The sequence below is a fragment of the Parapedobacter defluvii genome (assembly GCF_014642075.1).
In the GTDB taxonomy this organism is placed as follows: domain Bacteria; phylum Bacteroidota; class Bacteroidia; order Sphingobacteriales; family Sphingobacteriaceae; genus Parapedobacter; species Parapedobacter defluvii.
Map to the genome: position 1 here is coordinate 1 of NZ_BMIK01000015.1, position 57,671 is coordinate 57,671.

Annotated in this window: 50 protein-coding genes (1 of these 50 running past the window's edge); 26 read left to right on the forward strand and 24 right to left on the reverse strand. The window is 45.5% G+C overall.

Annotated features, from left to right (window positions below):
* Positions 1-847: 847 nt before the first annotated feature.
* The 5 genes from IEX60_RS17790 (at position 848) to IEX60_RS17810 (ending at position 3,098) form a co-directional block, all read left to right on the forward strand.
* The gene (locus IEX60_RS17790) at positions 848-1,435 is read left to right on the forward strand and encodes an ORF6N domain-containing protein (RefSeq protein WP_188752762.1); all 588 of its coding nucleotides are present in this window, start codon (positions 848-850) and stop codon (positions 1,433-1,435) included.
* Positions 1,436-1,490: 55 nt separating this feature from the next.
* A complete protein-coding gene (locus IEX60_RS17795; RefSeq protein WP_188752763.1) occupies positions 1,491-2,054 on the forward strand; it encodes a lipocalin family protein in 564 nt (187 codons plus the stop codon).
* A gap of 150 nt (positions 2,055-2,204) precedes the next feature.
* Positions 2,205-2,627 (forward strand): VOC family protein, encoded by a 423-nt coding sequence (locus tag IEX60_RS17800; protein WP_188752764.1) that lies wholly within the window; start codon positions 2,205-2,207, stop codon positions 2,625-2,627.
* A gap of 16 nt (positions 2,628-2,643) precedes the next feature.
* Positions 2,644-2,796 (forward strand): ORF6N domain-containing protein, encoded by a 153-nt coding sequence (locus IEX60_RS17805; RefSeq protein WP_188752765.1) that lies wholly within the window; start codon positions 2,644-2,646, stop codon positions 2,794-2,796.
* A complete protein-coding gene (locus IEX60_RS17810) occupies positions 2,763-3,098 on the forward strand; it encodes a hypothetical protein (protein WP_188752766.1) in 336 nt (111 codons plus the stop codon). Before IEX60_RS17805 ends, IEX60_RS17810 begins: the two co-directional genes overlap by 34 nt.
* Before the next feature lie 278 nt (positions 3,099-3,376).
* Here IEX60_RS17810 and IEX60_RS17815 read toward each other — a convergent pair whose 3' ends face one another.
* From IEX60_RS17815 to IEX60_RS17830, 4 genes are all read right to left on the reverse strand, one after another.
* On the reverse strand, positions 3,377-4,087 hold the full coding sequence (locus IEX60_RS17815; RefSeq protein ID WP_188752767.1) for a hypothetical protein: 711 nt from the start codon (positions 4,085-4,087) through the stop codon (positions 3,377-3,379).
* A gap of 267 nt (positions 4,088-4,354) precedes the next feature.
* Positions 4,355-5,356 (reverse strand): sodium:calcium antiporter, encoded by a 1,002-nt coding sequence (locus tag IEX60_RS17820; protein ID WP_188752768.1) that lies wholly within the window; start codon positions 5,354-5,356, stop codon positions 4,355-4,357.
* 1,147 nt (positions 5,357-6,503) lie between these two features.
* A complete protein-coding gene (locus tag IEX60_RS17825) occupies positions 6,504-7,205 on the reverse strand; it encodes a porin family protein (protein ID WP_188752769.1) in 702 nt (233 codons plus the stop codon).
* A 160-nt stretch (positions 7,206-7,365) separates the two neighbouring features.
* Positions 7,366-8,400 (reverse strand): TonB-dependent receptor, encoded by a 1,035-nt coding sequence (locus tag IEX60_RS17830; RefSeq protein ID WP_188752770.1) that lies wholly within the window; start codon positions 8,398-8,400, stop codon positions 7,366-7,368.
* Positions 8,401-8,538: 138 nt separating this feature from the next.
* Between IEX60_RS17830 and IEX60_RS17835 the strand changes: the two genes are divergently transcribed.
* The 3 genes from IEX60_RS17835 to IEX60_RS17845 all read left to right on the forward strand — a co-directional run bounded on the left by IEX60_RS17835 (position 8,539) and on the right by IEX60_RS17845 (position 10,003).
* Positions 8,539-8,904, forward strand: a complete 366-nt coding sequence (locus IEX60_RS17835) for a YkvA family protein (RefSeq protein ID WP_188752771.1) — start codon at positions 8,539-8,541, stop codon at positions 8,902-8,904.
* A 270-nt stretch (positions 8,905-9,174) separates the two neighbouring features.
* A complete protein-coding gene (locus tag IEX60_RS17840; protein WP_188752772.1) occupies positions 9,175-9,489 on the forward strand; it encodes an ArsR/SmtB family transcription factor in 315 nt (104 codons plus the stop codon).
* Position 9,490: 1 nt separating this feature from the next.
* Complete coding sequence (locus tag IEX60_RS17845; protein WP_188752773.1) at positions 9,491-10,003, forward strand: SRPBCC family protein; 513 nt, start codon at positions 9,491-9,493, stop codon at positions 10,001-10,003.
* A 25-nt stretch (positions 10,004-10,028) separates the two neighbouring features.
* Here IEX60_RS17845 and IEX60_RS17850 read toward each other — a convergent pair whose 3' ends face one another.
* Entirely contained in the window at positions 10,029-11,570 is a 1,542-nt protein-coding gene (locus IEX60_RS17850; RefSeq protein ID WP_188752774.1) for a TlpA family protein disulfide reductase, read from the reverse strand.
* A 232-nt stretch (positions 11,571-11,802) separates the two neighbouring features.
* Between IEX60_RS17850 and IEX60_RS17855 the strand changes: the two genes are divergently transcribed.
* The 5 genes from IEX60_RS17855 to IEX60_RS17875 all read left to right on the forward strand — a co-directional run bounded on the left by IEX60_RS17855 (position 11,803) and on the right by IEX60_RS17875 (position 17,739).
* On the forward strand, positions 11,803-13,707 hold the full coding sequence (locus IEX60_RS17855) for an AAA domain-containing protein (RefSeq protein ID WP_188752775.1): 1,905 nt from the start codon (positions 11,803-11,805) through the stop codon (positions 13,705-13,707).
* 213 nt (positions 13,708-13,920) lie between these two features.
* Positions 13,921-16,230: an ABC transporter permease gene (locus IEX60_RS17860; protein WP_188752776.1), complete on the forward strand. Its 2,310-nt coding sequence runs from the start codon at positions 13,921-13,923 to the stop codon at positions 16,228-16,230.
* A gap of 17 nt (positions 16,231-16,247) precedes the next feature.
* Positions 16,248-16,436, forward strand: coding sequence for a hypothetical protein (locus IEX60_RS17865; protein ID WP_188752777.1), 189 nt, complete (start codon positions 16,248-16,250; stop codon positions 16,434-16,436).
* Positions 16,437-16,527: 91 nt separating this feature from the next.
* A complete protein-coding gene (locus IEX60_RS17870; RefSeq protein ID WP_188752778.1) occupies positions 16,528-17,034 on the forward strand; it encodes an O-acetyl-ADP-ribose deacetylase in 507 nt (168 codons plus the stop codon).
* A gap of 138 nt (positions 17,035-17,172) precedes the next feature.
* Complete coding sequence (locus tag IEX60_RS17875; protein WP_188752779.1) at positions 17,173-17,739, forward strand: hypothetical protein; 567 nt, start codon at positions 17,173-17,175, stop codon at positions 17,737-17,739.
* Between the two features lie 90 nt (positions 17,740-17,829).
* Here IEX60_RS17875 and IEX60_RS17880 read toward each other — a convergent pair whose 3' ends face one another.
* Positions 17,830-18,378 carry a cupin domain-containing protein gene (locus IEX60_RS17880; RefSeq protein ID WP_188752780.1) on the reverse strand — a complete coding sequence of 183 codons (549 nt, stop codon included), beginning with the start codon at positions 18,376-18,378 and terminating at the stop codon, positions 17,830-17,832.
* Positions 18,379-18,799: 421 nt separating this feature from the next.
* Here IEX60_RS17880 and IEX60_RS17885 point away from each other — a divergent pair, with 421 nt between their 5' ends.
* The 7 genes from IEX60_RS17885 to IEX60_RS17915 all read left to right on the forward strand — a co-directional run bounded on the left by IEX60_RS17885 (position 18,800) and on the right by IEX60_RS17915 (position 26,689).
* Positions 18,800-19,339 (forward strand): porin family protein, encoded by a 540-nt coding sequence (locus IEX60_RS17885; protein WP_188752781.1) that lies wholly within the window; start codon positions 18,800-18,802, stop codon positions 19,337-19,339.
* Positions 19,340-19,375: 36 nt separating this feature from the next.
* Complete coding sequence (locus IEX60_RS17890) at positions 19,376-19,798, forward strand: ester cyclase (RefSeq protein ID WP_188752782.1); 423 nt, start codon at positions 19,376-19,378, stop codon at positions 19,796-19,798.
* A gap of 38 nt (positions 19,799-19,836) precedes the next feature.
* A complete protein-coding gene (locus tag IEX60_RS17895; protein ID WP_188752783.1) occupies positions 19,837-20,814 on the forward strand; it encodes a hypothetical protein in 978 nt (325 codons plus the stop codon).
* A 176-nt stretch (positions 20,815-20,990) separates the two neighbouring features.
* Complete coding sequence (locus IEX60_RS24865) at positions 20,991-23,594, forward strand: ABC transporter permease (RefSeq protein WP_229717628.1); 2,604 nt, start codon at positions 20,991-20,993, stop codon at positions 23,592-23,594.
* Positions 23,573-24,685 (forward strand): ABC transporter permease, encoded by a 1,113-nt coding sequence (locus IEX60_RS24870; RefSeq protein ID WP_229717629.1) that lies wholly within the window; start codon positions 23,573-23,575, stop codon positions 24,683-24,685. The genes IEX60_RS24865 and IEX60_RS24870 overlap by 22 nt, the downstream gene beginning before the upstream one ends.
* Positions 24,686-24,794: 109 nt before the next feature.
* Entirely contained in the window at positions 24,795-25,565 is a 771-nt protein-coding gene (locus IEX60_RS17910) for an MjaI family restriction endonuclease (RefSeq protein WP_188752784.1), read from the forward strand.
* Positions 25,566-25,615: 50 nt separating this feature from the next.
* Positions 25,616-26,689, forward strand: a complete 1,074-nt coding sequence (locus IEX60_RS17915; RefSeq protein ID WP_188752785.1) for a DNA-methyltransferase — start codon at positions 25,616-25,618, stop codon at positions 26,687-26,689.
* Between the two features lie 23 nt (positions 26,690-26,712).
* On the opposite strand, the gene IEX60_RS17920 is transcribed toward IEX60_RS17915, so the two are convergent.
* From IEX60_RS17920 to IEX60_RS17940, 5 genes are all read right to left on the reverse strand, one after another.
* Entirely contained in the window at positions 26,713-27,114 is a 402-nt protein-coding gene (locus IEX60_RS17920; protein WP_188752786.1) for a VOC family protein, read from the reverse strand.
* 11 nt (positions 27,115-27,125) lie between these two features.
* Positions 27,126-27,575, reverse strand: a complete 450-nt coding sequence (locus IEX60_RS17925; RefSeq protein ID WP_188752787.1) for an SRPBCC family protein — start codon at positions 27,573-27,575, stop codon at positions 27,126-27,128.
* 35 nt (positions 27,576-27,610) lie between these two features.
* Complete coding sequence (locus IEX60_RS17930; RefSeq protein WP_188752788.1) at positions 27,611-27,997, reverse strand: iron chaperone; 387 nt, start codon at positions 27,995-27,997, stop codon at positions 27,611-27,613.
* Entirely contained in the window at positions 27,990-28,364 is a 375-nt protein-coding gene (locus IEX60_RS17935) for a DoxX family protein (protein ID WP_188752789.1), read from the reverse strand. Before IEX60_RS17935 ends, IEX60_RS17930 begins: the two co-directional genes overlap by 8 nt.
* Positions 28,365-28,523: 159 nt before the next feature.
* Complete coding sequence (locus IEX60_RS17940; protein WP_188752790.1) at positions 28,524-28,943, reverse strand: SRPBCC family protein; 420 nt, start codon at positions 28,941-28,943, stop codon at positions 28,524-28,526.
* A gap of 142 nt (positions 28,944-29,085) precedes the next feature.
* On the opposite strand from IEX60_RS17940, the gene IEX60_RS17945 reads away from it, so the two are divergent.
* The 4 genes from IEX60_RS17945 to IEX60_RS17960 all read left to right on the forward strand — a co-directional run bounded on the left by IEX60_RS17945 (position 29,086) and on the right by IEX60_RS17960 (position 36,161).
* A complete protein-coding gene (locus tag IEX60_RS17945) occupies positions 29,086-30,063 on the forward strand; it encodes a GlxA family transcriptional regulator (RefSeq protein WP_188752791.1) in 978 nt (325 codons plus the stop codon).
* A gap of 114 nt (positions 30,064-30,177) precedes the next feature.
* Complete coding sequence (locus IEX60_RS17950; RefSeq protein ID WP_188752792.1) at positions 30,178-31,353, forward strand: FG-GAP repeat domain-containing protein; 1,176 nt, start codon at positions 30,178-30,180, stop codon at positions 31,351-31,353.
* A 33-nt stretch (positions 31,354-31,386) separates the two neighbouring features.
* Positions 31,387-32,610: a GDSL-type esterase/lipase family protein gene (locus IEX60_RS17955; RefSeq protein ID WP_188752793.1), complete on the forward strand. Its 1,224-nt coding sequence runs from the start codon at positions 31,387-31,389 to the stop codon at positions 32,608-32,610.
* A 74-nt stretch (positions 32,611-32,684) separates the two neighbouring features.
* A complete protein-coding gene (locus IEX60_RS17960; RefSeq protein WP_188752794.1) occupies positions 32,685-36,161 on the forward strand; it encodes a PVC-type heme-binding CxxCH protein in 3,477 nt (1,158 codons plus the stop codon).
* Positions 36,162-36,258: 97 nt separating this feature from the next.
* Here IEX60_RS17960 and IEX60_RS17965 read toward each other — a convergent pair whose 3' ends face one another.
* From IEX60_RS17965 to IEX60_RS17995, 7 genes are all read right to left on the reverse strand, one after another.
* On the reverse strand, positions 36,259-37,680 hold the full coding sequence (locus IEX60_RS17965) for a glycosyl hydrolase family 28 protein (RefSeq protein ID WP_188752795.1): 1,422 nt from the start codon (positions 37,678-37,680) through the stop codon (positions 36,259-36,261).
* A gap of 47 nt (positions 37,681-37,727) precedes the next feature.
* Entirely contained in the window at positions 37,728-39,425 is a 1,698-nt protein-coding gene (locus tag IEX60_RS17970; RefSeq protein ID WP_188752796.1) for a RagB/SusD family nutrient uptake outer membrane protein, read from the reverse strand.
* A gap of 16 nt (positions 39,426-39,441) precedes the next feature.
* A complete protein-coding gene (locus IEX60_RS17975; RefSeq protein WP_188752797.1) occupies positions 39,442-42,693 on the reverse strand; it encodes a SusC/RagA family TonB-linked outer membrane protein in 3,252 nt (1,083 codons plus the stop codon).
* Between the two features lie 293 nt (positions 42,694-42,986).
* Positions 42,987-44,165 carry a FecR family protein gene (locus IEX60_RS17980; protein WP_188752798.1) on the reverse strand — a complete coding sequence of 393 codons (1,179 nt, stop codon included), beginning with the start codon at positions 44,163-44,165 and terminating at the stop codon, positions 42,987-42,989.
* Positions 44,166-44,234: 69 nt separating this feature from the next.
* Complete coding sequence (locus IEX60_RS17985) at positions 44,235-44,822, reverse strand: RNA polymerase sigma factor (RefSeq protein WP_188752799.1); 588 nt, start codon at positions 44,820-44,822, stop codon at positions 44,235-44,237.
* A 233-nt stretch (positions 44,823-45,055) separates the two neighbouring features.
* Positions 45,056-45,412 (reverse strand): bleomycin resistance protein, encoded by a 357-nt coding sequence (locus tag IEX60_RS17990; RefSeq protein ID WP_188752800.1) that lies wholly within the window; start codon positions 45,410-45,412, stop codon positions 45,056-45,058.
* Between the two features lie 86 nt (positions 45,413-45,498).
* A complete protein-coding gene (locus IEX60_RS17995) occupies positions 45,499-46,236 on the reverse strand; it encodes a DKNYY domain-containing protein (protein WP_188752801.1) in 738 nt (245 codons plus the stop codon).
* A 107-nt stretch (positions 46,237-46,343) separates the two neighbouring features.
* Here IEX60_RS17995 and IEX60_RS18000 point away from each other — a divergent pair, with 107 nt between their 5' ends.
* The gene (locus IEX60_RS18000) at positions 46,344-46,832 is read left to right on the forward strand and encodes a nucleoside deaminase (protein WP_188752802.1); all 489 of its coding nucleotides are present in this window, start codon (positions 46,344-46,346) and stop codon (positions 46,830-46,832) included.
* Between the two features lie 123 nt (positions 46,833-46,955).
* On the opposite strand, the gene IEX60_RS18005 is transcribed toward IEX60_RS18000, so the two are convergent.
* Complete coding sequence (locus IEX60_RS18005) at positions 46,956-47,468, reverse strand: GNAT family N-acetyltransferase (RefSeq protein ID WP_229717630.1); 513 nt, start codon at positions 47,466-47,468, stop codon at positions 46,956-46,958.
* A 217-nt stretch (positions 47,469-47,685) separates the two neighbouring features.
* On the opposite strand from IEX60_RS18005, the gene IEX60_RS18010 reads away from it, so the two are divergent.
* Positions 47,686-48,489, forward strand: a complete 804-nt coding sequence (locus IEX60_RS18010; protein ID WP_188752803.1) for a universal stress protein — start codon at positions 47,686-47,688, stop codon at positions 48,487-48,489.
* Positions 48,490-48,664: 175 nt separating this feature from the next.
* Here the strand turns inward: IEX60_RS18010 and IEX60_RS18015 are convergent, their stop codons facing one another.
* The 5 genes from IEX60_RS18015 to IEX60_RS18035 all read right to left on the reverse strand — a co-directional run.
* The gene (locus IEX60_RS18015; RefSeq protein WP_188752804.1) at positions 48,665-49,279 is read right to left on the reverse strand and encodes a hypothetical protein; all 615 of its coding nucleotides are present in this window, start codon (positions 49,277-49,279) and stop codon (positions 48,665-48,667) included.
* Positions 49,266-51,743 (reverse strand): phosphocholine-specific phospholipase C, encoded by a 2,478-nt coding sequence (locus IEX60_RS18020; RefSeq protein ID WP_229717631.1) that lies wholly within the window; start codon positions 51,741-51,743, stop codon positions 49,266-49,268. Before IEX60_RS18020 ends, IEX60_RS18015 begins: the two co-directional genes overlap by 14 nt.
* A 40-nt stretch (positions 51,744-51,783) precedes the next feature.
* The gene (locus IEX60_RS18025; protein ID WP_188752805.1) at positions 51,784-53,280 is read right to left on the reverse strand and encodes a SusD/RagB family nutrient-binding outer membrane lipoprotein; all 1,497 of its coding nucleotides are present in this window, start codon (positions 53,278-53,280) and stop codon (positions 51,784-51,786) included.
* Positions 53,281-53,310: 30 nt separating this feature from the next.
* A complete protein-coding gene (locus tag IEX60_RS18030; protein ID WP_188752806.1) occupies positions 53,311-56,748 on the reverse strand; it encodes a SusC/RagA family TonB-linked outer membrane protein in 3,438 nt (1,145 codons plus the stop codon).
* A gap of 93 nt (positions 56,749-56,841) precedes the next feature.
* A protein-coding gene (locus tag IEX60_RS18035) for a FecR family protein (RefSeq protein ID WP_188752807.1) crosses the window boundary here: on the reverse strand, positions 56,842-57,671 show its 3' portion. 112 nt of this gene lie beyond the right edge of the window; 830 of the gene's 942 nt are visible here — the last part of the coding sequence; its start codon lies off the right edge, out of view; its stop codon occupies positions 56,842-56,844.

A 57,671-nucleotide genomic window follows, 5' to 3' on the forward strand; every position in this document is an offset into this window, starting at 1 on the left:
TAAACTTTCTTCTTGATTTCTTCATTCTCAACTGCTAATTTAAACATTTATGCAGTTGTCCAGTATTTGGGGAGTATCACATATTTCTATCGAGCTGCCAATCATTTGATCAAAACCTCACTCGCTTCAGATTCAAATCACATTGTTTTTAAAGATAAAATGTTTATAAATAATATCCAAATAAAAGCTACAACAAGAAGCCCCGAAACGGGGAGAATCGGGGCTTGCAAACTAACCAATTATAAACCTAAATTATGAAAAGACAAATTTTACTAACTGACTATATAACGCATTCCGACCCCGCTTTGTTACAGCGGGATTGTTAAGATATGTTAAAAAGACAATAGCGTGATAAAAAGAGAAACCTGTTACCTGAAAGATAATGGAAATCCGCCCCAATGGGGTTAGGATCAATCCGTACTAAGTGTCTCGTCCTAAAAACACTTTACAGATTTAACCATTAATCCTAAAAGAACTTTACAGGACAAGACATGTGCGGCACAAGGCAAATATCTTTACATATGAATAGTGGCCACAAACACACGTTGATTTTTGATTTTAGGGAAATGGCTGGTGCGTAGCCATTTCCTTATTGAAGTTTGGATTTCAATAAATTAGTTTTTACTTTTAGCGAAACCAATTGTGACCTGGGCCTGAAGTAAACGGGAATTTTGCTGAATAGAACAGGTGATTGTTTAACGCCTTGTGTGGCGAGGTTGGACATTCTATTTAGAGGTTAATGGTTATAGCGATTTCCAGTTCTTTAAAAGTGCCGAGGTGTTGAATAATCTAAACAATCTTGAAGTCGCAAATTGCGACCTCAAACAACAATACGACATGTAAGCCTATGAGTAAAACACAAAACGAAACCATCAAGAAAACCGTGATACCTGACGAGGTAGTTATCAACAAAATATACCTTGTACGTGATCAAAAAGTGATGCTCGACAGCGACTTAGCAGAATTGTACGGGGTCGAAACCAAGCGACTGAACGAACAGGTCCGCCGTAATATGGCGAGGTTTCCGGAGGATTTCATGTTCACCCTCACCCGCGACGAATTTGAAAACTTGAAGTCGCAAATTGCGACTTCAAGTTGGGGAGGTAGGCGCAAGTTACCCAACGCTTTTACCGAGCATGGCGTGCTAATGCTATCAAGCGTGTTAAACAGCGAACGGGCGATACAGGTAAATATCCAGATTATGCGCATCTACACCAAAATAAGGGAGATGCTGCTTGCGCACAAGGACGTATTCCTCCGCGAGGAACAGGTGGAATTAATAAGTTTTATGAAGCCGAAGAATATAACTGCCGCTCAGAAAAGACTTTTTGCAAATTGCAAGATTCTTTCGATTGATATGAAGAACAACGGGCGGGATAGGGCGGACGATTCCTTGAAAAAGTTCCGTATATTTATACTTGGTTTCTTGTGGTAAATAGCCTATTTCAAGATTTTGGCATTGTATTTTTACCGATTTAAACATACTTACGATGAAAGCAAAAAATAAAGTTTTAATAATTGTCTGTTCTGCCGGCTTAGTGGTTCTTTTCAATTCCTGTGTCTCTATCCCAAAAAACGCGAAGGCGATAAGGAACTTTGATGTGAATAAATATTTAGGCACTTGGTATGAAATTGCCCGTTTTGATTTTCGTTTTGAAAAGGATCTGGACAATGTTTCCGCTCAGTATACCCTTAATAACAAAGGTAATATTACGGTGTTGAATAGTGGTTATAACTATAAAAAAGGAGAATGGGAAAAAGCGCAAGGAAAAGCGAAATTCAGAAGAGATAAAGATATTGCAGAATTGAAAGTAAGTTTTTTTGGTCCTTTTTATGCCGGTTATAATGTGCTGGCGTTGGATGAGAATTACCAATATGCGTTGGTTTGTGGAAAAAACTTGAATTACCTGTGGATTTTATCGAGAGAGAAGACGATTCCCGAGGAGGTTAAGACTAATTACCTGAGGCTTGCCGAGGAAATTGGCTTTGATACCACTAATTTGATTTGGGTAAAACAGGACAGAAACGACAATCCGTATTTGGTTGAAAAATAAGGTCTCCACAAAACAAAAGATTCTAAAAACAAGGCCTCGAAACGGGGAGAATCGGAAACATAAACACTATACACGGTTTGACGAATAGAAATTGATTGCTAATTTTAACAGCGAATCATGAGAGGATCAACAAACTGAAACTAACTATTTATGATAACCGTAAACCCATACCTCTATTTCAACGGGAATTGCGAAGAGGCTTTCGATTTCTACAAATCAGTATTTAAATCTGAATTCAATTTTATAGACCGATATAAGGATGTGCCGCAAAATAACCGCAGGTTGTTTACTGACCAGGACCATAAGATTATGCACATTTCCCTTCCGATCAGCAGCAAAACCACATTGATGGGTGCAGACAATACGGCGCTGTTTAATCAACCGGTGTCAACGAGCAATTTCTCCTTATCGATCAATACGGACAACAAAGACGAGGCCGACACGCTATTTCAAAGCCTATCCGAGGGCGGGGAAATTAAACTGCCAATGAACGAAACTTTCTGGGGTTCATACTACGGAATTGTGACCGATAAATTCGGCATCAATTGGAAAATAAGCTTCGGGTCGGATTAATGGAGATCAAAAAGTAATGCTTGACAGCGATTTGACTGATTTGTATGGAACAACGACCAAACGTTTAAATGAGCAAGTCAGACGTAACATCGCCCGCTTTCCGGAAGATTTTATGTTTCAATTGAACGAAGAAGAATGGGAATCTATTTCAACTGGAGGGAAGCACTGAGGCCGTTGAACCTGATTAATCGGCAGATGACGCTGGCACACGTATTCTTCATTGCGCTGACCGTTTTTATGATGGGCTTGCTATGCGTAATGCATACGGAGGACCTCATCACAACCCGCATGGGTAAGACAATTTCCTTGGGTTTGGGCATTTTTTGGATAATCCGGCTGCTGATCCAGTTTTTTGGATACTCCTCAGAGCTTTGGCGAGGGAAGGTATTCGAAACGACTGTGCATGTGGTGTTTAGCTTATTGTGGATATATTTCAGCGCTATGTTTCTTTTAGTTGCGATAGCTAGGTGATGCGTTATCAGGTCAAAAACAAAGCCCCGAAACGGGGAGAATCGGGGCTTGCAAACTAACCAATTATAAACCTAAATTATGAAAAGACAAATTTTATTAACTGATTATATAACGCGTTACAGCGGCGGATTGTTACAACGAATCTGTTAAGATTTGTTAAATAGACAATACGATGACTAAAAAAGAACCCTTAGCACGAAGGCACGAATTTATTTTTATCTTTTGGCTGATTGCATACAGCTCTTCAATGAGCTGAACAATATAACACAGATGTTATCTTATTTATTCGGTAGTTCATCAAGCAGGGATTTCCCAAAAGTATCCAATTTTCCGTTGTCTGCTACGATATATACCAATTGCTGTATAGCGGCGGCTAAAGGGCCGTCCTTATTAATATCCCCGCTTGCCTCCAGGTTTTTAGTTTCCAATTTTTTTATAAGATCGAGCATAGGTGCGTATTGTGTTACCGGTCCAATCCTGTATAAATCTCCTACGCCAGGAAAAAATCTTGACCCATTTAAACATTGTGCCCTTATTGGAACATACAGATATTGTTCAGCAGGTATCTCGCGACTGACTTTTTGAACAAGAATGCCATTCTGTATTTTTGTTTCTTTGGAAATAAAAATCAGCCCTGGGGGAAGCTGTAAATTAACGGGTTGTTTTGAGCTATTTCTGAATAACAGACATAACGGAACATATCCCTCTGCCGGAGCTCCTACCCTGGGTTCCCCATTGCAATCGGTTTCATCTATAGGGTTGTATGGCTCTATTCCTTCCAAAGTTACACCTGTAGGTAATATAAGCGGTGTCCCTTCCGGTTCTTCCTCTGAACCAGCGAATCCTTTGGCGGGTACAAAATCGGAGGTGTCCTCTTCGTCGTCACGCTGGTAGTTGTCCTTGCTACAACTGGAAATAATCAGTAAGCTTACTATAAAAATAGTTAGTGGCTGTAAAAATTTCGGTTTCATCAGTTCTTGCTTTTTCATATTCTGTTCGTAAAAAAAGCGAAGCTACTTTTACCTGATAACTGTGCCAATTATCAAAGATGGATAACCGATTCCTGACGACAAACAACATATTGGGCGTTAAAAAAGTCATTAGGCAGTTCCTTTGGTGTGTTAATCTTTTTCGAAAAAAACAACGGCAGACGCGGGCTTCCGTACTGGTACAAAAGGAAGCGTGTAGCCATCATACCGAGTGTATTTGTATGGGGTTAGTTAAAAGATGGTCGCGTTATACTTTTCGCCCTACATTTACAAATAGAAAAGTCCGATCATTGCGATAACATATACGCCCGCGGCTATCCAAGAATCCGTACCGATACCCCCGTATCGCTTATTGCTTTTGATGAGCATTCCGGAGAGGAATATGAGCGTAATCAGCATGGCCACGCCGGTAAGGTATATATTTACGTTATCTGCACTAGGCAATACCGCATTATTTGTAATAAGCGTAGTGGGGATAAATAATACGGGCAGGAAGACGTTGCCGCCAAATATATCGCTGATAATGGGTTGATAGGATTTATTGCGAACAAAAGCCAGCCCCCCGGAAATTTCCGGCAACGAGGTTACCAGTGCCAATATCGTTGCGCCAAAGATAACGCCGTCTATCTGATAGTGGGATGCAATGGCGGAACTGGTGGCCTCCAATAATACACCAAACACCAATACGATGGCAGACACGACAATGAGCCATATTAGTGCAGAAGTTCGGGTAAATGCTATTTTCGGCTTATCTTTAGGTGGAACCGGATTGCTTTTCTGAAATTTTTTCATCGCAAAGACACTAAGGACCCACATGAAGCCGATGAGCACCTCGGGGGGCGTTATTCTTGCAAAAAGTAGGGACGTGCGGAATTGATGCCCAATAACGACCATGGTTAAGATAGCAACCAGGAAGAGCCCCTGGAGGATGCTGGTCTCGCTGCTGGTTAGTGTGGATAGTGGTTTGCGTTGTTTTCTTGAGGCAAAATCGAATAAGACCAACAGCACCGATTGTATGGCAATACCTCCGAGGATATTTCCCGTCGCCAAGCCAACATCGCCTTTCAGTGCTCCATTCGTAATGATAGCTATTTCCGGTAAATTGGTGACCACTGCTAGGATAAGCGTCCCGCCGAATGCGCTGCCCAGCTTGAATTCCGCATCTATGAAATCGACAAGATCAGAAAGTTTGGTGCAAAAATACCAGATGGTACCAGACGCGATAATAAATACGATAATATTTAATGTAATTCCAAATTCCAACTCCATCTTATCGTAGTTGCTTAAATTTTTGACCTCGCTTGTAATGCTCCCTCAGTTAGCTATTTCCAAAACTAAATAATTCAAATCAAAAGCCCTTGATATAAGTTAGCGGGTTACAGGTTGGTCTATTCCGGAAGGCAACATCTCTTATTCGGAGTCAAAATTGATAGGCAAGCGAAACACAGAATGCTGATGCTGCACAGAAAAATTTTTATTTGATTAGTCTAAATTCCGAACCGACTAGGTTAATAACAAGATATGAAAATTTTACTGTTATTTGTAGGGTGTATTTTATTATCTTTAGTTGGTTGTTCGCAGGATATCATCGAGCGATCAAGAACTTTTGAAATTAAAACGTATAACATATCACTTAATAAGGAAAGAAAACATCTATCCAATAGAAGTAGGCCTCTCCTTTCAAATGATTTATCCACATTAGATACTATCCTTGTGGACAAAGGCTATGACTTCCAATACGGGACCGGGGCTGACATTTTTTTTAGTGTAAAAATCGAATACCTATTAGAAAGTCGCTTCTCCCAAGATTCCGTAAAGTTGACACCTGTAATGGCGCTAGCAAAAAAGCGATGACGCTATATCGGAAAAACCTCAGATTATCACAGTAATTATTCACAATTATCAGCTGCTTTGAAATTGCCTTACGAAACAAGGTTAACACCGTCTATAGAAACGCATATGGTGCCGAATGGCAAAAAAATGCTGCGATAAATGGCATGTTTGACAATCAAAACTGTCGACATACGAAAGCCATTATTCTACAATGTCTTAAGAAGCCAAACCACAATTACACGCCTGCTAAGCTTATCGCAGAAATGGACTTTGGCTTTGGCGTTACTTGTTCGCTCAACCACAATTCCATGCTGGTGGTAAAATTCTACTTAAAGTATATCAAAGGGCTTGTCCTGCTAATTGCTTTACTCCTGCCAATTAATGAATATTTAAACGCAATAATAGGAAACTTTAGTTAATTTGGTATGAAGAGCAACGGGCGGGGTTGGGCGAACGATTGCTAACATAGCCACAAAAATATTAAAAGGTTGTTTGTTGCGTATACTATACTATCTGGAGAATTCAATGTTTATATGCTTATTTCCCAGTTAGATATCTTCGCCAGTAGCAGCTAATTCTTATGTTATAATTTGTATCCGATAGAAACCTGAACCACGTTATTTCTGTATGATAGGCCCGGAGCGTTTTCTTGCACGGCTATATTTCTCAACCCTTGTTCGTATCCTACACTTAAAACAAACTTATGATACTCAAAATCAATGTTAGCCCCGGCACCAATATCCAATCGCTTTAATGTTGTGCCATGCAGCCAGTCTCGGCTTTGGTCGTAAACGCCATTTCCAAATGTTTCCCATTCTATTTCTGTAATTCCGTCAATCCAAGAACCGCTATTTAATTTTTGCTTGGTTTTTCCTCCAATACCGTATCCAAAATAGGGCCCAACGCCAAACGTAATGTTGAAATCGTTTGTAACATTTAGTTTGTATGCACCATATATCGGTAACATTAAATACAATTCATTAAATGTATGTGTATCGTCAGGTGGTGAGGGTATATAATGGCTACCGTTTAGAACGTGTACTTTCGAACCTTTGGCGGAAAAAAACAACCCCGATTGGATGAGAAACCTTTCTGACAAGGGATGTTCAAAGGTACCGCCAATATGATAACCAGCTTTTGAATCTGTACCCCTTGCATCGTTTACCGTTGCATTTGACAGGTTGAAACCTGCCTTTATCCCAAAACGCGGCGATAATGTTTGCGCAGATAAATTCGAGTTTGCGAACAATAAAACTCCCACAAATAATAAGTTCTTCAGATTCATTCCTTAATTTTTGCTTTTATGATACGTTAAGTTGGATGCATTTTGAGCAAGCAATAGTACTGATATTTTTGCTATATCTGTATGAGTATTTGACACCGGCTTAAATCGTCGCTCAAAATTATTCCGGATACGATTTACCATTAATACGGCAATAACTGGCCTAGTTCAATCCGTTGATTTTGTCGACTAAATCATCCTTACCGATACGTTCCAGCTCTGTCATTTCAATATTGATGACATGGTCTTCCTCAATCGTTACTTCTTTGATACTGTAAACGTACTGCCCATTACTTTCGGATGCGAAAATGACGTGTATGGTCATTCCGATCGGAACGAAGCCAAAATGTTCGGTAAAGTATTGATCATTCGTATTATACAGATCTAACTGTGCCAGCAGACCAGGCTGGTCTTGGTAAGCTAAATAGACGGCAGCGTTGGTTTCGTTATAAGGGGCGGGAACTGTTACTTTAATTTTGGTGAGCAGTCCTGAGTTTGCAGTAAACCGGTCTACGTTTGTCCAGCCAAAGTCATTGATAAAAAAATCATAGGTATCCGTTACCGGGTTGAACCCCAGTCCTGCCTGATCGCCATCCGTCCAAACGGGATTGCCATTCCCATCGTCGCCTTCACCCGATCCCAAACCGATCTCTACCGGGTTCCACGCTAAATTTCCGGTCCCGTCAATTTCTCCTTGCCATAAGGTCATGTCCATATCCAAGCCGCCGGTATGTGCGGCGTCAACGGTGACATAATAATGATTCAAGGGTTTTACAAGTTGGTCACCTTGCGTTACTTGCATAAAAAATTGCCCACCTGTTACCAACGGAAGCAGGTATCCGTTGTTGCTTCGTCCCATGAGGGGCTTATTTGATACTGCCATATTCCCCCTGTCAAAAATCTCGATGAATGTCAACTCCACTTCTCCGATGATTGAATTGCCCAGTTGATCGACGAGCTCATATTGCCCGATATCTACGATTGTTCCTTTGCGGGAAACGAAATGAACACCTTCACCCGCATCAAATTTCTGGGTTTGAACGAGGTCTGAAAGGGCCTGATTTCTCAACATCTGGAAACCTGCCTGCGTAGGCATAACGAGTTGATCAACAGGGGCCGGCGCATCGTCTTTGCCGCAGCCCGTAAGCGATAACACCACCAGTATTTGGGAAAATTGGGTAAAGAAAAGATTTTTCATGATGATTCTATATTAGTTCGTAGTTTATCTTTGTTGGTATATCATTACGATATTCTTTTTGTTACCCCTGTACCGTACCCTTTCTTTCGCTTACATGCCAAATTGGTTATCTTTGTAACTTTCAGTAATGATAGAGACATGAAAAAAGGCAATTTCAATAAAGCAATGCTTTTATTCGAGCTATTTCGTAAGCATCGGATCAATGGGGATGACCTCGCAAAGGCAGAAAGCAAATCTGCATATCTGGATGAAAAAGTTGATGAGTTTAGGCTTTTGATTTCAATGTGCAAGGATGTGTTCGCTGGTCGGTATCACATGGATAAGTGGAATCTGTCTGTTATCGTAGCTACGACTGCCTATGTTGTCTCTCCACTTGATGCGATACCTGATATGGTTCCCTTGATGGGTTGGATGGATGATGTGACCATTGTTGCATATGCCGCTTCAAAACTCACAGACGAAATGCAGAAATATAAGGCTTTTATCCAGGCCAAAGCGGGGTAGGATTTCTTTATCAATCGGAGAAATAAGACGGCGATAGTTTTGTTATCAGCGCCGGATCTATACGTATTGAAATAAGAAACCCGTTACCAGAAAGATAACGGGAATCCGCCCCAATGGGGTTAGGGGCTATCAACCTAAACCTGAGACGAAGATAAGAATTATCGCACTAAACTCAAAAATTCATCCAAAAAAAGAAATAAAAATTTGCGAAACCGAAAAGTTGCATATATATTTGCAACCAATTGGTTTCATAAATAAACACGAATAAACATGAGACGAGATATTTTCCAAGCAATTGCAGACCCAACCAGGCGGGGAATCATCGCCTTAATTACCCTACAGGCAATGACACCAAACGCCATTGCCGAGCACTTTGATACCACCCGGCAAGCTGTATCTAAACACCTGCGTATTTTGACGGAATGCGAATTGATAAAACAGGAACACAAAGGCAGGGAAATCTACTACCAACTTGAAATTGATAAAATGAAAGAAATAGATAGCTGGTTGGATCAGTTCCGTAAAATCTGGGAAACAAGATTTAATCAATTAGACAATTTATTACTTACGTTAAAAAACAATTAATATGAACCCGACATTGTTATTTGACTTTACCGTCAACAAAGAAAACAAAACCATCCACATTACCCGTGAATTTGCCGCAAGCCTTGAATTGGTTTGGCAGGCGTGGACAACCCCCGAATTACTCGACCAATGGTGGGGACCGCAACCGTGGAGAGCAGAAACCAAGACGATGGATTTCCGTGAAGGCGGCTTTTGGCTCTACGCAATGGTAAGCCCCGAAGGCGAAAAGCATTGGAGCAGGGCCAACTTTCTCGCGATCAAGAAAGAAAGCTCTTTTACAACCAAAGGCGGATTTTGCGATGAAAACGGCACGATAAATCCTGAGTTTCCTCAAAATTTATGGGAGAATAGCTTTATTCCCAAAAACAATAAAGTGCAGGTGGATATATTGCTAACTTACGATACGCTTGCCGACCTCGAAAAAGAAATAGCAATGGGCTTTAAAGAAGGCATGACCATAGATTTTCAGCAATTGGACGAATTGTTATTGGCCTTAATTCAAGAAAGGGATTAAAGTCCTTGATCTTACACGATTAGGGCTATAAAAGCTTTAGCAATCCTAGCTCAAAACCGCCATTACTAGGCCTAAGGAAGTCGTCATCCACAACATCTCCCTTGTTATTGATGACTAAGTAACGCGGAATTTGCCGAATGTTAAGTAGCCTTGTCAACGGAGATTCTTTGAAGTTAGCCAATCGGTATTGGTTCGCATCGTTGTAAATTCCCTGCCGTTTTGAGACGGCAACCCACTTGTCGATATCTTCATCCTTGTCGATACTGATGGTTACGAACTGAATGGGCTTACCCTTAAGCTTGTGTTTTGACTTTTCCCAATGGGGCATCTCGCCGATACAGGGAACACACCAGCTCGCCCAAAGATCAACAACAGTAAGCTTATATTTTTTGTCCATAACGATACGCCTGAAATCGGATAGCTTGCCGTTAAAATCATATAAATCAACGGCAGGCAGATTAGTAATGATTTTCATTTCGCGATTTGCAGACTGGCCTACGTTTTCAAATATGAAGTTGAAACGACCGCCTGCAAATGTGCTTAGGTCCTTCTCGGCTTTCTTGAAATCGGTGGAGGCGGTTACCAAAATGTTGCTTAGCTGATAAAGCGTATCGAGAAACGGATCTTGCGTGCGTATAGGCCGGAGCTGATTATTGATTTCAACCGTCTTTTCTGGCGCGTACGCAAAACTGCCAGCGACATGGGAAATAGCTTGCTGCTGATATATACCCGATTGCTTTAGCCGATCGTCCGTGGCAGCGAGAACGGCCCAAAAATCATTTTTGTCGAGATTTCTGTTTTGATTTCCGGCATTGTAAGCAACAATTGCAGCTAGGATCTCTCCCCTATTCTGCGCATTGATGGCACGAATATCGTCGACATGCTGGAACATATCTTCGTAGAGACTATCGGCAAATGGCGACCGGCCGACAGCGGGATTGGTAATCAGCCGGGCAATAGCCGTGTACTTGATGTTGGTATTCAGATCCTTCAGGACATGCTTACGCATCTCGGAAGTAGCCAACGCATTGATAGCAGCCTCATTTCGGTCATAGCGCGCATCGATCTTTTGCAGCAGGCCATTGACGCCCAACGATGCAAGGCTGTCTTGTTCCTGAAATGACCAATAAAAACCTTTTGGGACGGCAATCATGCTATCGACAAATTGCTGATATCCCGAAGAATACTGGATCGTAAACGTGTCGTTGGCATTTATCAGCCGCATGGTATCGCCGGGATTCAGCAATACACCATAGGTACGGAATGTCGGCTCTCCCGGGGTCACTATCAAATTACCGGCCCCCAGGAACATGGGTTTGTCAATAAAGAATTTCTGTTCGATAACGGAATCATTAATACCAGGATTTTTAAACTCAATGAATCGGCCGTATGTGTCAAATGTATTAAATACTGCACTTTGGCCGGGGGCTAAGGATATAGAGAATAAGGTTGAATCGGAACGGCGTTCCGCCCCTATGATGCTACGGTCCGAATTACGTGTTTTATCAAAACAGGCATTAAAAGCCAACGCGGATAACAACAATGGAATAGCCAATCTTACGCTCATAGCATGATATGTATATAACTTATAAAGTTCGAAACTGACTACGCCCACGCGTTGCCTTTTTTCAAATATAACCCGTTTTTATAGTTATTAAGTATACCAAGTATATTTTTCATGGGTCGGATGCCCTAAATCGAATATTGTACGGGCCGTTGAATGACGTCACAATTAGGAGGATTGCCCAAATATTCATTAAAAAGACCGTACTTTGCGGGCTGGTATCGTAGATTCCCCTATGAAATATTTTAGCGAGTTGGCAACGTTGCTGGATCAGGAGCAAGCTTTTGATAAAGCCCAGCATGACGCACTGCTGCTGCAGCGCTCCGTTCAGGAACGGATTGCGCTTGGCGTTACCTGGTTTCCCATTACAATAACAAATAGCGAATTAGGGCGGGGCGATTACCTGACCATCACGGTAAACAAAACCAATCACCTGGAAGAAGGGCATCGGTTCCGTTACGGCATGCCTGTCTCCTTGTTTTCAAACCATGCCCCCCAGCAGGATCGACTTCACGGGGTCATCGCATTTGCCGGTCGGGACACCATGCGGATTTCGTTCCGGGTAGATGAACTGCCTGCCTGGAGCCGTGGGGGCAGGCTCGGGATCGACCTGCTGTTCGATGAGAATTCATACAGGGAAATGCATTGCGCACTGGACGAAGCAAACCTGGCGCTTACCGACCAAAAACAAGGTAACCTGGTAAGGCTGCTCCTGGGCGAAACCGATATTCGCGAGCCGGCCCCAAGCCCAGTATATGAAAACGATAGCCTGAACCCCAGCCAAAACAAGGCGATAGCGCATATATTGGGTAAAAATCCCCTATCCATCTTGCATGGGCCTCCCGGCACGGGTAAAACGACGACGCTGGTTTACGCCGTACAAGCGCTCCTGAAGCAGCGGTCGCAACAGCTCCTCATCGTCGCGCCAAGCAATACGGCCGTAGACGTGCTGACCGAACGCCTCGATGCGGCGGGCGTATCGGTAGTCCGCATCGGCAACCCGGTCAAGGTTTCGGATCACTTACAAGAACTCACGCTGGATGCCCGGGTGGACAATCACGCCTCCCATAAAACGATCAAAAATCTGGAGAAGCAAGCCCGGACATATAGCGACATGGCGCATAAATACAAACGCAATTTCGGAAAGGCTGAGCGGGATCAACGGAAAGCTCTGTTTGATGAAGCGCGTAAAATCCGGAAAGAGATTGACCAGCTGCTGGATTATATCGTTAAGGATGTATTTACCAAAGCGCAGGTGATCACTGCTACGTTAGTAGGTGCCAACCATTACTCCATTCGCGATAGGCGGTACCAAACCGTTATTATCGACGAAGCTGCGCAGGCGCTGGAACCGGCCTGTTGGATTCCCATACTGAAAGCTGATCGCATCATTTTGGCTGGAGACCATTGCCAGTTGCCCCCAACCGTCAAATCCAGCCACCGCACCACCGAGGGATTATACCACACCTTGTTCGAAAAATTAATTGCGCAGCACCCCGCCCACGTATTGCTGCTGGATGTGCAGTACAGGATGAATGTCCAGATTATGAAATACCCGTCTACAGCCCTTTATGCAGGCCGGTTACAGGCAGCACCAACCGTGGCCGATTGGACATTGAGCGGCGATGACAGCCCGATTATGTTTATCGATACCGCCGGTTCGGGATTTGAAGAAACCTTCGTTGATCACGCTATTTCTAATCAGGAAGAGGCCCACTTTTTATGCAATCACCTCGCTTCTTTTGTAACAAACCTCAACATATCGCTTACAGACCAAGCCTTTCCGAGCGTCAGCATCATCACGCCGTACCGGGCCCAGTCGCTTTATCTGCGTGAAATCATTGCACAGGATGATCGGTTGCGGCCCTATCTGAAACAGTTGCAGGTGAACACCATTGACAGCTTCCAGGGCCAGGAAAAAGATGTGATCTACATCAGTTTGACAAGGAGCAACACAAAACAGGAAATCGGATTTTTAGCCGACACCAGGCGGATGAATGTGGCCATGACCCGTGCCAGGAAAAAGCTGATTGTGATTGGAGACAGCAGCACGGTTGGATACCACGATTTTTACGGTGGGTTTCTGGATTATATCAACTCTTTAGCCAAGTATCACAGCGTATGGGAATGGCATGGTTAAGATTGAACCCTAACATCTGGTTTTACTGATAAGACCCCAACCTGTTCAAAAACGGACAACAAATGTTCGTATTCGAACACTGCTTTAACGTAAAAACAGGCCTTGAACAACCTTATTGCCCGTTTATATAAATGGTTTATTATTTGAGCCCTTTTTATCCAAGCTAATTATTAGGATATGTTCAAGCACTATTTTCGAATTGCAATGCGATCGATGGTCCGCTATAAATCTTACGCAGCAATTAATATTTTCGGCTTGGCCTTAGGGCTTGCTTCCTGCATACTAATCTTTCTCATCGTCAGGAATGAGCTTAGTTTCGATCAATATCATAGAAATGCACGTAAAACTTATCGGGTCACATCGCTGGGTTTAGATTATAATCCCAGTGTCTCATTTGCCATTGCTCCGGCGCTTAAAAAGGATTTCCCGGAACTGGAGCATGTTTCACAATATTATTATTGGCGTGAAAGCATGATCGAAATAAATCAGGAGCGTTACTTATTGAAAGACATCGGCGCAGCCGATAACGAGTTTGCAAAGATATTCGATTTAGAATGGCTGGCGGGCGATCCCAATTCCGCATTGGAGCCACCCAATACGATTGTACTTACCGAAAGCACTGCAAAACAGTATTTTGGAGATCAGAATCCCATCGGGCAGACCATCCGTATGGATAACGATTGGGAGCTGAAAGTGACCGGCTTGATCAAAGATCTTCCCAGCAACACTCATTTAACATTTAAATCGTTAGTCTCCTGGGCGACATTCCACGATGAAACAACCAATTATTGGTCTATACAGGGCGGGTACCTCTATGTCACCCTGCCCGATAATATATCTGCCCGCAACATCGAACAAAAGCTTCCTTCGTTCATTAAAAAGAACTGGGGTGAAGAAGTTGGAAAAGAAGGCAAACTATTATTACAGCCACTAACCGATATCCATTACGACCAACGGTACCTCAATCAAACCAGTATGCCCCGATCTAAAAAGAGCATATACGGTTTAGCTGCGGTCGGCTTGTTTATCTTGGTGATAGCCTGTATAAATTTTGTTAACATGGCTACCGCATTTGCAATAAAGCGCTCAAAAGATGTGGGTATCCGAAAAGTGATCGGTGCCAAGCCTATTCAGATTATAAAAAGTGCACTTTCGGAAATAGCCTTGCAAGTAATCATAGCCTTAGCCTTGGCGCTGGGCGGGCTGCTGTTATTCGTTCCTTATACAGAAAGGTTCCTGGGTACACGAGTCATCCCTACTCAGTTGCTACAGACTGATGTAGTCATTGGTCTTCTCGCTATATCGCTATTTGCGATTATGATCTCCGGGCTATATCCCGCGCTGGTACAGGCGCGCTTTAATCAATTGCAAATTTTAAAGTCATCTTTCTCAATAGCGGTCAAAGGAAATACGGCCTTAAAAAGGGGGTTGATCAGCATCCAGTTTCTGGTCACTCAATTACTCATTATAAGCACGTTTATTGTTGCCAAACAGATGGATTTCTTTCTTAATAGAGACATCGGTTTTGATAAAGAATCGATTATAACGTTTGATATAGGAAAAAATCCCGAAGGATTACGCCAGCTGCTCTCCAGACAACCTGGAGTCAAAGACTTCTGTTTTGCTTCGGTTGCACCGGCTTACAATATCAACTATATGCCATTTTCTGCTCCTCATTTGGGCATGGATGAAGTGGATGTGACCGAAATGAAAGCGGTGGATGAAAATTATTTGCCGATGTTCAAAATAAAGATGATGGCTGGTTTGCCCATTATCAAGAGCGCAACCCCAGACAGCATCTTAAAAATTGTTGTTAATGAAACGTTTATAACACGATTGGGTATACGCCATCCGGAAGATGCCCTGGGAGAGCGAGTGACGGTGGGTGATCGCAGGGCAGAAATCCAAGGCGTGGTGGCCGACTTCCAGAGTGAATCCAAGCATAAAAAAATCAGGGCCTGCTTTCTCTATTACAATCCCGAAAGATTTCGCCAAGCAAGTATGAAACTTCAATCAGGCAACCCGAAGCAGACCCTTGCATCCATCAACAAAGAATGGTCAGCACTCAATCCAGAGTCTTTATTTAACTATGAATTTCTTGATAATAAGATTGCCCGGTTGTATGAGCAAGAGCAGACACTTTATAATACGTTTAAAGTGTTTACGGTCATTGCCCTTGTCATCAGTTTTATAGGTTTACTGGGGCTGGTATCATTAATGGCCGTTCAGCGCGTAAAAGAGATCGGTGTACGCAAAGTCCTGGGCGCATCTGTAAAAAATATTGTAATGTTATTTTTAAAGGATTTTGTCCGATTGATCTTCGTAGCCTTTGCCATTGCGGTACCCATTGCCTGGTATGCAATGAATAGCTGGTTGCAGGAATTTGCCTATCAGATTAACATTACGCCCATACACTTTATTGTAGGGTTACTGGTCACTCTCTTTGTGGCAGGAACTACCGTTTTTATCCGTAGCTTCATTGCTGCTACAAACAACCCAATTAACGCGATAAAAGAAAATTAGTGAGTTAACTGTGCTGCATGCCCATCGGGATCTTGGAAGTAAGCCGCATAGCCTCCCTAAAAGGTATCCGAGGCGGGTTTGACGATCGTGGCAAGTTTGACACCATCCTGCAGACCAAAGAAGGCCACGGCTCCATATTCGTATTCCTGCCCCGTGATACCGATGGATGGGGATATTTCCAATATATGATACAAATGTACGGCTAATCTCGAAGTACCAAAACAACCCTTGCATAGTTCAAAAAAAGAAGCCCTGAAACACGGGAGAATTTTGTTAGAAAATATATATTTGAGCAAGATGAAACTTATCAAGGGTGATATCACAAAACTTACGGTAGACGCGATCGTAAACGCCGCCAACACTTCCCTACTAGGTGGCGGTGGCGTAGATGGAGCGATCCATCGGGCAGGTGGGCCGGCAATACTGGAAGATTGCAAGCGTATCCGGGCGAGACAGGGTGGGTGCAACGTGGGCGAAGCAGTGATTACCACTGCCGGCAACCTCCCCGCAAAGTACGTGATCCATACCGTAGGGCCGGTATGGAACGGCGGAAAAAGCAGTGAAGAAAGTTTGCTCACCGCTGCGTACAAGAATAGCCTGGCTTTGGCTGTCGAATATGAGATCAAGAGCATCGCCTTTCCCAATATCAGTACAGGAATCTATCGGTTTCCGAAGGAAAGGGCTGCTGAAATCGCGATTACAACCGTGAAGGGATTCCTTCATACCACCGGAGCCGACTTCGGGGTGACCTTCGTTTGCTTCGATGAGGAAAATTACCGGATTTATGAGACATTATTATATTGACAAAAAGAAACCCGTTACCTGAAAGATAACGGGAATCCGCCCCAATGGGGTTAGGGGCTATCAACCTAAACCTGAGACGAAGATAGTAATTCTATCCGATTATTTTTATATCGACTCTTTAAATCTTTGGATATACGCATGAAAAACAATTTAAACACAACCTGGATTACGGTTTACATACTTTTTACGACTTTCCATGCTGCTTTGGGACAACCGGTGAGGATGCTTGAGCCCATGTATCGCGGAGAGGCCCCTATGGCTGGCAAAGCTGTTATCTATGGTAATTTTGTCCAACGGCTGGGGTTCAACAGCGGAGGATTCCCCCAAGACATCCGTTTGCTTAACCTGAACACCAACGAAATTGTAGCATTCCGTGTAAAACCGACCTTCAAATCAGCCAAGGAGAGTCCATTCTGCTATAGCATCGACCCAGGTGAATACGCGATTGCTGATTATTATTGGACACAAAGCAAATGGTATGGCGGAACGATGAACACGGAACCAATTTTCAAAAACAAGGACGCCCTCGGTACCGAGCGTTTCACCCTGCGTTTGTATGCAGATACGGTATATTATACCGGCACATGGCACTTTGATACAGAGCAAGTGTTTTTTTCGGACGAAAAGCGTTCTCTTGATTCTGCCCTGACAAAAAAATACAAAAAGCTAACATTGGAAAAAGCCATAACACGACTACCAAATTAGGGCTATACATTTTTCGGCAATTGGGAAAGGTATAAAACTTGAGTAGAAAATATACAAGGCTCCAAATGGCTCTCCCGATTAAGTCATGCATCATTGTAGAAAATCAGGGCAATATCTTTGCTGAAGTGCTTTATCTATGTTCTTGGATCGGGCTATGAAAAAAAACAAGGTGATCAGCGGAGAAAGGACGGCCAATATTCCGGGTTGGTGCATATCACTTATTTTTGAAACAACTGCCAGATCCAGTAAACTTTTAGGAACTCCTTTGCTGTCGGTCCGGTCATCCCCGGCGAGCCCATATAAGATATAAAGTGATTTCTCAAATCCCACAGATCCGGGTTGTATGGTTGTTGAAAAGAAGACAGGTGCATCGGATTCGTTGGCAAAACGATGTGTTTTTCCTCTTTGAACAGTATATTCCTGCCCGGCTTCCAATACAATCTTTTTCCCTTTGAGATAGACAGTAAGTTCACCCTGCACGACGGTGAACGTTTCAGAGAAATTTTTGTGGTAGTGCAAAGGTGTTCCGCCTCCGGGCATTAATTTTACGGATAGAACAGTCATTTGGCTTTTGGATGCCGCTGCCGTCTGGATAAAAGTGACTTCGTCTTTTACGATAGGATTGACAATTGTTTTCATTTAATATGTTTATGTTTCTAAAAGATTTTTTGACGGTAACAAATGTAGATGATTCAAAAAATGAGGTAACATTTCCTATCGTATAAACACGCTTTTCGTCGACAAAAAGCTCTTTTTAATAACCTAACGACATTTTCTTATATCACCTGTTTTTTTAGTGTCGGATGCTAAAACTACCTATTGCTGTGTCTGAAAAAACAGTACAGCGGCATAGGTGCTATATGACCTGAATACGTCGACCAACGACCAATTCTTTTCCGATTTTGAGCTCTCTTGTGGTCGGTGCCCCGGGAATATGTCCTTTGTGGGATAGGATAAGGTATACTATCTACGAAAGTATGATTTCCGTCTACAGCAATATCTATTTAATAGCAATATGACCATAATTGCCGCAGGTTTTAATTTCAACTTTTAATAAATAATGAGAAAATCAATTTTAATTCTTCTCGCTTGTTTTGCGGTTGCGATCGCACAGGCTCAACCTTTTCAAAAAGGAACCACCACAGCGAATATGGGTATCGGTCTGGGAACAACCTTAGGCGGTTTGGGTAAGGCACGTCCTGCGGTTTCGGCTTCGGTTGATCACAGCATCTGGTCCATTGGTGGTCCAGGTGTTATCAGTCTTGGCGGCTACGTCGGCAATACGGGCTATAAGTACCGTTATTCAGGTTATACCGCTAAGTGGAACTATACTGTTATAGGTGCCCGGGGTGCTTACCATTACAATGGTTTTGAAAAAGTGCCTGATTTGGACGTGTATGGCGGTGTTATGCTGGGTTACAATATCATGAAATACTCGTCGGATGATAGCGAAGAACACTTTTCCGGCAATTACGACGACGGTTTGGGATTCTCCTGTTTTGTGGGTGGCAGGTGGTTCTTCAGCGACAGCTTCGGTGTGTATGGGGAGTTGGGGTACGGCGTGTCCGTATTGAATGTGGGGGTAACATTTAAGTTTTAGCAATGACAAAGCAGTCACTGTACTAAAGAAATAATTATGGAAAATAAAGAATTGGTTTTAGGTTTTATCGCTAACGTATGGAACCGGCAGGAAATAGAACATCTCGTAGACTATGTAAGTGATCGTTTTATAGATCATTCCTTGCCTCTTGGTTTCCCGGAAGGGCTTGCAGGGACCCAAATGTGGATTGCTGCGACAGGAAAATCTTTTCGGCATCGTACCATCGTGGAGGATATACTGGCAGAGGGCAATCAAGTATGCATACGGATCAAAATGGAATTGCACCATATAGGAGAATGGAGAGGATATGCTGCAACCGGCGTTGACATCACGACTTCGGGGTACCGATTCTTTGAGTTGGCAAATGGTCGAATTGTGCAGCAATGGGCCTTGATTGATGGCAATCGTATTGAACAGGCTATCGCGGGAAATTCCCATGGATGCCGGTTGCCGGCATAACTTGGGCATATTTTTTTTATAATTAAAAACATATAATCATGAACAACAGCTTATTCTTGGCAGCCTTACTAATGATCGGCTGCTCCAAAAATTTAGAAGGAGACTCCGCACCGGATTGGGGAGCACAACCCGACTTGCCGATCGTTGATGGCCGGGCAAATTTTACGATCTCCGGTAGTGAATATTATGTCAATGTGATGGGCAATGCAATTCCCAGCATGCCTAATTTCCCTTCCTTGTCGACTAAATCGAATACTGCCCGGGGGTACGTAGCTGACCTGACGGGCAAACCGTTGAAGGGTGCCCATATCGGGGTGTCTTCTTCAATGGGCGGGGGTTATTATTCCAGCGGCAGTGGCGTGACGGATGAAAATGGTTACTACGAATTTCTTATACCGTTGGGAGCGGCCTACTTTTTTGGTACCGCCATTACGGTAACGTATAACGATACACCAACGGTGATGGCGCTATATCCCGTTGGCGGCATTGCTTCTTTCCCTTCAGGCAACGGTGTGGTCAAAAATTTTGTGTTGCTATCTTATGGGCCTGCCAACCCGGATGAAGTTGCGCAACAGCCAAGCAATGAGAGCAATTATTATGGCGGGGCGTTGTCGTTTGATTTTAATACTTATAGTCCGAGCGATTATTACAAGGATCCGGAATATCTACCGGATAATGGAGTGATTGAAATTGAACTTATACCGGTAGGGAGTGGTATGTATGGCGAGACACGCGCTTTCAAAATTATCCGGCAAATAGGTAATTTCGAGCGGTTCAGCATCCATAACATCCCGATAGGAAAATACACCATTAAAGCGAAATTGAGTGATGGCCGCCCGCTAAAAATGACTGCTATAGGCACAATGGCAAATGTATACCCGAATCTTGGACTCCATCGGAATGACATAGACGGTACACAAACCGTAACATTTACACCGAATTTTCAATATACAGCCGTTATGATACCTTCTTTTAAGAGCAATTGGGATGCATTGGAAATTGGGTTAAAATTGTAAAATACTATATTCTTTACCACAATACTATGACCTACGGGACATACGGACCCACAATTTTCTTCCAAACCGAACACCTGATGTTCGGTTTCGTTACACCAATTAGCATAAAATAAATGTTATGTTGATATATATCAGCAAGTTAATAATTTGGAACAGCGATTGACGTAAAAAACTGCTTGAAAACATATAGCTTTGATATCACCCCCTACGACCTAGCCTTTTTGGGAGCGATATTTATTGGGTTATCTTTTGCACTGCAGTTGGGATTCGTCAAAAAAATCAACCGGGCGGCAAATCGCTTTTTGAGTCTGGCCCTAACTACGATGGTACTGTGGTTGCTTTGGCTGCTAGGCAGAGATATCGGTCTTGAAGGTCTTTTTTCTTACTGGAGCTGGCTGCCGCTACAATTTTCACTGGCGTTAGGCCCGTTGATCTTCTTTTACGTCCGCAAAATAACACAACCTAAAAATCCGTTTCGCGTTAAGGACCTTCTGCATTTCAGTCCGCTGTTGCTTGAACAGGGTGCGCTGATATTGGAGATTAAGGAAAGTATCCAGACGGGTGCAGCTACTTACCAAACATTGACCTTTCAGCAGCTGAACCCGGTATTACAATTGCTGGCCTTCCTTTCAGTTAGCGCTTACCTATATGCATCTCACAGGCTGATAGAACGCTTTTACCAAGGACTGAAATTTAACGGTGGCGATCGGCACCGGTACGAATTGAGGTGGCTGCGTCATTTACTGATAGTCTTTGCCTTGTCGTGGCTCTTATGGATTCCCTTCACCACTGTTGATTATTTCGTTTACGATTACCGGTTGGCCACCCATGCTTATTATCCCCTGTATCTTCTTTTAGTGGCAATGGCCGTCCGGATGGCGGCCGTGGCCTTTTTCAGGCAGGAAGTTGGTGTACCTGCAGACGCACCTTCGTTCCTGAAACCATCGCTGCCGATGGAATTGAAACACAAAGGCACCTGGCTGAAAAAAGTTGTCAAAACCAATGGCTGTTACAAAGACCCGGAACTGAGTCTGAACTCGCTGGCAGAAAAACTTGAGCTGACTTCCCATGAGTTATCCCGGATTGTCAATACCGTGCTTAAAAAAAATTTCAGCGATTTCGTCAATGAATATCGCGTTGCAGACGTGGTTCAGAAAATGCAGGACCCCGCTCATGACCACCTGACCTTACTGGGTATTGCCTATGAATCGGGATTTAACTCCAAAACCACCTTTAACCGGGCGTTTAAGCAAATAACCGGGAAAAGCCCGGTGGCGTATAAAAACGATCTTAAAAAAGAAGGCCCATCTTATAACTTGGAACGCCACAATCGGTTTGCGACGGTAATTTCGAATAATGAAACCACTCTGAAGTGGTCTCATAAGGAATCAAACCGCAATTTTATGTTTAAAAACTATTTTAAAATAGCCCGGCGAAATTTATTACGTAACAAAGGCTATACCGTTATGAACATTACCGGATTGGCGGTTGGTATTGCCGTTTGTATGATGATCTTTATCATCATACAATTTCAAACCAGCTTTGATCTTTTTCATGCGAAGAAAGACCGCATCTATCGTGTGCTAACCGAACATCATCCGGCCGATGCAGCAGGCATCTCTTATGGAAAGGGTGTCCCATTTCCGCTGCCTACCGGATTGAAAACAGCTTTTCCGCAACTGGAACAAATAGCCCCGATTTACGCGGGTCATAACGATCAGTTACAGGTATTGGATGGCAATGGCACTCCTGTAAAGAACTTCAAAGAACTGAACGGCGTGTTTTATACGACGCCTTCTTTCTTCAGCATATTTGATTTTCCGCTGCTTGCGGGTTCGTATACTTCCTTAAAAGATCCGAATAATGTATTGCTTACAAAAGAGATTGCAGAGAAGTATTTCGGCGACTGGAAGACGGCCATGGGTAAAACCCTGAAATTAACCGGATCCTATCGCATCGGTGCTGGCTTGTTTCAATCTCCGCCAATTGCGCTAAAGGTTTCGGGCATTCTGGCCAGTGTACCGGCAAATACAGACTTTCAATTGAAGCTCGTCATTGCCTTCGGAACGGATTTTACAGGAGACCAAGAATATGGATTACAGATTCCCGATTGGAACGCTACAGCTCCTGAATTTGGCTGCTACATATTGTTGCCAGCGGATATAACTGTAGACGATTTTAATCAGCAATTGAGCGCCTACGCACGGAAGGTACAGTCTGCCGACAAGAAGGACAGTTATGCGATACAGGCATTAAGTGAGGTTCATTATGACACACAAACCGGTAATTACAGCAATAAAACCATCAGTCGTGAGCTGATCAATGTATTGTGGTTGATTGCCGCATTCATCCTGTTAATTGCCTGTGTTAACTTTATTAACCTCTCCACGGCACAAGCAGTTAATCGTGCAAAGGAAGTTGGCGTGAGAAAAGTTTTGGGGAGCAACAAATCTCAATTACAGATCCAGTTCATCGTTGAAACATTCCTGATCGTTACCGGTGCTGTAGGGCTTGCGGTGGCGATCACCCTCCTTGCTTTACCTTCCATCAATCGCCTTTTGGAACTTTCACTTTCATTCAACATATTGGATAATCCGGCTATTATTTTATTCCTTTTGACAGTAGCCTTTATGGTAACCGCACTCGCCGGTTTTTATCCTTCGCTGGTTTTATCACGCTTTAATCCGGTTCATGCCTTGCAGCGTAAACTTACAGCAGGTACTACAAATGGAATTTCGTTGAGAAGAGCACTGCACTGGTGGTATTTCAATTTATCATAGCGCAGGCGTTGATCATCGGCACACTGGTGATTGCGAAGCAGATGAATTATTTTATGAGTCGACCCTTGGGATTCGACAAAGATGCCCTTGTAAATGTTCCTTTCCGCCCGGATAGTACCGGCACCGAGCTGACGGATTATCTACGGCAACAGCTTTTGACTGTAAACGGTGTACAGGCAGTAAGCTTCAGCTCCAACACACCGATTGAAAATAACGATGACCTATGGACAGAACTAAAATTTGATCGTGCAATAAAGGAAGCGGATTTTCAGGCTATTGCTAAATTTGCCGACAACGATTATGTACCGACATATAAATTGCAATTGGTTGCCGGAAGAAATTTACAACCCTCCGGTATGACCAGCGAATTCCTAGTAAACGAATCGCTTGTAAAAAGCTTGGGATTGAAAAAACCGGAAGATATATTGGGCAAAGAAATAAGCATGTTGGGTGATCTGATAAAATGCCCCGTTGTTGGGGTATTGAAAGACTTTAACGATCGATCGTTTCACCACAGCCTGGCTCCATTGCTCATTACCACAAACAGCACCATGTACCGCCAGGTGGGAATAAAGCTTACGACGACAAACATTGCTTCCACCATGCTGGCTGTTAAAAAAATATGGGAGCAAACATTTCCGGATTATGTCTATGAATACAAGTTTCTGGATGATAAAATTGAAAGTTTTTACAAACAGGAAAATCAGTTAGCAGCTTTGTATAAAATTTTTGCCGCCATTGCAATATTCCTCAGCTGCCTCGGCTTGTATGGTTTAGTCTCTTTTATGGCTGTGCAGCGAATCAAAGAAGTAGGTATCCGTAAAGTATTAGGCGCCAGCACAGGCAATATCGTTTACTCGTTTTCAAAAGAATTTATCGTACTCATTGCCATTGCCTTTGCGATTGCGACACCCTTAACATGGTATTACATGTACCAATGGTTGCAGGATTATGCGTATCGCATCAACATCAGTTGGTGGCCATTTGCCATAGGTGGACTCGCTGCAATCGTGATTGCACTGGTAACAATAAGCTTCCAGGCAATAAAAGCAGCGATGGCAAACCCCGTAAAGAGCCTGAGAAATGAGTAAGTAATAAATAGTAATACCTGAAACCGATGGATAATGCGTATATTGAGCTACTGAAAATTGCCAAGCTAAATTGAATACCGGTGAACGGAACGCAGTAATACATAGCGGTATGGAAGAGTTTATAAACAAATTGGACATTGGACGATTTGAAAGCACGAATGGGTTATGGAATGAGCTGATGCTTAACGACCCTTGGAGCGTTGGCTACGTTACTAGGCTTATTGAAACCAACGAGTTCCGAGATAAAGAGGAATGGGAAAACTACTATTACAATTCGGGAAAAGAAAGAGAACGCCAGCTACTAGCCTTCAGTCCGGATATCAGGGAAAAGTTGGATGACGAACAGCTGGTTCGCAGAAACAAGACCGCGATACAGCAAATGGGATGGAATTTAAGGAACTTAAATTTCAATTACGGCAGGACCATCGAACAGATAAGTAGAAAAGGGAAGATTCTTTTTGAAACCGCAAGAAGTAGAGGTATAGCTATTTCGGAAAGCGAGTGTGTTGAGGCTGTAAGATTCAGAACGATTTGCCAAACATGGAACGGGGTAATTATCAGGGAACGAAAAACCATCGACTCGTTACGGAAATCTTTCCCTACCCTCTCATTCCGAAAAACGGATGGCGATTTTGACTATGAATATGCCGTAGACTATCAATTGTTTCTGAATGATTCGCTAATCTGCGGAATACAGATAAAACCCGCGTCATATGCCAACAGTGAAGCATCCTACGTCCTCAATGCGAAAGCGGCAAATAAAAGGAAGAATGACAATTACACCAATCACTTCGGAGTGCCTGTATTTGATATCATATTTGAAAGAGGAGAAATTCAGAACCCGCGCATCAAAGATTGCATAAAAGAGCTTCTTCCGTAACATCCCGGCTTCCCGTTGCACAGCGCTCATTTTTTCTCTAAGTTTGCGCCATGTCCATCCCATCCACCCAACATCAGGTTATCATCAGCGAGGCCGCGGGGAAAATGATCGAATTGAACGATCATTCCATAGATTTGGTAGTAACTTCACCTCCTTATCCGATGATCGAGATGTGGGACGACATCATGGCCAACATCAACCCGGCCATTGGCGATGACCTGCGGCAGGGCGATGGATCTGCGGCTTTTGAGCGGATGCACCAATTGCTTGACACCGTGTGGGAGCAAACCTATCGGGTATTAAAGCCGGGAGGGTTTGCCTGTATCAACATTGGCGATGCCACCCGTACCATCGACGATCAGTTTGCTTTATACGCAAACCACTCGCGTATCATCTCCGCCTTTCTCCGCCTGGGCTTTGCCAATATGCCCAATATCCTTTGGCGCAAGCAAACCAATGCGCCCAATAAATTTATGGGGTCAGGTATGCTCCCTGCGGGGGCATATGTGACGCTGGAGCACGAATGGATACTGGTGTTTCGTAAGGCAGGTAAACGGGTGTTTAGATCGGAAGCGGAAAAACAATTGCGCAGGGAGAGTGCTTTTTTCTGGGAAGAACGCAACACCTGGTTTTCGGATCTTTGGGACCTGAAGGGAGTCAAACAGAAGATAGCCAACTCCGGAAGCCGTAACCGCAGCGCTGCCTTCCCTTTTGAGATTCCCTATCGGCTCATCAGCATGTATTCGGTGAAGGGTGACGTGGTACTCGATCCGTTTTTAGGCACGGGTACCACGATGCTGGCTGCCATGGCAACTGAACGAAACAGTTTGGGCATTGACATTGACGGTGCCTTTTTGCCCCTCATCGCCAAATCCATCAATGAGGCGGCCCCTTTACCGTTAAACCAATATATCCGCCAGCGTATAGAAGCCCATAAAACCTTCATGCAATTGCGGGCTTTGGATAAAAAAAAATCACCTATCAAGCATTTCAACGAGACGTTGAGCCTACCGGTAATGACCTCACAGGAGACAGAGATACGGTTTCACTACCTGGATCGCATACAGCAACAAACTCCCACCTGCTATGAAGTGACTTATCGAGACGGGGAAAGGGTTAATTAACCTGCCACTAAGGGATACGCACATTAAACGCCCAATATCCACCGCACATCAAAAGCATCGGTTACCTCAACGAGCTTTTGACTGGCATCATCCTCCATAGAAAGGTTTTCTTCCTTAAGCTTCAGTTTTTCAATGAGCGATTGCCTATCTTCCGTATTTTTACAATACAGGAAAATAGACATGTAATTTCCGAGTGTTCTTCCTTCGTTGTGTACCAGGTCTGAACCGTGAATAATGATGCGATCGGAAACAAGCGAACCACTAACGACAGGCATCTCTGGATAACCCGCTATTTCTTCTTCAAAGGTTTCAAACTGTAAGGTGCCGCCAAAACAGGTTTGGTAATAGGTGAGTGCTTTCTTACAATTACCCGAAAATGTGATGAAGATCGCACTCACAAGTTTACCGTTATCGGGTCCATTCATAACAGATTGTGTTAGGCATCGGGAATTTCAGGTTCTACGAGTTTGATCAATTTATCCAGCGATTCCTGCCAGCCTAAATAACACATTTCTGGGGGTATGGCGGAAGGAATTCCCTCCTGCAATACCTTCAGTTCAGTGCCACACGAAACGGCTTTCAGCCATACAGTTGTGGTGATTTCTCCGGGCAAATTGCGATCGTCAAACGAATCGGTGTACTTAATAAACTCATTGGGTTTTATTTCAAGGAATGTTCCACCGAAAGAATGCCCATTCCCCGTGCTGAAATTGATAAATGTCATGTGATACTTCCCTCCTTCCCTGAAATCCATTTGCTGCACGGTGCACACAAAGCCGTAAGGTGGCAGCCAAGTTGCATGTGCTACGGGGTCGGCAAATGCGCGAAATACTTTTTCCGGACGTGCCTTGATTATCCGGTGTAAAGAAACTGAATTACTTTCCATGATGTTAAAATTTATTTGTCAATAACTATTTCCTATTATGCTCTTTTCTTATTATGCGCTGCCTTTTCCTCATTCTCCTTTTTTCGGAATGCGACAATTTTCTTGATCAGCGTCTCGGGCAGCGGCTTATCCATTGGAAATTGGATAACCGATTTACTGGTTTTATACCCCTCTAGATCGGCCTTGAAGTGCTCCCAAAAGGCCTCGCTATAGGGATGCGACAAGGAGATGTGTTTGGGAAATGCACAATAGTATATCAGATAACCGCGGTATTTAAAACAAGGAATCTGATAGCTGATGCATTCCTCGGCATCGGGCACCACCTCGTTAACGACTTTCCGGACGGTCTCCAATCGTGTCAACGCTTCGCCGCTGAATGCCTGGTGATACTCGTCTATGGTTTGATAATTGGTCTTAGCCATTGGTCCGGATTTTGTTGTTATACACGTAAGAAACAGCAAGAATGGCCAATACCACCAGTGGCAACAGCATAAACCCTATGTTTTTATCGACACAGGCATGGCTGATGAATGCAAAGATCAAATTGAACGTAAGCCCTGCATAGGCCCATTCCTGCAGCTTACGGGGTGTTTTACGATAGCCGATCGCGATAACACCAAGTACTTTACAGATAATCAGCGCATAGGCAAAGTAATCGGGATAACCCAAGGGTCTTGTCCCGACGGTCGATTGCTCTGGCGCAAACAGCAACGTACTAAGCGGGATGACGCCTTCCCAAAGGATGATGAAGGTAGTCGCCACCCAAAAGATTATTTTATGCTTTTTCATCTGTATATAATTTGCTTTTTAACGGTGATGAAGCTATCAGATTTTTCATTTGTGTTTGATTTCAACGGCATTCAAGATGGCTGAAGCCGTTTATTCATTCCCGTGTGCGATTGAATAAATCATGATGGTTTCATTTTACGATAATTAATGGTTTATAAATTATTTTGACTCAACATAGTTCACAAAGTTGTCCAGGATAGCCTGCCACCCCTGTTTCTGAAATTCAGGGTCGTTTTCTGTTTCAGCATCAAAAGTGGTTTCTATGTAGGTGTTACCGTCTTGTGAGGTAAACAACGTGGTGGCTGTTCTGCCATTGGGCATGGTGTAGGTAATTTCCTTATGTAGTTCCACCTTGTCGTAAATACCCTCAAAATCGAAACCGAAGCTACCGTCTTTGGCTTCCATCCTATTCTTAAACTTACCTCCTACCCGCAGGTCGTTTTCACTGCTGGGGGTATGCCAACTTGGATCGGGCGTGTTCCATTTCATAATATCGCCCGGTGTATTCCAAGCCTTCCAAACATCCGCTACGGGAGCATTTGCTGTTGCTTCTACCGTGATTCTTGATACTGGTTCCATTGTTAGTTAATTTTTGTTTATTAAATTTTACAATTCAAAATTACAATGGAGCTCCCGGTTAGGGCGGTTGCAAAGACGACAACTTTAGGGGTAAATTATGACAAAACTTTTTTTACCTTGCAACGTAATTTAGTTCGCTGCTATGCATATCTCTGTCTTTGCACCTGAATATGGGGTAATTGAAGCGGTTACACCGCCATTCAGAACTTTTAACACCGCCAATGAATTTCTGACGGCATTTGGCAAAAAGCCCGTTTTCACGGTGGAGTACGTGGGCCTGAGGGAATATGTACCGGCTAACAATGGCGAATACATGATAAAAACGGACAGGTTGCTCAAAGATGTGACCGAAACGGACCTATTAATCATACCTCCTACATTTGGCGATACGGCCAAGGGGATTCAGGCCAATGCGGAAGCAATACCTTATTTCAAAAAGTTGCACGAAAAAGGTGCAAGCCTTGCCAGTTTATGCGTCGGCGCTTTTCTTCTGGCTGAAACGGGTTTACTCAACGGCAAAAAATGTTCTACCCATTGGGCGCATATAACCGAATTTAAAGAAAGATATCCCGACGTAGAAGTGGAAGATGGAGCGATCATCACAGAACACGATAATATTTACAGCAGCGGCGGGGCAAGCAGTTTATGGAATTTAATCTTATACCTGGTTGAAAAGTTTTCGGACAGGGAAACGGCGATCATGATTTCAAAATATTTTGCATTGGATATCGGGAGGGATAGTCAGTCTCAATTCGCGATATTCAAAGGCCAGCGGAACCACGGTTATGACGATATTCGAAAAGTACAGGATTACATTGAACAACATTACCAGGATAAAATATCCATAGAAACGTTGGCGAATTTAATTAATACCGGCCGCAGAACGTTTGAAAGAAGATTTAAAGAGGCTACCAACAACACCCCCATCGAGTATATACAACGTGTCAGAATAGAAGCCGCTAAAAGCTTCTTTGAAGCATCGAGGAAGAATGTAACCGAAATAATGTTTGATGTAGGTTATACAGACACGAAAGCATTTAGGGATATTTTTAAAAAGATTACCGGGCTTACGCCAATTGAGTATCGGAATAAGTTTGCAAGGGTGACAAATGAGGTATAGCGAAAAATCTGTACGCAAGTAGGGAAATGACGTATTTTTTAGTATTTTCGGCCCCGGTGAAAAATGAATTATAAACGCGGGCAGATCTGCCCAAAAAATCCAAAAGTTGCCAATATGCTCAATTTTTTTAGCAATACCCATGGGATATCCGTTCGGACGTTTGTGTTATGTCCCTTTCTATGCGCCATTACAACCCCATTTTTATGGGCCCAGGAGAAAGAAAAAATAAAGTTTACACCGTATTTCGTCGCTGCCGAAAGCTTTGAATCAGTCGGTGTAATTGATGTGAATAACGACGGTAAACCAGACCTTGTCTCGGGCGACTTTTATTACCTTAACGAGGGTGACGCCAAAACCATCTTCCGAAAACGCCACAGACTGGGAGATCAGCCTGCTTTTGCCGAATACTTCGATGACTTCTCTACGATTCCCATCGATGTCAACAAAGATGGACGCATGGATTTTGTTACCGGTGGCTGGTTTGGAGAGACCTTACGCTGGCACGAAAATCCGGGGACGAATGAAGAATGGCCTGCCCACGAAATTGCGAAAGTAGGCAACGTGGAGACCGTGAGGGCCTGGGATCTGGATAACGACGGACAGGTTGAAATTGTACCGAACACCCCCAATTCACCCCTTCATTATTTTAAACTGGAGGGCCCCGGCAAATTTGTACGTTACGAAGTGGGCGATTATAAAAGTCACGGAATTGGCTTTGGTGACATTAACGGCGATGGAAAAGGTGACTTCATCGTCAAAAATGGCTGGATAGAAAATAAAGGAAACAACCAGTGGGTGTTCCACCCGGATTTTGACATGGGCGAACATGCCAGTATACCGATTATTGTGACCGATCTGAACGGAGATGGAAAAAACGACCTGATTGCCGGTACGGCGCATGATTATGGGATCTATTGGTACGAACAGCAGGTCAGCGCCGACGGAAAACGTTCTTTCAAAAAACACCTGATTGACGATACAGCTTCCCAATATCATGAATTGGTATGGACCGACATTACGGGCGATGGAAAACCGGAGCTGATAACCGGCAAACGTTACAGAGCACACAACGACGGTGACCCGGGCGCACACGATGACGTCGGCTTATATTATTTCACATGGGATGGTAAATCGTTTACAAAAAACATCATTGCATACGGCCCTCCAGGTGTTGGCAAAGGCACCGGTATCTACATGCAAGTTGCCGACCTGAGGGATTCAGGAAGAAAAGACATTGTTGTAGCCGGAAAAGACGGTCTCTGGGTGTTTTTCAATGAAGGACTTCAGTAATTTACAACCATCATATAGTTAATCAAATTCCGAATGTTAAAGACAAAGTTATTTTTGCTTGCCAGTGGAATAATAGGTACCCTGCTGGCCGGCACCTGCTTAGACCTTCCCGCTCAAAGACTGGGCAGTCATGCTTCACTGGAGTTAAAACAAAACGAACGGATCCTTTTTCTGGGAAGCTCGCTCTTTGAAAATGAATTAGAAAAGGGATATCTCGAATTTGCGATTTCCAGCCGTTGGCCTGACAAGGACCTGACGTTCCGCAACCTTGGTTGGGTGGGCGATAATGTGTTTGCAGAAGCACGGAGCACATTCACAACACCGCCTAGCCCGTATCAGCAACTGTTTCAGCAAATCAGGAGCACCACCCCCAATCACGTGCTGGTTGCCTATGGCGGAATCGAATCCCAAAAAGGAGAAGAAGGTCTTGGCGAATTTGTCAAAGGGCTCGAAATAATTATTGACTCAATCGATGCCCTTGGAGCACAAACGATTCTCTTATCTACGATTCCCGTAAAACTCGCAGGGAATCCGGAAAACACAGCGACCCAAAACAAAAACCTCAAGCTGTATGCAGATGCGATTTCAACTGTCGCATCGAAACGCAAAAAAAGGTATGTGGATCTTTATACGCCCATTGCCAAAAACACAGACGATATCTTCCTTGACAATGGCATCCATTTGAACGACAAGGGCTATTATTACCTTGCACAGGTGCTCGAAGAATCTTTCGGATGGCCTCCCCGCGAATCAAAGGTAACCATTAACGCATCGAAATCTACGGCGTCCGGTCCGGCTAAAATCATTTCAGACAAAGAAGGCAAAATTGCTTTCAGCGTGGAAGAACCCATTCTTCCGTTCCCGGTAACTGATTCGGGGAAACCGGCTGCGGAAGTGTCTGTATCGGTGCAGGTAAATGGTCTGAAAGATGGGTTTTATACCTTAACTGAAAACGGACGACAATTGGTTACGGCGTCAGCGGCTGACTGGGCAAATGGCATCGTGCTGGACCATGGTATCTCGCAGGAACAGGCTACCCAGATCTGTGGCTACATTGTCAAGAAGAATGAATTATTCTTTCAGCAGTATCGCCCCATGAACAGAACCTACATTCTGGGATTCAGAGCATATGAACAAGGCAGGCACCAGCAAGGCCTTAAGGACCTGGATTTTATCATTGCCTGGCTGGAAGGACAAATTAAACTGCACCGGCAACCTGTGGTCAAACGATACGAACTCAGTCCTTTGAAGGAATAATAATTTCGGAATAAACCCAACCCATCTCACGAAGACGGGACAGATACTAACAACTAAAAAGCAAAAATAAGCAGATGATTTTGATACGTGTGTTATCGACCTTCCCTGGGCTACTAATTATACCGATACTGTTACTAACCACCTGTTCTACCAATCCGGACGAGCCCAAGGAATATGCTGAAAACGATCCCAGAAAGGAGCTGGAATCTTTCAATATCGCCGAAGGATTTGAAGTAACGCTGTTTGCTTCCGAACCGCTCGTAGCAAAACCCATTCAAATGAACTGGGACGCCGAGGGACGGTTGTGGGTCATCAGCAGTACCGCATACCCACACGTTAAAACCGGAGAGGAGGCGAGCGACAAAGTATTCATCTTAGAGGATACCGATGGGGACGGCGTTGCCGACAAATCAACAGTTTTTGCAGAAGGCCTGCATCAGCCTACGGGTATCCTGCCGGGTGACGGTGGAGTTTATGTGGCGAACTCCACTGAAATCCTGCACCTGTCAGATACAGACGGTGACGGTAAAGCAGACACACGGAGAAGGGTATTAAGTGGTTTCGGAACTGCCGATACGCACCACCTCATCCATACCTTCCGTTGGGGGCCTGAGGGGAGGTTGTATTTCAACCAGTCGATCTACATCCATAGTCACGTGGAAACTCCCTGGGGAATCAGGCGGCTTGAAGGGGGCGGTGTATGGAAACTGGAGCCGCATACACTCGAACTTGATGTATATGCTAAAGGGCTCGTGAATCCATGGGGGCTGCGTTTTGATCAATATGGACAATCTTTCCTTACCGATGGCGCCGGCGAGGAAGGAATCAACTATGCATTCCCGGGAGCTACCTTCCTTGCTTCTCCAGGTGCCGAAGAGATACTCCGGGGGCTGAATCCCGGACAGCCCAAGCATTCGGGGCTGGAGATCGTCTCCGGACGGCACCTGCCGGAAGAATGGGCGGGCAGTCTGATTACAAACGACTTCCGGGCCAACCGCGTCAATCGCTTCCAACTGGAAGAACAGGGCAGCGGATATGCTTCCAAGCAGATGCCCGACTTGCTGTGGACAGACCATGTTGCCTTTCGCCCGGTAGATATTTCAGTAGGCCCGGACGGCGCGATTTACATTGCCGATTGGTATAATCCGATTATCCAGCATGGGGAGGTTGACTTCCATGACCCCCGGCGCGACAAGGAACATGGCCGGATCTGGCGCATCACAGCTAAAAAAAGATCGTTGGTAAAGAAGCCTAAGTTAGCGGGCGCATCTGTCGGCGATCTTTTGGATGCTTTGAAAGCACCCGAAGCTTGGACACGCGGACAAGCCCGGCAGCTGCTCAAAGAGAAAGGGGCCGGCGAAGTTGCTGCGCCACTGCAAAGCTGGATTGATAAGCTTGACAAAAAAAGCAACGATTACGAAAGATTGAAGCTCGAAGGTTTGTGGGTGTTCCAAGCGATTGATACATACAACGGGCCGCTTTTGGAAAGCTTATTGAACGCACAAAGCCATCAGGTACGGAGCGGAGCGCTGAGGGCATTACAACTTTGGCACGATAAAGTTGAAAACCTGAATGTGATTCTGCAGAAAGCAGTCATAGATGCGCATCCACAGGTACGACTCGAAGCCGTAATTGCGCTCCGGGAGTTAAACAACGCCGCGGCGGCAAAAACTGCGCTTGATGTATTGGATCAGTCGATGGATGAGTTCCTTAACTTTGCCTTGTGGCAAACCCTTCGGCAGCTTGAGCCCCAATGGCTTGCCAGCCTGAAAAGTGATCCGGAGTTTTTCGGGAATCCCGCGAAAACATCATACGCGTTAAAGTCTGCCGCCAGCATGGATGCCATTGCCTTGCTAACGCAGCTCTTTAAACAGGATCAGGTTCCGCAGCAATACCGGAAAGATGCGTTATCGGCAATAGCCAAACGCGGACAGGTAAACGATCTGAATGACATTCTGGATGTTGCCATCGACCGATTTTCGCAGCAGAAGCGTGAGGTGGCAGATGAACTTGCCGCTATTGAAGATGCTGCATTGAAACGGCAGGTCGCGGCGAATCGTCAACTCGAACGCCTCCAGCCCATTATTGCAGGTACTGACGAAGCTTCTGCCCTCGCAGCCATGAAAGTAGCCGGGGCACTGAAAGTCAGGTCGCTGGAACCTCAACTCAAAAAACTGGCGAACCACGAAAACCGTAACTATGCAAGAACCGCAATGGGCGCACTGGGAGCCATAAACCCGGGGGCAGCACAAACACTCCTGAAAAAGCTGACTACGGAACAAAACCCACTGGATCTGCGTTTGATCGCGGTTTCGCAACTGGCTTACCTAAATGCACCTGCTGCGGCCAAAATCGGAGTTGGACTGCTGAACAAACTGGATAACCCCGAGCAGGCCCAAGGAGTATTCGATGCGTTTCTTGCTGACGGCGGACGGACCAAGGCGCTGGCCGAAGTATTGGTGACTACCCGTATACCGGAAGAAGTGGCTGTAGCGGCCCGCCAACACCTTCAGACATCGGTTCCGTGGGACCGCAGGGAAAAGGATGACGTCAAATTATTGATCCAGGGTCTGGAAGCATCGGGCGGTGTATTACCGGCTGAACGAATGCCGCAGGACCTCAATCCGGATCAAATCAAAGATCTTGCTTCCGAAGCACGGAAAACCGGCGATCCCGTAAAAGGAGAGTTAATTTTCCGCAAACGGGAACTTGCCTGCCTAACGTGCCATGCAATCGGTGGAGCGGGCGGACAGATAGGTCCCGACCTAAGCAGTCTTGGTACCAGTTCGCCAGCTGAAACCATCATTAAATCCGTTATTTATCCGACGGAATCAATCAAAGAAGGTTACGAACTGCAACGTGTAGTCCGCACAGATGGCAGTGAAATTATGGGGTACCTGGTGACGGACAGGCCGAGTGAGATTATCGTGAGGGATGTTACCGGCCATGAAGTGGCTATACCGAAAGATAACATAAAGACAAGGGAAAAAATACCGGGTTCGCTCATGCCTCCCAGCCTTACAGCCAGCCTGGATAAGCAGGAATTTATTGACCTGATCAGTTTTCTTTCAAAACTGGGTACATCCGGCAACTTTAGGGTCCCCACGGAACGGTTTGTAAGGCGCTGGCAAGCTGTGCCAGCCAACGATGATGTGGTGAAAAGAGTGAAAGAAAATGGTATTGAAGCTATCTCCAAAGACAACAAATTGGCGGGACCGCCTCACTACAGCACCACTTCGGGGGCACTCCCAATCAGCGACTTACCCATCGTAGAAACGGGTGAAGACAAGCGCTACAGCTTTGTGAAGTTCGAGGTAGAGGTCCTTACCCCCGGCGATATCGCATTTGGCTTTAACGATGCGAACGGCGTTACAGGCTGGGCAGATGAAAAAGCCCTTTCCATCGAAAATAGCAAACTCACCACTTCACTTGCGCAGGGAACCCATCAGATTACACTGGCGATAGACCGGAATCTCCGCAAGGAAGGACCGTTACAGGTGCATCTGACAGACGACGGCAGCGCACAGACCAGACTGGTTATGGGAAAGTAAGGGAGAACGGAAATGCTTAGCGAGCCCTTTGGTTATAAAAAGAACCCAGTTATCTTGTAAGATAGCGGGGTTCTTTCACAATGATATTGGACCCTTATCAGGGAACAAAAGACAAGTTATGTACAAAACTATTGACCTGTAGATTTGCCGAAGCCTCATCGTTGGCCAAAACCCCATTCACGACAAAATTTTTAAACCGCACAGTATCGACTGTTCGCGAAACATCCTTTCCGAAAATCCGGCTCGGACTGGCATTGCTACCGGTATACGTGACATTCGTAAAGCTAACATCAGCCACGCTGTTGCCAAACCCCTGCTGGGCGTAGGCATCGGTGTATTGGATACATATAATTTTACCAGCTGTGATATCCTCGATACGAATATTTTTCCACTCGATTTGCCTGAATTCCCCTCCGTCCGCTGCCATAACTGCCATGACACCGGGAAATACTTCATCATTTTGTGCGTTTTCAAGGACGTCTATGTTGTCAAATTGGATATGCTCAAAAGTACCTCCACTGGATTCCGGGCCTACCAGCATATTGTGCGCCCGATCAGCCCACAATACAGAATTCTTTAAGGTAATGTTGCTGGTCGCCGTACTATCGTGAATTTTCAGGCTTATGTTATCATCATGGTTTCTCAGGAACACATCGTCAATTGTAACATGGTGCGATTGGATGATATCCAATCCGTCTGAATTTTCGTTATAACAGAGGTGCTTGATGTTGGTGATGTTTACACTGTCCGTGTTTCTAAGAACGGTCGTCCACATAGGGGCATCTCTCATCACAATTCCATCGATGGTAATGTGACTGCCATTGGTAAGTCCTACCAACCATACCCTATGCTGATTAACGTCATGGTTCAATTTCGATCCATCCAGTATACCCCGCCCGCGTATGGTCACGTTATCAGCGTCGCTGCTCCAAAGATATCCATATACCAGCGCCCCCTCAGCAAGGTAAACGGTTTGTCCCGCCGTGACAATTATTTCGCCCGCATTATGGATGCCAGGGCCGAAATAAATAACATCCGGATCTCCGGGGTTCGGCTTATTTTGTTCAGGTGGATTGGCAAACACAAAAAGGTTGTTCATAATATCGCCATTGAATTCCACCGATATTTTTTGTGCGTTCTGCAATGTAAACTGGATCTGGTTTCCGCTTTGCGTATAGGTAATATTAGTAAAGCTGGGCCGTATACGCACACTGCCGATACTGCCCGATGTCTTCGTTACCTGTATTTCGACCGGTTTGGAAAAATCAGAATCGAACGAAACAAAACCACAGTTTCCTAACTGTCCATTGCTGTATTTTTTGGTAACTGCATTATGAGTAAATAGTGTTTTCCACTCCGTATCGCCCTGATCGCGAACTTGAACAATATAGTCGCCATTGGCGGGATAAGTTTCTTCATCCAATTCCGTATCGACAGCGCTTTTGCCAACCGCCGTATAGGAAAGGTTTTTTGTACAGGCAGAAAATGATATAAACAGAATAAAAAATAAATTTTTCATGTTACCTTAATTTTAGTGATATAATACGTACGCGCAGTGTGTTAGTGCTACCATCCCGGATTTTGGCTGAGCCGATCGTTTTTGTCAATTTCCGACTGTGGCACAGGAAACAGATAATGTTTCGTCTTGTCGAAAAGCCGGGTTTCAAACACTGGATACGAAAAGGTGCCATCCGAACGAACAGCGATGCCACGCACCGGGCCATTGTCCACTTGTTCGGCGATCTTCCAACGACGCACATCCCAAAAACGGTGGCTTTCAAAAGCCAGTTCAATCTTACGTTCGTGGCGTATACGCTCCCGGAGCTGGGTTTGTGACAGTCCTTCCGGCAACGCAGGCATGTCTGACCGCTGCCGTATGAGATTAACCGCCGCGAAAGTCTCGCCGGGTTGATCGCCGGTTTCGTTTACAGCCTCTGCATAATTCAGGTACAGTTCTGCTAATCGAATAATGGCATAACGGCGATAACTGGTACCGGTATTGGTAAATAGATTGTGGCCTTCATCCAGGTATTTGCGGCAAAAATAGTTAATCCGTGACCGGTCGGATGTATTGTTGTCAAGCCCCCCGGGCGCCACATTGATTGTTCTTCCCTGCCAAAGGGCGCCATGATAAAGTACACTCTGGTAAAAACGTGGATCGCGATTGAGGAAAGGTTGGGTGGGATCGTAGTCTGATGCAGGGTTAACTATGGGTACTCCCCCATTGCCGTATCCGGTTATGGGTATTTCTCCGTTAATCATTTCGTACGAATCTACCATTTCCTGAAGCGGGCCAAAGCCGTACCAGCCTCCGTATCCTAATGAGGAAGAAAAGAAGTCCCATGCTTCGGGGCCATTCACATAGGTTCCCGTTTGCGTAGTAAGATTCTTTGCCCAAATAACTTCCGGGTTATTAAGTTCCAAGAAGATACGCTCATAGGCTTTTTTACCACCGGCATCGCCCTGTGACAGGCTATGCCCAGCCTGTAGCGCAAAGTCAATGGCTTCCTTGGCAGCATCGGCCGCCTTGGCCCATCGTGAAATATCGTTTTGGGGATTGAAAAGAGGACTGGCATAATACAATGTGACCCTTGACCACAGTGCTTTGGCAATCGTGGCATTCATCCGGCCAAACTGACTGTTGTCAAGGCGTGGTGGCAATAAGGAAACGGCTTGATCAATATCGGATTTTATGAAGCCAATGACCTGGTCGATCGTACTGCGCTCAAGCATAATTTCTCCTTCGGCACTGGGATCCAATGGTTGGTCGACAATGGGAATCTCCCCCCACATTTTGAACAATTGAAAATAATAGAAAGCCCGCAATCCATGAGCTTCTCCAAGCAGACGCCGCTTGCGCGAAGAACCTCCGCTGCTAACCTCTTCGGGAATCAGATCGTAGTTTGCAAGGAATAAATTGATGCGGCGGATTGCCCGGTAATAATCTGCCCATAACCACTGCATGGGGAATGCCGACGGATTCCAGCTACCGGTATTGAATTCCCTGGCACTGTAGACGTACGTATGCATATACGCCATCTCATCCGTTGCGGCACCGAGATTATACGCGTTGGGAGGATTTCCAGACATGGTGAGGAAATCAGGCAGATCGTTGTAAGCATTATTCAGAAACGACTCTGCATTGGCAATATTGGTGAAGACTTCTTTTTCATTAATAAAGTCACTGGGAGTACGTTCCAAAAAATCCGTTTTACAGGAAACTACCGTGAATAATAGGATACAAAGAATATGATTCGGTTTCATATGTTTTTCCAATAAGTTAAAACCGCAGGGCTAACCCCACATTATAGACACGTTGAATTGGGTAAACCACATCGCCACCGGGCGACTCGGGATCCCTGTCTTTAAACCATAAACGGTCCCAAATACCGACGTTTTGCCCATTTAGGAATACACGTGCAGAGGCCAACCTGAATCGGTGGATGAAATTTTGAGGAAGCACATAGCCCACTTCAACATTACGCAGTTTCAGGTAGTCCGTGCGCTGCAAGTTAAGATCAGACAATATATCCGTATTATTGGCGGAGAGATGAGCCACGGGAACACGAGCTTTTTCCTTATTTTCCGGTGTCCAACGTTGTAGTTGAAATGCGCTACCGGGTTGATACAACCGGATATTTGCCGTACCCCCCAAGGCACCATTAAACAGCAGGCTCAGATCAAAACCTTTCCAGGATCCTCCAACGGAAAAACCACCAACATAACGCGGGATATTCTGCAACAGTACAGGAACGCGGTCACGGGCATCAACAACATTATCACCGTTTACGTCCACATACTTGGCATCACCGGGTATAAGACTGCTACTGAAGCTTTGACGTGGACTATTGGCAATTTCGTCTGCATCGCTAAAAAAACCGGCAAACTTATATCCCAGGGCATACCCTACTTCATAGCCAACCAAGCTTTGATAAGGCATAGCCGGACTTGGTTGGTCGTTTCGCAATACCTTATTCCTAGCGTACGTAAGCTGCATCGTACTGAATAGATTTACCTCCCCTACCGTTTTAGTGAGGCGGAGTTCTACTTCGAATCCTTTATTCTCTACCTCTCCTGTATTACGTGGAGCCAGGGAAACAACGCCAATGTAATCAGGAACCGTACCTGGCGCTGTGAGGATGTTGGTACGCAGTTCTTTGAAAACATCAAAGGTAAGCTGGACCTCTCCCTTACTGAAGAGAGAAAGATCCACACCTGCGTTTATTTTGGTGGAACGCTCCCAAGTTACGATGGGATTCCCGGTGCGATTTTCGTTATAACCGGGGATATAAGTAGGCGATATTCCTGTGTAATATCCGCCGCCTGGCGCGTAATCGGATATGAACAACCAACGTTCGCCCCCAATTAAATCATTGCCTACAATTCCATAGGAGCCTCTCAGTTTCAGAAAACTGATCGTTTTGCTATCACTCAAAAAGGGCTCACTGCTGAGTACCCATCCAGCGGATACGGCGGGGAACAATCCATATCGCCGGTTTTCCGGAAAATTCTCGGAACCGTTATATCCGACGTTCCCTTCCAGGTAATATTTTGATTTAAAATTATAGGTAATGCGTGCACTGACACCTTGGTAAGCATAAGGTAATTCGTCGTTTACTACACGCAGGGTACGGTTTCCAAGAACTTGGGCGGTCAGCGCGTGATCTTCCCATGAACGGTCATAATTAAGCCTGAAATCCAAATAATTATACCGGGTTACAAACCTTTGTCCGCTCGTGGCCAAACGGCTGCCGATCGTATACTGCTGGTAGATGGGCTCACCAGCAGCGTCTGAACCGCGGTACCAAAAGGAATCGAAATCCTGCGTGCGCGACGTGTTTTGCTGATTATCATTTTCAAAGCTGAAAAACAGTTGAGCACTCAGACCCTTACCGATAAAATCCAGGTCATGGCGCGCAGACAGGGTACCGTACATGACATTGTTATAATTTGTATAATAACCGCTGCGCGCTATCAGGCCGTATGGATTGTGATCTCCCGGCACCACGGCGGCGCTCCCCGCTCCAAAACTTCCATCGGGATTAAATACAGGCATGGCAAGTGGTGAAATTCCGGTCAGAATACTGAATACTTGCTGGAAGCCTGGTCCCGGTCCGGTTCGGTTTTCAAGTCGGCCTGCTAAATCTACCTGCACTCTCAACCGTTTGGTCACGTCTATATCCACATTGGATCGGAAGTTATACCGATCGAATTTGTTGCTGATCTTATAGTCATTATCCTGATCATGCTTCAACAGGCTTCCCTGACGGATATAACTGCCTGAAATGAAATATCGAACGGCGTTTGCACCGCCCGAAATATTGAGATTGTACTGATTTTGCGATGAAGTGCTCCTGAGTATTTCACGGTACCAATCCACATCAGGGTACAGATAAGGGTCTGATTTGTCCCTGATCGTACTAAGTGCGGTTTCGTCAAAGCGCGGCTGACGCCCATCGTTTATGTCATACTCATTATAATAGAGGGCTTGCTGGAGGGCATCCATTTGCCGCGGAAGGCGTACGGGCTGTTGAAAAGCCTGCTGCGCCGTAAAGCTGACCTGAGGCTGTTCATTGGAAATGCCTCTCCTCGTCGTGACAACAATTACACCATTGGCTCCCTGTATACCGTACAGTGAGGTAGATGATGCGTCCTTCAAGATTGTTACGGATTCGATTTCATTAGGATCTAACTGACTGAAGTTTGCCTGGGAGCGCGGCAACCCATCGATCACAACCAAGGGTGATGTATTTCCATAGGTGGATACTCCCCGGATATAAAGCGCCGAACCGTCATCGCCAGGTTGACCGGTGGACTGTACGGTAATGAGGCCCGGAAGCCGACCGGCAAGTGCATTGCTAAGATTGGCAACCGGACTTTGCCGGAGTTCTTTGGTCTGTATCGTAGCCATGGCACCCGTAACAGATCTTTTGGTTTGCCGGTTATTCATACCGACAATGACAACTTCTTCTAATTCGCCTATCGCTGCACTTAGCTTAACCGTCATCGGAAATTGATCGGTTAACGTTACCTCCTGTTCCTTAAACCCAACGGCAGAAAACACCAGTGCAGATCCCGTAGCCCCGGCTGGAAACTGAAAATTGCCCTTGCTGTCTGTTAGGGTTTGTTGCTGAGTATCTTTTAAAAGTACGGTTACCGCCTCCAAGGGATTTCCCTCTTCATCAATAACTTTTCCGGAAATTATTTTTTGCTGTCCTGAAATCTGCAGCGCAGACCTAGCTTTGCTTGCGATGATCGAGACAATTCCGTCTTCCAGGGTCCACTCCAATCCCCGTTTGTTCAGGATTACCTCCATCGCATCAGCGAAGTCCATCTGTTTGACGCGTACATCCACCCGAATATCCGCAATATGGTTGCCATGGAACAGAAATGAATAACCCTGTTGTTTCTGAATTTCTGACATCACTTTGCTCAGCGGAGCATTCGTTAGGTTAAGCGTAATTTTCTGTGCTCTGCTCTCGGCAACCGCATGAAATGTAAATGCAATCGTTAAGAGAATCGCTAGTTTCATAATTAGTACTAATCGGTATTTAAAAGGCCAACAGCAGCCTGTTACACATCGTGTAAATATCATATCTTTGTCCTGTTTGGATAGTTAATAAATTGGTTTTCGGCCTGGCTTTCAACGTTACTGGCCGTTAATCGATCCGGACAATTAAACGGGTGATGGAGTCAACATCATCCGTTTTTTGTGGATGAAACAATTGGTATGGCTTTATTAGGTTTGCATAGTCGTCACTCCTCTCAAGATTTAATTGGTTTCACATTTAGTTTATTGGTTAACTCATATAAGCAATTCTTCACTTATTTTTCTGCAGTAACAAAAAGACGCCGCACAGAATCTGCCCCCCGTACCTCAAAGGCTAACCCACTTTTTCCCAACGATTTCAATACTGAACTCAATGGCTTTTTACGGTCAACCACCCCAAATATAATTGCCTGGTTGGGTATAATCCCTTCGTATACCACTTCCAGGTCATACCACCGAGCGATAAGCTCGATAGCCGCCCTCGGTGTCATATTATCAAAATAAAAAAACCCGTCTTTCCAAGCCGTATAAGGCTCCGTTTCAACATCCCTGACTTCGGATATGTTTTCCCGCGTAACGCTCTGTTGTCCGGGACTCAGTACGACCGAACCGTCTGACTTGCGGGATCCACTACCTTGCATTTCTACTGCCGATACCCCACTGGGAGTAACCCGTACTTTCCCAGATACAAGGGTGGTTTTGATTTCTTCTTCTGGATAGGATGATAAGTTGAATTCGGTGCCCAGCACCTTAATTTCCTGCCCTTTGCTGATGACCTTAAATGGCTTTTGCTCATCCTTGACAATAGAGAAATAAGCCTCACCCGAAATTTCAACCACACGTTCGTCTCCGGAAAAATTTGAAGGATAGCGAAGTGTCGAAGCAGCATTCAGCCAGACATTGCTTCCATCCGGAAGTGTAAGCTGATAAGTACCGCCCTTTGGAGTGCGTATGGAGTTTAAGACATCTCTCTGCAATGCCAATGTTTTGTTGGTTTTTATAATAGGACTTCCATCGTAATAAGTCACCTCATCTCCGACGATGATGCCATTTTGTGACTTGCTGAGCTCCACAGTACGGCCATCGGCTAAGGTAAGCGTAGCCCGATTGCCTCCCGGCAGAATCGCCTCAGCGGCGATGGCCCGCTCTTGAGGTTGTTCTGTCCTGATGAGAAAGAACCATGTGCCGAACATCAAAGCCAAAATAGCTATGGCAGCAGCATAACGAACTTGCAAACGCAGAAAACGTGGCCGATGTTCCTGCCTAAGCTGCGGTGTGGCAAGGATCGGTGGTAGCCCCCGATTCATCCGATCCATCAAATCCTTGGGATGATCGATGGCAGGACTCTCGTTAGCATGCTGTAGGTACCACGACTCAATCTGTGCAACCTCCTGGGGACTGGCAAGACCTTGATGATATCTATCGATAAGCTGTTGAATGTCCTTTTTTGTCATAACTCTACCCCGGTTTTTACAGGTAAGGAACCTTAAGGCAGCTTAGAGGGGACATGGAAATAAAAAAAATTAACGCAGCAACTGCATGGCTATTAGTAACAGATAAGACTTGTCATTGACAACTACACGAAGTTGTCTGAGTGCTCGCTTAATTTGCTCACGGACAGTACTCTCGGATATACCAAGCAACTCGGCAATTTCCTTATGTGAATGCAAGTGTTTGCGACTCAGATTAAAAATCTCGCGCATGCGGGGCGGCATACGGTCGATCTCAGATTCGATCGCTTCGACCAGTTCGTTATATCGTACAACTTCATCGACCTGATAATGCCCGGCGGTAATATAAGCGGCGATTTCGTCGAAATAAGCTCCTTTGACTTTCTCATGGCGGATCTGATTAAGCACATGATGGCGGATTGCACCGTAAAGATACGACGATACCGAGCCTTTGAAAGTAATAAGAGGAGCATTTTTCCAAAACCAGGTAAATGTTTCCTGTACAGCGTCTTCAGCAGCTTTTTCATCACGCAACATACGATACGCGTGCAAATAAAGCAAAGGCCAATACCGATTATACAACAGAGCGAAAGCCCGGTGGTCCCCATCCGCAATTTTGGCCATCAACGCATGATCCGCATGTAAAGGCTGGTCTGCCATCGGGATATTATCGATTATGTGGCGAATATAAAAATTAAAAAGACTAGCAACCGGGATGGCGGGCAATTTTCTAATTCATATCGCTTCCTCCTTTTTGAGGAGCAAGGTGATTGCACCGCTATCAGTGCCTTTTCTTTCACAATGAGGCATGCCGAGCTAAACACACATGGCACATTCGGAATGACAACAAGACAAACCTATAAATAAAGGGGCAGAAGCCGACACCAATAAAGTTAAGCAGGCTGCCCGAATGTCAACAGGTTACTATCTGGATCAAGCATGGAAAACTCTTTCTGTCCCCAGGGCTTTACCTGCAAGGGACCACCCGGATGTATGGATAGTTTTCTTTCGCGCATCAACCGGTACAGTCCGTCGATGTCGTCGGTCCGTATGTATACCTGTCCGTAGTTTTCCTTCGGATCAAGCGCTTCGAATTTGAAAAAATGGAGCTGGAGGTTATCTTTCTGGACCATGAGGTAGTCGTCATAGTCAGGGCTTCCGAATAGTTGAAAGCCCAATTTGCCAACATAAAAATCCAATGTTGCGGCCTTGTTCCGCATCGGCAATTTGGGAATGATTTCATTCAGCATATCGATGTCATTTTATTAAATAACGTAAAAATGGCGTTTTCCGTGCAGGGCCTCATTTGACGATCCAAGGTCCACCAATAAACTTTTTAATTGATTGCTTTCCTTTTCCCAAATAAGTAATAATACTTTTCATCAAACGCATAGCCCAGATTATCCACCACTTTGAAACGGAAATGGTCTATATTTTTGGTTTTAATCGGCTTAATTGCGCGGGCAATGGTATCTACGTAGTAAGCGCAGTTATTATCTTTTGCGTAATAGGTATGGTCGCATTCTCTATAATATACTTCTGTAAAGCATTCTTCCAGAAAATGAAAACTTGCAGCGTCAGCCCCCTCTACAATTTTGTCGCGGAAATAGACATGATTTTTGTCTTTGGCTACATTCTTTACTTCATCTGCGTAAAGCACCTCAAAAGATGCTGCGTCTGCTTGGCTTAACACCCTTGTATAACCAAAGTAAATTGTATCGTCAATACGTTGATAGTATTCAGACAAGACCTGATAATCCACGAAACGATGTGGAAGCTTTTCATCAAACAGGTAATCGTTTCGGTTTGAGGTACTCTTACCGTTTTCAAAATCCAATATCCGAAAATCTACCGGATCGGCATCGGGCAAAACAGCAAAATGGTTCATGTAGCTTTCTACATAGACATGGTTTTTATCCCGGAAGTAATGAAACGTGGAACCGTTGCTTTTTAGTACTTCAAAGCTGTCAAAATCAATGACTGAATAAAATTTACGGTAGACTTCGCTGTCAAAATGAAGAATGAATTTATTATCAATGATAAAAAAGTGATGACCTAATGATTTTCTACCCATATTATTGACTGAATGGCTTTTAAAAAATACGCCGACAAACTGCCTTTTGCAAACGGACAGACCGCTAATTTATTTATTTTTGTAAGAAATAACAGATTGTACGAAAAATGACCGCATCGCCTGAAAATCATCACATTCACCTGCAACGCTGTATAGACTTGGCAAAGCAGGCATTGGACGAGGGAAATGACCCTTTTGGTTCGTTGCTTTTATCTGCCGAGGGCGAAGTTTTGTTTGAGGACTACAACCACACGGTAAACGGCAACAAAATGCTGCATCCGGAGTTGGCTGTTGCACAATGGGCGGTGGAGAATATGACGGAAGAAGAAAGGGCAACAGCAGTCGTGTATACTTCCGGCGAGCATTGTGCGATGTGTTCTGCGGCACATGCTTGGGTTGGATTGGGAAAGATAGTCTATGCCACGTCAGCTAAACAATTGGGTAAATGGATGTCCGAATTCAACGCCGAACCGCCGCCAATCAGGCTTCTTGGCATAAAAGATATCGCGCCTGCCATCGAAACCGAAGGCCCTTTTGAAGAGTTCGCCGAAGAGATTCGAGAGCTGCATAAAAATAACATAAAGCTCCGAAACTGAGAGAATCCAGGCCTTTAAACTAACCAATTATCAGCCTAAAATACGAACCCGGATGATTTAACTAATTATTAAATCACGAAGGGATAAGAAAATTAACGAACCGATGAAAAGACAAGTTTTAAATCAGGCAATGCGCTTCCCTAAAATTTTCAATCCGTGTTCTTCTCCGTCAAGTACGGCAATATTTGGAAGGGTTGCCCAATCTTCAAATCCAAAATACCTGAATAATTTAAGGCTTGGCTGGTTGTGCGAGAAGATAAATGCAAGTAAAGTTTTCACCCCAAAATCGGGAGCATGGCCGATGCAATATTCAAGGATACGTTTGCCCAAACCGTTGCCTCTTTGCGCTGCATCAAGGTAAATACTTATTTCGACCGTGGCGTCATACGCAGGCCGCCCATAAAACGATTGAAAGCTGACCCAACCGATTGTTTCGTTATTTTGATTTTCAACCATCCAAAGCGGCCTTTTTGCCGGATTGTGCTCATCAAACCATTTTTGCCGGCTCTCAACCGTTACCGGCTCGGTATCAGCAGTAACCATTTTTGACTCAATGGTCGAGTTGTAGATTTCGACAATCTTGACTAGGTCCTGCTGCGTTGCATCCCTGAATTTTATCGGCATATGTGGCTTCATGGTTTTTATTATGGTGTTTTTTCTACGTGCTAACCTACCAAAATTACGCTGTTCGGGGCATAAAAAAAATCAGGTCGTGGCAAGTGGGGGTAGGTCTCATGCAAATGGGCCTACGATGAATAATATGTGTGATAAAAATCAAGCCGGGATTTGATTTCCCTTATCGAAGAATCAATTGAAATTGATTACATTTGAAAAGCTACACAGATGATTTCTCATGGGCAACATACTATTACTGACTGATTTTTCACCGGGGTCTAACAATGCTGCTGCATATGCCCTGAAACTTGCCAGGCAACTTCGATTCGATTTACTGCTGTTACATGTAACCGATACTGAAGATGGAAACTCAACCGATACTCTGCAACAATTCGACAAATTGAAAAACAGCATCAGTAAAACGGATGCCGGAATGGACAACTACCAACCTGCTTTGGTGGATATCCTTGTAAAGGGTAAATTGACGGAAGGGATTGCAGGGGTCTTAAAGCAAAAAGACATTGACCTGGTTGTTGTCGGCGCCACAGACGGAGAAAATAAGACCGGTATGCTATTTGGCAAACGGGTAAGGGAAATTATCGATTCAGTGCAATATCCTACCTTGTTGGTGCCGTCTGCCGCCAGATTTAAAGAAATACGTGATGTATTCTATGTGACGGACATTCGCTATGCCAACACCCAGGCGATTGAGCGATTAATGCGCATCGTCCGGCTGTTAAAAGCGAACCTTTCCGTGTTGCATATCGGGGCGTCTGGCCTTCCTGAATTATCAAAACAACATACGCAATCGCTATTTAACGAATTGGTTATGACGGTTCCGGGGCAGCTACCCCGTTTTTTGATTCCCAATCAAAGTCACAAACCCGAGACACTCATCCGTGAACTTTTTGTTAGCCAAGGGCAGGATGTGCTGGCCGTTGCGCATCGTGAACATCATTTCTTCGGACATATTTTTAGAGACCACCATACGGAAGACGCAGTGATCTACAAAGAGATCCCTATGCTGATCCTGCCGGTATAGAAATAAACAAAGCCCCGAAACGGGGAGAATCGGGGCTTTCAAACTAACCAATTATAAACCTAAATTATGAAAAGACAATTTTTATTAACTGATTATATAACGCATGACAATGCCCTTTTGTTACAGCGAAAGTGTTAAATTTTGTTAAACACGCTGTACCGCATGAAATAGCTGTTCATATGCCGTTTGCTTCGTCGAATTTTTTCTGTGCCTGATAAAATACGCTGTCTTTTTCAAACACGGTTTTATACAATTCTTGTTTCCGAAGGCTTAGTTCAAGGTCTTTGTCCTGCACTGCCCGCAAAGCATCACTTTCCGTACGCTGCGATGCTTCGCGGTTTTTGATCTGCTCACGGTCGAAGAGCTGTAACGCTTTAAGTGCAACATAATATTCCATTGCAGCCATTTTTAGCTCGTGTCCGCGTTTAATCCCATCAACAGGCAATGCTTCTATGGTAGTAATCAGTGTATCAAACTCCCGCTCCTGTTGATCGATTACGGCCAATGCTCCCTTAAAATCCTTTTCTATCAGCAAATCTAATTTTTTCGCCTCCGACCCCTCTTGGCTAACCAGCATCTTAGATGCCATTTGTTCTTTCTGAACAATAGCCTCTTTGAAATCGATTGCTCTTTGAGGTTTACAGGAAGATATGCCCGTCAAAAGGCAGGCAATAAAAAGAACGGCTAACTGCTTGTGGGATTTCACTTCAACTTTCCTTTTTAATACTAAAAAACGCGTTTCTTCAATAACGCTTTCTTCAAAGATTGATCCACTTTTAACGGCTCCCAACTATTCCACCCATCAGCGGATCGGTGATGCTGGAATGGCCGGTTTCCACATGCCCGGCATACCGATGCGACCACCCGGGATATCCCGCTACACTAAATTCGAAATCGTACCAACCATCCGAATCCGTCAGGGGAATTTCCAGCTGTAACTTATCTTTTGAAGGGAGTGTTTTTGACGCCCGTCCATACGATAGATCCCGTATTTCCAATGCCTTTCCAGGAAGAAGGAAAGCCTCTAATAAAAGGGCCTGCTGATCCGGTTTTACAGATACTTCCAATCGATGATCCGACGAAACGGAACTTCCCTTGAACTCCCGGTAAAAACCGTTTGGCCCGTAGACTTCCAAATGATACGATTTATCCGGGAAATGATCCAACGGCCATCGGTATTCAAGAGCCTCGCCTTCCCGAACGGCAAAATTCCAATTGCGCCCCGGCTCCGGATCGTCGCGGTAAGGTCGTCGCGATACGGCAATGAATGGCATCCCAATGGTCTTGGTTTTCGGCAGACTTCCTCCCAATGTGAGGTGTAGCACCACTTCACCGCTTGCGCGATCCACAGACATGTTGACCGCCGCATCATACGGAAGACTACACGCCGGTTTTGTACCTACCTCTTGTTGGGGTAACCGCCCTTGGGGCCGCTTTCCCTGTTTAAGCGATGTTAGCACCTCAGGTTCCAGCAGCCGGTAATTGCCCGGCAGTCCTTTTGTTTTTGCCGAATAGATACGTTCAACATATGCATTGCGGTCTACAGGCTGCAGCCTGTCTTTATCTCCTCCATGTGCGGGCCGGAAAACGGACGTCAGATTACCACATACCAACCGGCGCCACGCACTGATATTTGATTCGTATACTTTTTTACCGGTTTTACTTTCGATAAAATGCTCCAGAAACTGCAACGTGGAAGTATGGTCAAACACTTCTGAATTGACCCACCCTCCTTTTGTCCAGGGCGAGGCAACCACAAGTGGTACCCGAAAACCCAGACCAATGGGACTATCTAGCGTCGTATCGGGATTACCGGTCCGTATTTTTTCCTGTGCGGCTGTTACATATTCTTCTGCCGTATCGATACCGGTTGCCACAGCTCCAACCCCGTTTCTGCCCGTGAGAGGTGGTACAAATGGAGGTATATGATCAAAGTATCCATCATTTTCATCGTAAGTGAGGATGAAAATCGTCTTTTTCCAAACCTCGGGATTCTTGGTAAGTATATCAAGCGCCTCAGACACATACCAAGCTCCGTACCATGGCGATCCGGGATGGTCTGAAAACCGGCAGGGTGCCACCAGCCAGGATACGGTGGGCAACTTGTCTTCGTTGACATCTTTGCGGAATTGATAAAAGATATCACCCTTGGGCACCTCTACCGTCTTTTCTCCTTCGGTATCTGTATAGGTGATCGGTTCCAACCGATGGTAATCGGGATCTGCGGTGTTGGTGATGAATGCCCGCCGATGGATCTCCTGTTCGAAAGATGTGAGCTTATTGAAATTTTCTTCGCTGTATTGCTGGATATCACGGCGGAGTTGTGTCAGCTGCTCCTGAAGTTTTTCGCGTTCTTCCGCCTTGGCTTCGCCGTTGCCAAGTATGGCTTCCAATTCACCTGCACGGCGTACCATGAATACACGGTGTGCAGAATGGAACCGTACATTGTATTGCTTGTAAAATTCCAGGTTATTGTCTGTGAAGTTGGCCAGCCAATCTTCTTCGTCATCGCTCAGCCCTACGGGCAAGCTCAGTTCATTCTGATAGACTTTCCAGTTAACACCTGCTTCCTGCAACCGTTCCGGATAGGTTTTCCAGCCTACATCTTTGTAGTTGATCTGCCCATTGTCAACATGAGCTATGGAATCGGGATTGTGGGGTTCTTCGCGGATAGCCCCGGCCCAAAAGTAAGAGCGGTTGGCACTGGTGCCGGTGAGCGACGAACAGAAATGCTGGTCGCAAACGGTAAACGCATCCGCAAAAGCATAGTAGAAAGGTACATCCCGCCGGTCGTAATAGCCCATGGTGAGTGGCATATCTTGGTATTCCGGATTTCTAGCCCGCTTGGCCTCCAACCAAGTATCAAGCTTCCCGTCGTTGCGGGCGTGCACCATATCTTTCCAACCGTGGGGCAACGAACCCATCCAGGTAGCTTTTGTATTTTCGATATCCAGGTGAAACGGTGCATAGCTTTTTCCCTGCGCATCGGTCTGTGCCCATACGGGCAGCCCATTGGGCAAGCGGATAGCCCGTGGGTCATTGAAGCCACGTACACCCCGAAGCGTACCGTAGCAATGGTCAAACGAACGATTTTCCTGCATCAGAAAAACGACATGCTCGGCATCGAGATAGGTACTGCCCTCGGGTGCATCGATAGCCAGCGCCCGCTGAATGGACTCCGGCAACAGGTGGAAAGCGGCTGTGGCACCGGCCAATAGCGATGCCTTCTTAAGAAAGGTTCTCCTTGATTCCATAATTTTGGTGTATGGTGTGCAAGTTATTGATTTTCCCGGTTTATTTCAACCACCATGGTTTTTCATGGATATCATCGTTGCCCGCTCCAAACTGGCTTGCAATGGCTGCCGATACGTGTTCGCCGTTGTAGTTATATTCCGATTGGGGATACATCCACCGGAAAGGCACTGCTACCCCTCTCGGTCTTCTAAATTCCGGATATCCTGTGCGGAGATGATCGTAGAACGCCGACCACCCTCCTTGCAGAAACGAGCGCAGGTACTTTTGGGTCACAATGCGTTCCAGTTGGCCTTCCTGACCCTGAGCCAATGCAAAATCGACCAACGAATGGCGCAGGTACGCCGATACCGCTGTTTCATCCACATACGAACCTAAGCCTTTGGCATACGTTTCGTAAAACTTGAACGAAGCCCGTATGCCTGACTCATAATAAGCGCCGGCATCTCCACTGATCCATCCCCTTACTACGGCTTCGGCCAGGATGAATTGCTGCTCGGCATACCCCATCAATACAAAGGGTTCATTGGTGGGATCCTGGTGATAGCGTTCGAGCACTTTCGACGTACGTCCCGCAGCAGCCTTCAGATTTACCTGTGCATAGGGAGCTGCGGGATCGCCTCCTTCGTAAGCCGTAAAATCATCAAGGGCCTTACCTGCTTCCTTGCCCACACGTGTCTGCGTACAATAGACAAAAAGACGGGGATCTTCGCGGTCCTGAAGCCGCCGGATAAACGTCGAGTCTATATACATGCCCGACCCGTAGCCGCTGGAATTGAACTCGGGGTAGCGGTTGCCTTCCTGGTTAAGGAATACCAGCTGGGCGTCATCGGCCAGCAAATTGCCGGCAGTGGCTTCGAGTAGTGGACTTTCGGCCGCAATCCGCGCAAACGTGCCTTTTATATCCAGTTCCGCATCGGATTCCTTGCCCGAAAGGGTCATCAATACTTTCAGGCGGAAAGCATTTACCAGTTTACGCCACTTTTCGGCACTGCCGCCATAGATGATATCCCCATCGATGACGGTATTGGATTGTGCCAACAGTGCATCCGCCTCAGCCAACTCAGCAAGGATGCCCTGAAACACGGCTTTCTGCGGATCGTAGGCCGGCGTGTAAATACCCTCTTCCGCCTCACCTTTCAATGCCTGAGCATACGGGATGTCTCCAAACGTGAGGGTCAGGTTGTAAAAGTAATAAGCCCGGAAAAACTTTGCCAGTGCTTCATACGACGTATTTCCTATGCGCGCTGCTTCTTCTGACATTTTCGTGATGTCACGCAGCACCGTATAGGCCTCAAAACCGCTCCGGTTCCATTTGTAATATTGATTGGCATTCTCGCCGTCTGTCTGCACGAGCATTTTCAGCGCATACAGGGGACCTGTACCCTGGTAAGCACGGAAAGCATCCCATTGTATTTTGGTAAGCTGTAGTTGGGGATGCGTTTCCGTAGCGCGGTTAGGGTCAATATTCATTTCATCCAATGGGCTGCAGGATGCCAGCACACATGCGGCCAACAACACACTATATAATTTGTTCATGTTTTATCTATTAAATCAGGTAAGAACTGTTTAAAACTTCAAATTGATGGAGAAACCAAGATACCGGGCCGAAGGATCCTGCAAATCGTTGTCATTGCCATAATCCGGATCTACATAAGGTATCTTCTTCCACATCAGCAGATTGTATCCATACAAGGTCACAACGGCATTTTTGGCATTGCCTATTTTCATCAGCTTGGCTACATCGTAGCCTACAGACAACCGGCGCAGCTTGAAATAAGAACGGTCGTAGGTATTGGCAAACTGCTCACTTTCTTCTTCAGTAACCTGTGCCTGGTAGGGATAAATCTGGCTCCATGTTTGCCAGTTGACGGCTGTTGTATTGGGCGTGTAAGTACGTGTGTCGGAAAGGATGTTTCCGTCTACATCCCGCTGGAGTTCGCCGCCTGTGACAACCACCCCGGTCGGAACATATACCGGATGGCCTGCAGCGTATTCCGCATCGCGGTATTCCACCGATTTGGGATGCTTGCCGCCCCACCACATTTTTTCGATGGTCATTGAGCGCATAAGCCCACCCCAAGCGCCATCCACATCGAGGTTGACCAGGAATCCCTTTACGTTGAATCTATTCTGGAAACCCAAACGCCAATCGGGTTCCAAGTTACCGATGTAGGTAGGATACGGGTCTTTAATGGGAAGTCCACTATTGGGATCAAGGATCAATTCGCCATCTTTGCTTTTTTGCCAAACGGTGGCGTAATAACTGTCGGCACGATCGCCCGCGCGAAGTTCGCCGAATTTCGCCTGACTGCCATAGATTTCATCGATTTTCTTGGCGTAGTGGTTCCAGTTGATACTCATATCCCACGAGAAATCGGTTCCGACTACAGGCTTGGCGGTTGCCATCACTTCGTAACCATTGGTCAGATATATGTTGCCATTCACCTTGCGTGAAGAGAAACCGGAAGCTTCGGAAATATTGAGATCAATGATCTGGTTTTCATCTTTAATGCGGTAATAAGTAACATCAACCGAAAACCGGTTGTTGGCGAAGGCGGTAGACACCCCTGCTTCATAAGAAGTAGACTTGTCGGGCTGTATGGCCGGGTTTACGATCCCTGCGGGGTAGGTGACGGAAGGTGTGGAACCATACGTGACGCTCTTGTTATAAGATGAATAGATGCTGTAGGGATCCAAGTCGCTGGATACCTGTGCCCATGAGGCATAGACCCGCAAAAAGTCAAACACCCTGGGCAGTTTCAGGTAATCGGACACCACGGTACTCATGGATACGGCGGGATAAAAATAGGAATTGCCGCCTTTGGGCAGGGTGGACGACCAGTCGTTCCGTGCCGAAAAATTCAGATACAAGGCATTGAAGATATCCAGATTGGCGCTTCCATACACGCTTCGGATGGCTTTCTCCTGAAAATAATTGGTCGCCTGCACCGGTCCCTGGGTATTGTTGAGGCTATACACGAAAGGCACGATAAGACCGTCGCTCGACTCGTAATCTTCGCGGTAAGTGCGGTGGAACGTAGATGCCCCCACGTTGAGTGTCAGGTCAAGCTGGGAGGCCAGCCGCTGATTGTAAGTGGCTAGCACATCCGCATCGACATTGAGCTGCGCCTTGTTCCATAGCTTGTAATCGCCGTTTCGCGAATCCCCGTAGTTCATGTAGGACTTCGGGCTTTGCATGTCTTCGAAGGTTTTGTTTTCGCGCATGGAGGCACGGCCCTGCAGGTTCAGGTTGGGCAATATTTTCCAGTTCAACTGGGTTTGCCCGTGCAGCACATTCCGGTCCTGCTTCTGCTGCAATTCCAAAGCTGCAAAATAAGGATTATTGTACCACGCGTAGTTATAGTTTGCCTGGCGGTATCCTTCCTGCCCGGGCACATAACGGTGCTCACGCAGGTCGTTTCCGTCCACGTCGTCGCCCATCCAGATGAGAATGGTGTACATGTGGTTTTTGGGTCCGTACCCATACCTCGGGTAATTGGGAGAATACACCTTGTTGTATCCCAGCGACGCATCCAACTGCAAGTTGTCTGCGAGGAAAAACGACGCATTGAGTTTAGCCCCGCCGGTATTGAGCGACGTGTTGGGCACCTGCCCTTTTTGATAGGCATAGTTGCCGGATGCATAAAAGCTGGCTCGCTTGCCTTTATAGGCCATGGATAATGAATTGTTGGTTACGATGCCTGTACTGAGGAAATCGCCCAGGTTATCGTGGCGCACCCAATCAGTAGGCACCCGCTCGTAACGCGATTTATCATCGTAAATGGTGCCGGATACATCTCCCCACCAAGGGATCACTTCACCGGTCTGTTTGTCGCGGATGGGACTGTTCCACTGAGGTACTTTCACGCCTGTACCAAATTTCGGTCCCCAGATCATGTCTCCGTCAGAAATCCCTCCATCGGCACCATCCCAAAACTCGTATTGGCCATTTGACCCGTTTCCGTATTGCGTCTGGGTCTCCGGGTAGACCGTAAATCCAGCGGTAAACAGGTTATTCGTACCGACATTTACTTCAAGGGTCTCTTCCTTTGCCTGCTTGCTGGTGATGAGAATTGCCCCGTTTTTGCCCCGCGAACCGTACAGTGCCGATGCGGTGGTACCCTTCAATACGTTGATATTTTCGATGTCTTCGCTGGAGATATCGTAGAAATCGGTTTCAACGGGTACACCATCCAGCACGATCAGGGGTTTGTTGCCACGCAGTGTCATCGAGGGCGTCTGGAACAAACCGGTGGGATTGGCCACGGTAAGTCCCGCTACCTGACCGGACAAGGCACTGCCCAAATTGGTTGTCTTGGACTGTGACAACACTTCGGGATTTACTTCCTGAGTGGCATAGCCTACTTTCCGTTTTTGCTGCTTGATACCGATGGCCGTTACCACCACCTCTTCCAGGGCCGAGGCATCCGCTTTCAGCAGGACATCAAGGATGGTCTGCCCATTGACGGCAACCTCTTGGGTTACGTAGCCCAGCATGGAAAACACAAGAGTGGCATCCGCATGCGTAGCCAGCTGATAGCGGCCGTCTGCCGCGGTGGCCGTGCCGCCTGTGCTCCCTTTTTCCGCAACAGAGACTCCCTGCAACGGGGTGCCCACCGAATCGCGCACCACGCCCGAAACACGAAGCTGTACCCGGGGTCTTTCCGTGAGGATAATGGTGCCATTTACTTCTTTATAGCCGATTCCCGAAGGGTACAATAAATCACTGAGTACGGTGAAAAGCGGCACATCCGTGAACCTTTTATCCGCTATTTGATTGACATCAAGCTGAAATTTTTGGGGATCGTAAGCAAATTTGACTTTATAGCCCGTTTTAAGTGCATTTAATGCCGCAGCTAGATTCCCTTTGGGCAGGGTAATGGTAATCCGCTGGTCCAGCACATCGGTTTGCCCCGCCGCAAGTACCGATCCGGCCGAAAAAACCCATAGAAGCGCAAAAATGTAATATTTGCGTAGAAATGGCTGATATTGACTAAATTTCATATATTTTTGTCCGTTTAACTAATTACTATTTTATTTTTTAGAAGCCGTTATCACCGTTCATGATAATGGCTTCTGCTTTTGATGACGAGCTGTTTATTCGTATAAGGTTATCGTTCCGTCTACCTCCTTTCTCAATTTCAGGTTATGAATGGCACACACCACCTCAAGGGTCTGTGCTGCAGTCGCTCTGCGTTCCACTTCCATCGTAAACCGGAGCCGGGTAACATGTGGGCTTCCGGCGGTGATTTTTACTCCATAAAATTCATGCAAGGCATTCTTCAGTTCGGTGAAACTCGCATTTTCCAAGGCAAGCTTATCCATCTGCCAGATGGCTATACGATCCGTCGCATGATGGTATTTATAGGCAATATCCTTCGCTCGGTCATACCGCAGTTGCATTCCTTTGGTCAGTACACCCAATGACTGTTCTCCACGATGGACAGCTACTTTTCCCTGGCGCACACCTACTTCGAGGGTATTGTCCTGCTGTGCATGGACATTGAATGCGGTACCCAATACTTTTACTTGCAGCTCCTCCCAATACACGAGCAATGGCGCCCGCTCATTGGGTGCTGCTTCCAAAAACACTTCTCCCTTTTTTAGCCAGATTTCACGTCGTTTTTTTGCATAGGTTTGCGGCAGATAGCGGATTTCGGTGCCTGCATTAAGCCAAAGCTGGGTGCTGTCAGGCAGGAAAAGTACGCGCTGTTCAGCTGCTCCTGTGGATACAGCGACATATGCCGTTTGGCCCGGTCGTTGAAAAACAAAAAGATACCCACCTATTCCGATGCCGGCGAACAAACAGGCCGCAACCGCCCACCGCATCAGGCGGTAAGTCCGTGGCCGCTTGTGCAACCTGTGGAAAACCGCATGCGTGATGTGCGTTTTCGCTTCATCGACAGCCCCTGGAGCAACGTCCTTGT

Bases quoted from the DNA above. Each gene is read 5' to 3' on its own strand.
- IEX60_RS17790 (WP_188752762.1), top strand. From the start codon at position 848: ATGAGTAAAACACAAAACGAAACCATCAAGAAAACCGTGATACCTGAC.
- IEX60_RS17795 (WP_188752763.1), top strand. From the start codon at position 1,491: ATGAAAGCAAAAAATAAAGTTTTAATAATTGTCTGTTCTGCCGGCTTA.
- IEX60_RS17800 (WP_188752764.1), top strand. From the start codon at position 2,205: ATGATAACCGTAAACCCATACCTCTATTTCAACGGGAATTGCGAAGAG.
- IEX60_RS17805 (WP_188752765.1), top strand. From the start codon at position 2,644: ATGCTTGACAGCGATTTGACTGATTTGTATGGAACAACGACCAAACGT.
- IEX60_RS17810 (WP_188752766.1), top strand. From the start codon at position 2,763: ATGGGAATCTATTTCAACTGGAGGGAAGCACTGAGGCCGTTGAACCTG.
- IEX60_RS17815 (WP_188752767.1), bottom strand. From the start codon at position 4,087: ATGAAAAAGCAAGAACTGATGAAACCGAAATTTTTACAGCCACTAACT.
- IEX60_RS17820 (WP_188752768.1), bottom strand. From the start codon at position 5,356: ATGGAGTTGGAATTTGGAATTACATTAAATATTATCGTATTTATTATC.
- IEX60_RS17825 (WP_188752769.1), bottom strand. From the start codon at position 7,205: ATGAATCTGAAGAACTTATTATTTGTGGGAGTTTTATTGTTCGCAAAC.
- IEX60_RS17830 (WP_188752770.1), bottom strand. From the start codon at position 8,400: ATGAAAAATCTTTTCTTTACCCAATTTTCCCAAATACTGGTGGTGTTA.
- IEX60_RS17835 (WP_188752771.1), top strand. From the start codon at position 8,539: ATGAAAAAAGGCAATTTCAATAAAGCAATGCTTTTATTCGAGCTATTT.
- IEX60_RS17840 (WP_188752772.1), top strand. From the start codon at position 9,175: ATGAGACGAGATATTTTCCAAGCAATTGCAGACCCAACCAGGCGGGGA.
- IEX60_RS17845 (WP_188752773.1), top strand. From the start codon at position 9,491: ATGAACCCGACATTGTTATTTGACTTTACCGTCAACAAAGAAAACAAA.
- IEX60_RS17850 (WP_188752774.1), bottom strand. From the start codon at position 11,570: ATGAGCGTAAGATTGGCTATTCCATTGTTGTTATCCGCGTTGGCTTTT.
- IEX60_RS17855 (WP_188752775.1), top strand. From the start codon at position 11,803: ATGAAATATTTTAGCGAGTTGGCAACGTTGCTGGATCAGGAGCAAGCT.
- IEX60_RS17860 (WP_188752776.1), top strand. From the start codon at position 13,921: ATGGTCCGCTATAAATCTTACGCAGCAATTAATATTTTCGGCTTGGCC.
- IEX60_RS17865 (WP_188752777.1), top strand. From the start codon at position 16,248: ATGCCCATCGGGATCTTGGAAGTAAGCCGCATAGCCTCCCTAAAAGGT.
- IEX60_RS17870 (WP_188752778.1), top strand. From the start codon at position 16,528: ATGAAACTTATCAAGGGTGATATCACAAAACTTACGGTAGACGCGATC.
- IEX60_RS17875 (WP_188752779.1), top strand. From the start codon at position 17,173: ATGAAAAACAATTTAAACACAACCTGGATTACGGTTTACATACTTTTT.
- IEX60_RS17880 (WP_188752780.1), bottom strand. From the start codon at position 18,378: ATGAAAACAATTGTCAATCCTATCGTAAAAGACGAAGTCACTTTTATC.
- IEX60_RS17885 (WP_188752781.1), top strand. From the start codon at position 18,800: ATGAGAAAATCAATTTTAATTCTTCTCGCTTGTTTTGCGGTTGCGATC.
- IEX60_RS17890 (WP_188752782.1), top strand. From the start codon at position 19,376: ATGGAAAATAAAGAATTGGTTTTAGGTTTTATCGCTAACGTATGGAAC.
- IEX60_RS17895 (WP_188752783.1), top strand. From the start codon at position 19,837: ATGAACAACAGCTTATTCTTGGCAGCCTTACTAATGATCGGCTGCTCC.
- IEX60_RS17910 (WP_188752784.1), top strand. From the start codon at position 24,795: ATGGAAGAGTTTATAAACAAATTGGACATTGGACGATTTGAAAGCACG.
- IEX60_RS17915 (WP_188752785.1), top strand. From the start codon at position 25,616: ATGTCCATCCCATCCACCCAACATCAGGTTATCATCAGCGAGGCCGCG.
- IEX60_RS17920 (WP_188752786.1), bottom strand. From the start codon at position 27,114: ATGAATGGACCCGATAACGGTAAACTTGTGAGTGCGATCTTCATCACA.
- IEX60_RS17925 (WP_188752787.1), bottom strand. From the start codon at position 27,575: ATGGAAAGTAATTCAGTTTCTTTACACCGGATAATCAAGGCACGTCCG.
- IEX60_RS17930 (WP_188752788.1), bottom strand. From the start codon at position 27,997: ATGGCTAAGACCAATTATCAAACCATAGACGAGTATCACCAGGCATTC.
- IEX60_RS17935 (WP_188752789.1), bottom strand. From the start codon at position 28,364: ATGAAAAAGCATAAAATAATCTTTTGGGTGGCGACTACCTTCATCATC.
- IEX60_RS17940 (WP_188752790.1), bottom strand. From the start codon at position 28,943: ATGGAACCAGTATCAAGAATCACGGTAGAAGCAACAGCAAATGCTCCC.
- IEX60_RS17945 (WP_188752791.1), top strand. From the start codon at position 29,086: ATGCATATCTCTGTCTTTGCACCTGAATATGGGGTAATTGAAGCGGTT.
- IEX60_RS17950 (WP_188752792.1), top strand. From the start codon at position 30,178: ATGCTCAATTTTTTTAGCAATACCCATGGGATATCCGTTCGGACGTTT.
- IEX60_RS17955 (WP_188752793.1), top strand. From the start codon at position 31,387: ATGTTAAAGACAAAGTTATTTTTGCTTGCCAGTGGAATAATAGGTACC.
- IEX60_RS17960 (WP_188752794.1), top strand. From the start codon at position 32,685: ATGATTTTGATACGTGTGTTATCGACCTTCCCTGGGCTACTAATTATA.
- IEX60_RS17965 (WP_188752795.1), bottom strand. From the start codon at position 37,680: ATGAAAAATTTATTTTTTATTCTGTTTATATCATTTTCTGCCTGTACA.
- IEX60_RS17970 (WP_188752796.1), bottom strand. From the start codon at position 39,425: ATGAAACCGAATCATATTCTTTGTATCCTATTATTCACGGTAGTTTCC.
- IEX60_RS17975 (WP_188752797.1), bottom strand. From the start codon at position 42,693: ATGAAACTAGCGATTCTCTTAACGATTGCATTTACATTTCATGCGGTT.
- IEX60_RS17980 (WP_188752798.1), bottom strand. From the start codon at position 44,165: ATGACAAAAAAGGACATTCAACAGCTTATCGATAGATATCATCAAGGT.
- IEX60_RS17985 (WP_188752799.1), bottom strand. From the start codon at position 44,822: ATGGCAGACCAGCCTTTACATGCGGATCATGCGTTGATGGCCAAAATT.
- IEX60_RS17990 (WP_188752800.1), bottom strand. From the start codon at position 45,412: ATGCTGAATGAAATCATTCCCAAATTGCCGATGCGGAACAAGGCCGCA.
- IEX60_RS17995 (WP_188752801.1), bottom strand. From the start codon at position 46,236: ATGGGTAGAAAATCATTAGGTCATCACTTTTTTATCATTGATAATAAA.
- IEX60_RS18000 (WP_188752802.1), top strand. From the start codon at position 46,344: ATGACCGCATCGCCTGAAAATCATCACATTCACCTGCAACGCTGTATA.
- IEX60_RS18005 (WP_229717630.1), bottom strand. From the start codon at position 47,468: ATGAAGCCACATATGCCGATAAAATTCAGGGATGCAACGCAGCAGGAC.
- IEX60_RS18010 (WP_188752803.1), top strand. From the start codon at position 47,686: ATGGGCAACATACTATTACTGACTGATTTTTCACCGGGGTCTAACAAT.
- IEX60_RS18020 (WP_229717631.1), bottom strand. From the start codon at position 51,743: ATGGAATCAAGGAGAACCTTTCTTAAGAAGGCATCGCTATTGGCCGGT.
- IEX60_RS18025 (WP_188752805.1), bottom strand. From the start codon at position 53,280: ATGAACAAATTATATAGTGTGTTGTTGGCCGCATGTGTGCTGGCATCC.
- IEX60_RS18030 (WP_188752806.1), bottom strand. From the start codon at position 56,748: ATGAAATTTAGTCAATATCAGCCATTTCTACGCAAATATTACATTTTT.